This is a genomic window from Ligilactobacillus ceti DSM 22408 (assembly GCF_000423245.1).
Taxonomy (GTDB): domain Bacteria; phylum Bacillota; class Bacilli; order Lactobacillales; family Lactobacillaceae; genus Ligilactobacillus; species Ligilactobacillus ceti.
On sequence record NZ_KE383993.1, the window covers coordinates 343502 to 400747 of the forward strand.

67 protein-coding genes and 1 pseudogene are annotated in these 57246 nt (G+C 31.6%); 66 read left to right on the forward strand and 2 right to left on the reverse strand.

The features are described from left to right. Positions 1-58: 58 nt before the first annotated feature. The gene (locus G540_RS07545) at positions 59-223 is read left to right on the forward strand and encodes an HNH endonuclease signature motif containing protein (RefSeq protein WP_338048137.1); all 165 of its coding nucleotides are present in this window, start codon (positions 59-61) and stop codon (positions 221-223) included. Positions 224-238: 15 nt separating this feature from the next. Here G540_RS07545 and G540_RS0104555 read toward each other — a convergent pair whose 3' ends face one another. Next, the gene (locus tag G540_RS0104555; protein ID WP_027107101.1) at positions 239-517 is read right to left on the reverse strand and encodes a type II toxin-antitoxin system YafQ family toxin; all 279 of its coding nucleotides are present in this window, start codon (positions 515-517) and stop codon (positions 239-241) included. Between the two features lie 2 nt (positions 518-519). Further along, positions 520-795 (reverse strand): type II toxin-antitoxin system RelB/DinJ family antitoxin, encoded by a 276-nt coding sequence (locus G540_RS0104560; protein WP_035463606.1) that lies wholly within the window; start codon positions 793-795, stop codon positions 520-522. 176 nt (positions 796-971) lie between these two features. Here G540_RS0104560 and G540_RS0104565 point away from each other — a divergent pair, with 176 nt between their 5' ends. From G540_RS0104565 to G540_RS0104885, 65 genes and pseudogenes are all read left to right on the forward strand, one after another. Beyond that, a complete protein-coding gene (locus G540_RS0104565; RefSeq protein ID WP_425311137.1) occupies positions 972-1547 on the forward strand; it encodes a P27 family phage terminase small subunit in 576 nt (191 codons plus the stop codon). 13 nt (positions 1548-1560) lie between these two features. Continuing rightward, positions 1561-2343 carry an S-adenosylmethionine synthetase N-terminal domain-containing protein gene (locus G540_RS0104570; RefSeq protein ID WP_027107104.1) on the forward strand — a complete coding sequence of 261 codons (783 nt, stop codon included), beginning with the start codon at positions 1561-1563 and terminating at the stop codon, positions 2341-2343. A 13-nt stretch (positions 2344-2356) separates the two neighbouring features. Next, entirely contained in the window at positions 2357-3487 is a 1131-nt protein-coding gene (locus tag G540_RS07070) for a site-specific DNA-methyltransferase (protein WP_081653543.1), read from the forward strand. 221 nt (positions 3488-3708) lie between these two features. Next, positions 3709-3894 (forward strand): hypothetical protein, encoded by a 186-nt coding sequence (locus G540_RS0104580; protein ID WP_027107105.1) that lies wholly within the window; start codon positions 3709-3711, stop codon positions 3892-3894. Beyond that, positions 3878-5818, forward strand: a complete 1941-nt coding sequence (locus G540_RS07285; RefSeq protein ID WP_051188967.1) for a recombinase family protein — start codon at positions 3878-3880, stop codon at positions 5816-5818. Before G540_RS0104580 ends, G540_RS07285 begins: the two co-directional genes overlap by 17 nt. An 80-nt stretch (positions 5819-5898) precedes the next feature. Beyond that, a complete protein-coding gene (locus tag G540_RS0104590; RefSeq protein ID WP_027107106.1) occupies positions 5899-6117 on the forward strand; it encodes a type II toxin-antitoxin system Phd/YefM family antitoxin in 219 nt (72 codons plus the stop codon). Positions 6118-6138: 21 nt separating this feature from the next. Beyond that, positions 6139-6729, forward strand: a complete 591-nt coding sequence (locus G540_RS0104595; protein ID WP_027107107.1) for a type I restriction-modification system subunit M N-terminal domain-containing protein — start codon at positions 6139-6141, stop codon at positions 6727-6729. 278 nt (positions 6730-7007) lie between these two features. After that, positions 7008-7226 (forward strand): type II toxin-antitoxin system Phd/YefM family antitoxin, encoded by a 219-nt coding sequence (locus tag G540_RS0104600; RefSeq protein ID WP_027107108.1) that lies wholly within the window; start codon positions 7008-7010, stop codon positions 7224-7226. A 22-nt stretch (positions 7227-7248) separates the two neighbouring features. After that, a complete protein-coding gene (locus G540_RS0104605) occupies positions 7249-9108 on the forward strand; it encodes a type I restriction-modification system subunit M (RefSeq protein ID WP_027107109.1) in 1860 nt (619 codons plus the stop codon). Then, positions 9101-10435, forward strand: a complete 1335-nt coding sequence (locus G540_RS0104610) for a restriction endonuclease subunit S (protein WP_027107110.1) — start codon at positions 9101-9103, stop codon at positions 10433-10435. Before G540_RS0104605 ends, G540_RS0104610 begins: the two co-directional genes overlap by 8 nt. Next, complete coding sequence (locus tag G540_RS0104615) at positions 10436-11209, forward strand: hypothetical protein (RefSeq protein ID WP_027107111.1); 774 nt, start codon at positions 10436-10438, stop codon at positions 11207-11209. Next, entirely contained in the window at positions 11209-14133 is a 2925-nt protein-coding gene (locus tag G540_RS0104620; protein WP_027107112.1) for a type I restriction endonuclease subunit R, read from the forward strand. The genes G540_RS0104615 and G540_RS0104620 overlap by 1 nt, the downstream gene beginning before the upstream one ends. Positions 14134-14154: 21 nt before the next feature. After that, complete coding sequence (locus G540_RS0104625) at positions 14155-16002, forward strand: helix-turn-helix domain-containing protein (RefSeq protein WP_027107113.1); 1848 nt, start codon at positions 14155-14157, stop codon at positions 16000-16002. A 420-nt stretch (positions 16003-16422) separates the two neighbouring features. Beyond that, positions 16423-16944, forward strand: coding sequence for a sigma factor-like helix-turn-helix DNA-binding protein (locus G540_RS0104630; RefSeq protein ID WP_027107114.1), 522 nt, complete (start codon positions 16423-16425; stop codon positions 16942-16944). A 107-nt stretch (positions 16945-17051) separates the two neighbouring features. After that, complete coding sequence (locus G540_RS07410) at positions 17052-17207, forward strand: hypothetical protein (RefSeq protein ID WP_155885135.1); 156 nt, start codon at positions 17052-17054, stop codon at positions 17205-17207. Then, positions 17164-17454: a hypothetical protein gene (locus G540_RS07080; protein WP_035463607.1), complete on the forward strand. Its 291-nt coding sequence runs from the start codon at positions 17164-17166 to the stop codon at positions 17452-17454. The genes G540_RS07410 and G540_RS07080 overlap by 44 nt, the downstream gene beginning before the upstream one ends. Beyond that, a complete protein-coding gene (locus tag G540_RS0104640) occupies positions 17454-18425 on the forward strand; it encodes a YqaJ viral recombinase family protein (RefSeq protein ID WP_027107115.1) in 972 nt (323 codons plus the stop codon). Before G540_RS07080 ends, G540_RS0104640 begins: the two co-directional genes overlap by 1 nt. Before the next feature lies 1 nt (position 18426). Continuing rightward, complete coding sequence (locus G540_RS0104645; RefSeq protein ID WP_027107116.1) at positions 18427-18972, forward strand: DUF2815 family protein; 546 nt, start codon at positions 18427-18429, stop codon at positions 18970-18972. Between the two features lie 10 nt (positions 18973-18982). Continuing rightward, positions 18983-19162 (forward strand): hypothetical protein, encoded by a 180-nt coding sequence (locus G540_RS0104650; RefSeq protein WP_027107117.1) that lies wholly within the window; start codon positions 18983-18985, stop codon positions 19160-19162. A 59-nt stretch (positions 19163-19221) separates the two neighbouring features. Beyond that, entirely contained in the window at positions 19222-21171 is a 1950-nt protein-coding gene (locus tag G540_RS0104655) for a DNA polymerase (RefSeq protein ID WP_035463608.1), read from the forward strand. A 159-nt stretch (positions 21172-21330) separates the two neighbouring features. Next, on the forward strand, positions 21331-22236 hold the full coding sequence (locus G540_RS0104660) for a phage antirepressor KilAC domain-containing protein (protein WP_081653544.1): 906 nt from the start codon (positions 21331-21333) through the stop codon (positions 22234-22236). After that, a complete protein-coding gene (locus G540_RS0104665) occupies positions 22236-22598 on the forward strand; it encodes a DUF7768 domain-containing protein (protein WP_027107120.1) in 363 nt (120 codons plus the stop codon). The genes G540_RS0104660 and G540_RS0104665 overlap by 1 nt, the downstream gene beginning before the upstream one ends. Next, positions 22579-24828 carry a phage/plasmid primase, P4 family gene (locus tag G540_RS0104670; RefSeq protein WP_027107121.1) on the forward strand — a complete coding sequence of 750 codons (2250 nt, stop codon included), beginning with the start codon at positions 22579-22581 and terminating at the stop codon, positions 24826-24828. Before G540_RS0104665 ends, G540_RS0104670 begins: the two co-directional genes overlap by 20 nt. Positions 24829-25022: 194 nt before the next feature. Then, on the forward strand, positions 25023-25304 hold the full coding sequence (locus G540_RS0104675) for a PDDEXK family nuclease (protein ID WP_027107122.1): 282 nt from the start codon (positions 25023-25025) through the stop codon (positions 25302-25304). Continuing rightward, a complete protein-coding gene (locus G540_RS0104680; RefSeq protein WP_027107123.1) occupies positions 25285-26655 on the forward strand; it encodes a DEAD/DEAH box helicase in 1371 nt (456 codons plus the stop codon). Before G540_RS0104675 ends, G540_RS0104680 begins: the two co-directional genes overlap by 20 nt. A 45-nt stretch (positions 26656-26700) precedes the next feature. Next, on the forward strand, positions 26701-27132 hold the full coding sequence (locus G540_RS0104685; RefSeq protein ID WP_027107124.1) for a sigma-70 family RNA polymerase sigma factor: 432 nt from the start codon (positions 26701-26703) through the stop codon (positions 27130-27132). A 150-nt stretch (positions 27133-27282) separates the two neighbouring features. Further along, positions 27283-27636, forward strand: coding sequence for an HNH endonuclease signature motif containing protein (locus G540_RS0104690; protein ID WP_027107125.1), 354 nt, complete (start codon positions 27283-27285; stop codon positions 27634-27636). Positions 27637-27750: 114 nt separating this feature from the next. Further along, entirely contained in the window at positions 27751-28323 is a 573-nt protein-coding gene (locus tag G540_RS0104695) for a terminase (protein ID WP_027107126.1), read from the forward strand. Between the two features lie 13 nt (positions 28324-28336). Further along, on the forward strand, positions 28337-29119 hold the full coding sequence (locus tag G540_RS0104700) for an S-adenosylmethionine synthetase N-terminal domain-containing protein (RefSeq protein WP_027107127.1): 783 nt from the start codon (positions 28337-28339) through the stop codon (positions 29117-29119). Between the two features lie 10 nt (positions 29120-29129). Next, on the forward strand, positions 29130-30380 hold the full coding sequence (locus G540_RS0104705; protein ID WP_027107128.1) for a site-specific DNA-methyltransferase: 1251 nt from the start codon (positions 29130-29132) through the stop codon (positions 30378-30380). Next, on the forward strand, positions 30373-31752 hold the full coding sequence (locus G540_RS0104710; RefSeq protein ID WP_027107129.1) for a DNA cytosine methyltransferase: 1380 nt from the start codon (positions 30373-30375) through the stop codon (positions 31750-31752). Before G540_RS0104705 ends, G540_RS0104710 begins: the two co-directional genes overlap by 8 nt. Before the next feature lie 62 nt (positions 31753-31814). Further along, entirely contained in the window at positions 31815-32042 is a 228-nt protein-coding gene (locus tag G540_RS0104715; protein WP_035463609.1) for a DUF6900 domain-containing protein, read from the forward strand. Then, positions 32042-32269 (forward strand): DUF4314 domain-containing protein, encoded by a 228-nt coding sequence (locus tag G540_RS0104720; protein ID WP_035463610.1) that lies wholly within the window; start codon positions 32042-32044, stop codon positions 32267-32269. Before G540_RS0104715 ends, G540_RS0104720 begins: the two co-directional genes overlap by 1 nt. After that, positions 32259-32429: a DUF5049 domain-containing protein gene (locus tag G540_RS0104725; RefSeq protein ID WP_027107132.1), complete on the forward strand. Its 171-nt coding sequence runs from the start codon at positions 32259-32261 to the stop codon at positions 32427-32429. Before G540_RS0104720 ends, G540_RS0104725 begins: the two co-directional genes overlap by 11 nt. A gap of 90 nt (positions 32430-32519) precedes the next feature. Next, positions 32520-32894: a hypothetical protein gene (locus G540_RS0104730; protein WP_027107133.1), complete on the forward strand. Its 375-nt coding sequence runs from the start codon at positions 32520-32522 to the stop codon at positions 32892-32894. A 103-nt stretch (positions 32895-32997) separates the two neighbouring features. Continuing rightward, a complete protein-coding gene (locus G540_RS0104735; RefSeq protein ID WP_035463611.1) occupies positions 32998-34563 on the forward strand; it encodes a terminase large subunit in 1566 nt (521 codons plus the stop codon). A gap of 32 nt (positions 34564-34595) precedes the next feature. Then, positions 34596-35894, forward strand: coding sequence for a phage portal protein (locus G540_RS0104740; protein ID WP_027107135.1), 1299 nt, complete (start codon positions 34596-34598; stop codon positions 35892-35894). Then, on the forward strand, positions 35824-36582 hold the full coding sequence (locus G540_RS0104745; protein WP_081653545.1) for a head maturation protease, ClpP-related: 759 nt from the start codon (positions 35824-35826) through the stop codon (positions 36580-36582). The genes G540_RS0104740 and G540_RS0104745 overlap by 71 nt, the downstream gene beginning before the upstream one ends. Continuing rightward, positions 36582-37772 carry a phage major capsid protein gene (locus tag G540_RS0104750; RefSeq protein ID WP_035463612.1) on the forward strand — a complete coding sequence of 397 codons (1191 nt, stop codon included), beginning with the start codon at positions 36582-36584 and terminating at the stop codon, positions 37770-37772. Before G540_RS0104745 ends, G540_RS0104750 begins: the two co-directional genes overlap by 1 nt. A 22-nt stretch (positions 37773-37794) precedes the next feature. Beyond that, complete coding sequence (locus tag G540_RS0104755) at positions 37795-38070, forward strand: head-tail connector protein (protein ID WP_027107138.1); 276 nt, start codon at positions 37795-37797, stop codon at positions 38068-38070. Further along, on the forward strand, positions 38070-38411 hold the full coding sequence (locus G540_RS0104760; protein WP_027107139.1) for a phage head closure protein: 342 nt from the start codon (positions 38070-38072) through the stop codon (positions 38409-38411). The genes G540_RS0104755 and G540_RS0104760 overlap by 1 nt, the downstream gene beginning before the upstream one ends. Next, the gene (locus tag G540_RS0104765; protein ID WP_027107140.1) at positions 38398-38778 is read left to right on the forward strand and encodes an HK97 gp10 family phage protein; all 381 of its coding nucleotides are present in this window, start codon (positions 38398-38400) and stop codon (positions 38776-38778) included. Before G540_RS0104760 ends, G540_RS0104765 begins: the two co-directional genes overlap by 14 nt. Beyond that, positions 38771-39097: a hypothetical protein gene (locus tag G540_RS0104770; protein ID WP_027107141.1), complete on the forward strand. Its 327-nt coding sequence runs from the start codon at positions 38771-38773 to the stop codon at positions 39095-39097. The genes G540_RS0104765 and G540_RS0104770 overlap by 8 nt, the downstream gene beginning before the upstream one ends. Further along, positions 39090-39680 (forward strand): major tail protein, encoded by a 591-nt coding sequence (locus tag G540_RS0104775; protein WP_027107142.1) that lies wholly within the window; start codon positions 39090-39092, stop codon positions 39678-39680. Before G540_RS0104770 ends, G540_RS0104775 begins: the two co-directional genes overlap by 8 nt. Before the next feature lie 10 nt (positions 39681-39690). Further along, a complete protein-coding gene (locus tag G540_RS0104780) occupies positions 39691-40056 on the forward strand; it encodes a hypothetical protein (RefSeq protein ID WP_027107143.1) in 366 nt (121 codons plus the stop codon). Continuing rightward, positions 40053-40217, forward strand: coding sequence for a hypothetical protein (locus G540_RS07500; RefSeq protein WP_169439103.1), 165 nt, complete (start codon positions 40053-40055; stop codon positions 40215-40217). The genes G540_RS0104780 and G540_RS07500 overlap by 4 nt, the downstream gene beginning before the upstream one ends. A gap of 82 nt (positions 40218-40299) precedes the next feature. Next, positions 40300-41331: a virulence RhuM family protein gene (locus tag G540_RS0104790; protein WP_027107144.1), complete on the forward strand. Its 1032-nt coding sequence runs from the start codon at positions 40300-40302 to the stop codon at positions 41329-41331. A gap of 161 nt (positions 41332-41492) precedes the next feature. Beyond that, positions 41493-44228: a phage tail tape measure protein gene (locus tag G540_RS0104795; protein ID WP_027107145.1), complete on the forward strand. Its 2736-nt coding sequence runs from the start codon at positions 41493-41495 to the stop codon at positions 44226-44228. Between the two features lie 97 nt (positions 44229-44325). After that, positions 44326-44697: pseudogene (locus G540_RS07520) on the forward strand (GH25 family lysozyme); the annotation flags it as partial. A gap of 75 nt (positions 44698-44772) precedes the next feature. Beyond that, complete coding sequence (locus G540_RS07525; RefSeq protein ID WP_235807546.1) at positions 44773-45147, forward strand: 1,4-beta-N-acetylmuramidase; 375 nt, start codon at positions 44773-44775, stop codon at positions 45145-45147. A gap of 160 nt (positions 45148-45307) precedes the next feature. Further along, positions 45308-45490: a hypothetical protein gene (locus G540_RS0104810; RefSeq protein ID WP_027107147.1), complete on the forward strand. Its 183-nt coding sequence runs from the start codon at positions 45308-45310 to the stop codon at positions 45488-45490. Between the two features lie 2 nt (positions 45491-45492). Continuing rightward, positions 45493-45780 (forward strand): hypothetical protein, encoded by a 288-nt coding sequence (locus G540_RS07090; protein ID WP_035463614.1) that lies wholly within the window; start codon positions 45493-45495, stop codon positions 45778-45780. Further along, a complete protein-coding gene (locus tag G540_RS0104820; protein WP_027107148.1) occupies positions 45773-46738 on the forward strand; it encodes a YqaJ viral recombinase family protein in 966 nt (321 codons plus the stop codon). The genes G540_RS07090 and G540_RS0104820 overlap by 8 nt, the downstream gene beginning before the upstream one ends. Before the next feature lie 2 nt (positions 46739-46740). Further along, a complete protein-coding gene (locus tag G540_RS0104825; RefSeq protein WP_027107149.1) occupies positions 46741-47295 on the forward strand; it encodes a DUF2815 family protein in 555 nt (184 codons plus the stop codon). A gap of 211 nt (positions 47296-47506) precedes the next feature. Then, complete coding sequence (locus tag G540_RS0104835) at positions 47507-49456, forward strand: DNA polymerase (protein WP_027107150.1); 1950 nt, start codon at positions 47507-47509, stop codon at positions 49454-49456. Between the two features lie 123 nt (positions 49457-49579). Further along, complete coding sequence (locus G540_RS0104840) at positions 49580-49975, forward strand: RNA polymerase sigma factor sigma-70 region 4 domain-containing protein (RefSeq protein ID WP_027107151.1); 396 nt, start codon at positions 49580-49582, stop codon at positions 49973-49975. Further along, positions 49968-50135: an SHOCT domain-containing protein gene (locus tag G540_RS07415; RefSeq protein ID WP_155885136.1), complete on the forward strand. Its 168-nt coding sequence runs from the start codon at positions 49968-49970 to the stop codon at positions 50133-50135. The genes G540_RS0104840 and G540_RS07415 overlap by 8 nt, the downstream gene beginning before the upstream one ends. 51 nt (positions 50136-50186) lie before the next feature. Then, a complete protein-coding gene (locus G540_RS07095; RefSeq protein WP_051188968.1) occupies positions 50187-51458 on the forward strand; it encodes a recombinase family protein in 1272 nt (423 codons plus the stop codon). Further along, the gene (locus G540_RS0104855) at positions 51458-53032 is read left to right on the forward strand and encodes a recombinase family protein (protein WP_027107152.1); all 1575 of its coding nucleotides are present in this window, start codon (positions 51458-51460) and stop codon (positions 53030-53032) included. Before G540_RS07095 ends, G540_RS0104855 begins: the two co-directional genes overlap by 1 nt. Before the next feature lie 99 nt (positions 53033-53131). Next, positions 53132-53521 (forward strand): tRNA1(Val) (adenine(37)-N6)-methyltransferase, encoded by a 390-nt coding sequence (locus tag G540_RS07100; protein ID WP_191975848.1) that lies wholly within the window; start codon positions 53132-53134, stop codon positions 53519-53521. After that, complete coding sequence (locus G540_RS0104865; protein WP_027107153.1) at positions 53511-53789, forward strand: GIY-YIG nuclease family protein; 279 nt, start codon at positions 53511-53513, stop codon at positions 53787-53789. The genes G540_RS07100 and G540_RS0104865 overlap by 11 nt, the downstream gene beginning before the upstream one ends. Positions 53790-53813: 24 nt before the next feature. After that, the gene (locus G540_RS0104870) at positions 53814-54806 is read left to right on the forward strand and encodes a D-2-hydroxyacid dehydrogenase (protein ID WP_027107154.1); all 993 of its coding nucleotides are present in this window, start codon (positions 53814-53816) and stop codon (positions 54804-54806) included. A gap of 168 nt (positions 54807-54974) precedes the next feature. Then, positions 54975-55766, forward strand: a complete 792-nt coding sequence (rpsB, locus tag G540_RS0104875) for a 30S ribosomal protein S2 (protein ID WP_027107155.1) — start codon at positions 54975-54977, stop codon at positions 55764-55766. Between the two features lie 107 nt (positions 55767-55873). Then, positions 55874-56752: a translation elongation factor Ts gene (gene tsf, locus G540_RS0104880; RefSeq protein ID WP_027107156.1), complete on the forward strand. Its 879-nt coding sequence runs from the start codon at positions 55874-55876 to the stop codon at positions 56750-56752. Between the two features lie 167 nt (positions 56753-56919). Further along, positions 56920-57246: a hypothetical protein gene (locus G540_RS0104885; protein ID WP_027107157.1), complete on the forward strand. Its 327-nt coding sequence runs from the start codon at positions 56920-56922 to the stop codon at positions 57244-57246.

A 57246-nucleotide genomic window follows, 5' to 3' on the forward strand; every position in this document is an offset into this window, starting at 1 on the left:
TGGAAGAGTATGGAAACGAATAAGAGATAGTTATGTTAGGACTCATCCTTTTTGTGAGATGTGTTTTAAGGCTGGAGTTATGAAAGAAGTGGAACAAGTCCACCATAAGCTACCGCTTAATGAAGGTGGAACGCATGATATAAATAATCTTATTTCTTTATGTCAAAGCTGTCACTCACGAATTCACGCCGAGCGTGGTGATAGATGGAATAACAAAAAATAGCCACCTTGTTAGTGGCTATTTCTTAAATAAATCTGAATGCGTGCCAGTATCTGCAAGGGTTAATGTTAAAATGTCATCTTCTATCAAATAGATGAGTAACCAGTCTGGTTGCAGGTGACATTCATGATAACCGATGAAGTTACCTTTTAAAGCGTGAGGTTTATATTTTGCATCGAGTTCTTTACCCTGACGTAAAGTATCGATAACGCTTTCTAGTATAGACATATCTAAACCACGCTTTTTAGCACGCTTATAGCTTTTCTTAAAAGCGTTGGTGTACTTAACTATATACATTGTTAAGCGTCCAAAGCTGACATTAGGTCATGCATATTTGTATAGCCTTTGACATCAGGATCGTGAGCGATACGCTTAGCTTCAACCATAGCTTCTAGTGTTTCTTGATTGTATTCTGGCATGCTTACAGTAAATGGTAGACCATTTCTTAGCACGCATTGACTAAGAAACATGTTAACGGCAGTGGACATATCAAGACCAAGCCTTGCAAAAAGTTCTGATGATAATTTTTTAGTATCTGAATCGATACGAATTTGAGTTGGAATTGTTTTAGCCATAATCATTGCCTCCTTCGAGATGATTATAATACAAATAGTTTACAATGTCAATCAAAATACAAGATAGATAACGGGTAGGGGCGGTCATTATCTGTAAAACCTAGCCTGCAGAACAACGGGCGTCCAGTCTTACGCAGAAAAAATGTTTTTCAAAGGGGGTATAGCCCCTATTTTTTATGAAAGGGGTGATGATTATTAGTAAAGATGGAACTATGAGAGGTGGAAGACGAGTAAAAACAGGTAGAAAATCAAAGCCTCTAACAGAAAAAATCGCACAAGGCGAAAAAGCAAAAGTATTAGAAATTGAAGATTTGTTTGTCGGCGATATACCAGAAGGTGCTGACATAGATTACGGCGATGTAATTCCAGAACCAAGCAGCTATTTATCAGCTACACAAAAAGATGGGACAAGTCTTGGTGCTGATCAAATTTATAAAGAGATATACAAGTGGTTAAAAGAGCGTGGATGTGAAAAGTTAGTCAGTCCAAGGACAGTTGAAAGTTATGCCCAGTCGTTTGCTCGTTATGTGCAATGCGAAAGTGCAATCAGTCAGTTTGGTCTACTCGGTAAACATCCAACAACAGGCTCTCCTATGGCGTCTCCTTTTATATCGATGAGTCAGTCCTTTCAAAAGCAAGCGCAGGCAGTGTGGTATGAGATAGGACAAATTGTAAAAGAGAATTGCTCGGTTGAATACAGTGGAGATCCTAATGCTGATGCAATGGAAAGGTTACTTCGTATGAAGAGATAGAAAGGAAAATTTTATGATAGAAAAAGTAAATCCAAAACATCCAGATAAAATCTCGGATAGAATAGCGGGTGCAATTCTTGACCTAGCTTACAAGTTAGAAAAAGAGCCAAAGGTAGCAGTTGAAGTGCTACTGGGTCATGGCAAATGCCATACCATTATTGAAACCACGGTCGGTTTTAAGGTAAAAGCGATTGAGGAGATTATTAAACGCATCGCTGGTGATGTTGTTTGTGATGTGGTGGTTGTAAAACAAGATGAGCATTTAACAAGAAACCAAACAGGCAAAATCAGATGTGGTGATAACGGAATATTTAAGGGCATGCCTTTAACAGGTGAATCTAAAAAGCTATCAAAGATAGCTAGGGGTATTTATAGTAGGTATCCATTTGATGGTAAGTACATTCTTGATGGAGAAAAGCTAATCATCTGCCAATCCAATGCTAAAACAAGTGAGCTAGAAACTCTGTATCCAAGTGCGGTGGTTAATCCTCTTGGTGATTGGACTGGTGGATCTGATGTTGATTCGGGAGCTACGAACAGAAAACTAGGAAGCGATATGGCAGATAGTGTTACTGGTGGTGGCTTGCATGGTAAGGATTTATCAAAGGCAGATGTATCAGTAAATATTTATGCGTTTTTGAAAGCACAAGAAACTGGTAAGGAAGTAAAACTGTCATGTGCTATTGGTGATACCGAGATTGATGGAAAACCTTATGAAGAGATAGTGAAACTTGCGAGAGATTACATTGATGCTGTTGGTGGTTTTGAGGAGTTTGCTAAGTGGGGTCTTTTTTAACAAGGAGGAATAGATGAATAAAGAAACTAAATATTTTATAGCTGATATTGATGAGCTTATTCCTTATGTTAATAATGCAAGAACTCACTCTGAGGCACAGGTTAATCAAATCGCATCAAGTATTAAAGAGTTTGGATTTTTAAATCCTGTTCTTATTACGGGAGATAATACTATCTTGGCTGGGCATGGGAGAATCTTAGCTGCAAGAAAGCTAGGGCTTAAGAAGATACCTTGTATTAAAGAAGAACATTTAAGTGAGTCACAAAAGAAAGCCTACATTATTGCAGATAACAAACTAGCTCTTAATGCTGGCTGGGACATGGAGCTTTTAAGTATTGAGTTAAGTGAGCTTGAAGGTATGGATTTTGATATTGACCTTATCGGTTTTACTGGTGAGGAGCTTTCTAAAATCTTTGATGAAGGAAAAGAAGCAACCGAGGATAAGTTTGATGTTGAAAAAGAACTAGAAAAACCTAAAACTTCTAAGCTAGGTGATGTTTGGCATATCGGAAAGCATACAGTGATTTGTGGTGATTCAACAGATGGAGAGGTTTATTCAAAGCTACTGGAAGATAAAAAGGTAAATCTAGTATGCACCGACCCGCCATATATGATCGACCTTGATAGTGCATCGGGGAAAATCAAAAACGATAACCTGAAAGATAAGGAAGCCTATGAGTTTTTACTGGGGGCTTTTACTAATTTTAAGGACTATATGTCAAAGGATGCATCAATCTATGTTTTCTATGCAACGATGAAAGCTCGTATTTTCTATGATGCTTATGAAGATGCAGGTTTTAAGGTTGGAGCTGGTCTTATATGGAAAAAGCCTCGTGCTCCTCTTATGAGAACTGATTGGAAATTTAACATGGAGCCAATCATCTGGGGGTGGAGAAAAGATGGCAAGCATATCTGGTATGGAGACCAAAAACAAAAAGCCGTGTTTGAGTTTGATGGACTTTCTAATTCCAAGACAGAGGGATTTGGTCATCCATCAAGTAAACCAGTGCCACTTATTGCTTATTTGATTAAACAATGCACACAAACAAATGGTTTAGTGCTTGAAAGAATAATACCTAATATAATACAATTAAATTTTTTCACGCACCCTTTGAAATCCCCTTATAATAAGGCGTTTGTTTAACAATAGCTACTAATTACAACTAAAAACACATCAAATTTAACTCCAACTTTTAAGGTTTGGGGCTTTTTTATTTTTAGGGGTGTCAAGAAATTGCTATGGGTGTCAAAACTCTCTAAAAACCTTGATAAATAAAGGTTTTCTTTATATTCGAGTTGTATTAAACATATTGCTTGACTATTTTTTCTCTTTGAGTGATGTATGTGTAAAGGAGAAAAAGGGCTATGAAAACAGTAAAAGAAATAATAGATGGACAACTGAATTATGGACTATCAAGCATCTTAGTAGATTATATTTTGGATAAAAAACTTATCGCTAATATGAAAGCTAAAAGTATAAAAGACAAGCTAAATAAAAAATATGCTCCTGCTAGTCGAATGTTGGAGGGGCTAGATGAAAGAAATAATTAAGATTGAAAATACTACTTTTAAAATCAAAAAAATTAACAAGTTAAGAGTAGCTGCTTATGCTAGAGTATCAACGGAAAAAGACGAACAGAAAATAAGCATTGAGGCACAAAAAGAATATTTTAAATACTTCATATTAAATAATCCAAAGTGGGAATTTGCAGGTCTATTTGTAGATGAAGGGTTAAGTGGAACATCCTATCATAAGCGTGAAGGCTTTAATCAAATGATAGATAAAGCAAGAAACGGTGAAATAGATCGTATAGTAACAAAGTCGATTAGTAGATTTGCTAGAAACACAGTAGATACAATTAGCATCATAAGAGAACTTAAAGCTAAAGGTATATCTGTGTTTTTTCAAAAAGAAAATATTGATACCTTAGATGCTAAAAGTGAGTTCGTTCTTACTTTAATGTCTAGTTTTGCACAGGAGGAATCTAGGTCAATCTCTGAGAATATAACATGGGGTCATCGTAAAAGATTTAGGGATGGAAAGGTTACTGTTCCTTTTAGTAGTTTCTTAGGATATAGCAGAGGAGAAAAAGGAGAACTTGTTGTTAATGAACAAGAGGCAAACATTGTAAGAGCTATCTACTACTTAAGGGTTATAGGATGCACTATAAATCAAATAGTCAAAGAATTAGAAACAAATAATGTTCTAACACCTCAAAAGAAAGAAAAGTGGAATCATAGTGTGGTGCTAAGCATTATTAGAAATGAAAAATATAAAGGTGATGCTCTACTACAAAAAAAGTTCACAGTAGATTTTCTAACTAGAAAACAGAAAGTAAACGAGGGAGAACTACCACAATATTATGTAGAAAATAGCCACCCACCGATAGTTTTAAGAGATACCCATGAATACGCAAATAAATTATTAGAAACAGATGCGAAAAGTGAAAATAAAAAAACTATAACATCTGCACTATCATCAAAAATAGTATGCAAAGAGTGTGGGGACTATTATGGTCGCTTTAAGATTCATCCTGAATGGCATGGTGGAAGATGGGCTTGGAGATGCAGAAATAAATATAGTAGAACCAGCAAATGCAAAGTAAGACATATCTATGATGATGAATTAATAAAAAGCATCAGCAAAGCGATAATGGAATATATAAAAACTAGAGATGACTTAATTAAAGAAGTAGAAGATATATCAAAAGTTAGTATAAACAGTTATTTAACTGAAAATAAGTCCTTCATGAACTATGTACTTATTGATAGAACCATATCACCAATTATTAAAAGCATATATGTGAATAAAAATCATGTAGCAGATATAGAACTTATAGATGGAACTGTTATAAAAGATATTGTTATTGAGGGAACATGTATAAAAGTAGGTAGACGACTAGATAAAAAGTATCTAAAACGCATTAAATATCAAGACTCATTTAAAAAATGGTTAGAGTTAAGATACCTAAAAAATCAAGTAAGAAACATATTACAAAAAGTAAACCAAGTAAATAGAATACTAGAAATTAAAGATGCAAAAACTTATATAAATGAATTAGAAAAACAAGATGATTTTTCTAAATATCAAAGTGAAGTAAAGAAAGACTATATATATGCTATTAGACTTTATTTTGAATTTTTATATGAATGCATACAAGATGAAATAGAGGACTTAGGACTTACTGGTTTTGAATGGCAAAGGATCAACTGGCAACAAACAACCAAAGAAGTAGATACATCAATTGATGAGTTTAAGGAGTGGTTAAATGAGTCAACCGAGTACAGTCCTACAACGCAGAAAAATATAATAAAAAAAGTTAGAAAAGCTCATAGAATATTATCTATCGCAAACAAAACAAATTATATTTATCAATTAGAAAAAACTAAAGAATATCAGTGTTTAAGCAACAAGATACAATCAGTTATTAAATATTCGTATAAAGTATATTTGAGGTTTATTACAGAAAAATAAAATAACAAAAAAGTAATTACTTTATAGATGATAAATTTTCTAAAAAATGGTATAATGTTGCTAATGGGAGGACTGTAATTATGAGTAAAAATAATGCAAGTAAAGTAATGAAGAAAACAATGAAGTTTTACAACATGTCCGATTTTCTAAGAGGTAAATCATCACAGATTATTACGAAGACATCAGATGATGACGATACTGCATTTGTTATGAAACATGGCAAGCCAGTTGCAGTGTTAATCTCTCATAAGAAATACGAGAGATTGATGCAAGAAGGCATTGACATAGAAGAAATTTAAAAAGAAAAGGAAAACAAAGTAATGGCAGTAAAAAAATCAAAGCTATACTCACTACTATGGGAAGCAAGTAATAAATTAAGAGGTGGTGTAGAGCCATCAAGATATAAAGACTATGTGCTTATATTGTTATTTTTTAAATATGTATCAGATAAATATAAAGGTCAAAAATATGCAGAATTTAAGGTAACTCAAGGAGCATCATTTGATGACCTTATAGCATTAAAAGGAACAAAAAACATCGGAGAGGATGTAGACAAAATAATCCAAAGTTTCCTAGAAGCAAATGGGTTACAGGGATCACTACCAGATGTTAGTTTTAATAATCCAGAAGAATTAGGAACAGGGAAAGAATTAGTAGATAAGGTTTCTGGACTAGTTAGAGTATTTGAAAATCCAATGCTTGACTTTAAAAACAACAGAGCAAGTGGAGACGATATTATTGGTGATGCATATGAATACTTTATGATGAAGTTTGCACAAGAATCAGGTAAGAGCAAAGGACAATTTTATACACCAAGTGAAGTATCAAGAGTATTAGCTAGTTTGGTAGGAATTAATAAAATTAAATATAGCAAAAATAAGTCTTGGACGCTCCACGAAATGACTATATAGTAAATGATACACTGAAATTCTAATTAAATCCCCTATAAAATACCTTGAAATAAAGGGAAAAGACAGAATAGAATAAAAACAATTGAAAAATACACCATCCAATAAGCTCTAAATTTAGGGTCTTTTTTTATGTAAAAATAATTTTTTAGGGGGTTTAAGGTTGTGTGTCTAAAAATAGGGGTGTTTAAAATATATTAAAATTACAAAAAAGTAATTACTTTTTAGATGATAAAATTTTCATAAAATGGTATAATGAAGATAGTGGGAGGACTGTAATTATGGATAAAAATAAAGAAGTCAAACAAATAAAAAAAGCAATGAAATTTTATAGTATGTCAGATTTTTTAAGAGGACAGTCATCTAAGATAATAACAAAAATATCTAATGATGATGAGACAGCATTTGTAATGAAACACGGAAAGCCAGTTGCAGTGCTAATATCACATGAGAAATATGAAAGGTTAATGAAACAAGGAATTGACCTTGAAGAATATTAATAATAAAAAAGGAAGTAATTTAATGAAAACAACATATGACGCATTAGAATATAATAAATTAGTTAGCTTTATCTGGTCAGTGGCAGATGAATGCTTAAGAGATGTATATAACAGAGGTAAATATAGAGATGTGATTATCCCTATGACTGTTATACGAAGATTAGATTTAGTACTAGAACCAAAGAAAAAAGAAATTTTAGAATTAAAGGAAAGTCTATCAAAAAGTGGAGCAGAGGATATTTATAAAACATTAGATGTCGCTGTTGATCTACCATTTTATAATATTTCTAAATTTAACCTTAAAGATTTAAAAAGTGAAACAAATAAGCAGAATTTAAAGAAAAATTTTGAAGAATATCTAAATGGATTTTCAGATAATGTAAAAGAAATTTTAGCTAAATTTAAGTTTTTTAACCAACTAGATACAATGACAGAGGCGGGGATACTTGGTGATGTTATTGAAAAATTCACATCAAGTAAATTAAATCTTAGTCCATATCCAGTAACTAACAGTGATGGAGAAATTATTAAACCTGCACTAGACAATCATGCTATGGGTACATTATTTGAAGAACTTATTAGAAAATTTAATGAAGAAAATAATGAAGAAGCAGGAGAGCATTTTACTCCAAGAGATGTAGTAGAACTTATGGCAGATATAGCTTTAATACCTGCAATAGATGATATCAAAGATGGTACATACACAATTTATGATGGAGCTTGTGGAACACTTGGTATGGGAACAGTTGCAGCAGAAAGATTTAAAGAGTTGGCAAAAAATAAAGATAAAAACATATCTGTATATCTAACAGGACAAGAAGTACAACCAGAAACTTATGCCATATCAAAAGCTGATATGTTAATTAAAGGTGAAAATTTAAATGAAAATGAAGTGTTTTATGGTTCGACTTTATCTAGTGATGGAGCTTATGATAAACATTTCGATTTTATGCTATCGAATCCACCATATGGGAAAAATTGGAAGACAGATTTAGCTAAACTTGGAGCTGGAAGTAACAAAGATGCTAAAAAGAATATTATAGATAAAAGATTTATTACAGAATTTGCAGGTGATGGAGATTACTCTATGATACCAGCAGTCAGTGATGGACAATTATTATTCTTACTTAACAATATAGCTAAGATGAAAAAAGATTCAAAACTAGGTAGTCGTATTGTTGAAGTACATAATGGATCAGCACTCTTTACTGGTGATGCTGGAAGTGGTGAGAGTAACGCCCGTAGATATATGGTTGAAAATGACCTAATAGAAGCTATTATTCAGTTACCAGAAAATATGTTTTATAATACAGGTATTACTACTTATATTTGGGTTTTATCAAATAGAAAACCAGAAGAAAGAAAAGGAAAAATCCAACTAATAGATGCATCAAATTATAAGAGAGCATTACGTAAGAATATGGGTAAGAAAAACTGCGAGTTATCTAATCAAGACAAAAAAGATATTTTAAAATTATATCTTAATTTTGCAGAAACAGAAGAAAGCAAGATTTTAAATAATAGCGACTTTGGATACTATAAGATTGTAGTTAATCGTCCAGAAATAGATGAAAACGACAATTTCGTAAAAGATAAAAAAGGTAAGGTTAAGTTTGATAAATCATTAAAAGATACTGAAATAGTACCTATGAACTATGAAGGTGGAATTGATGCCTATATGGAAAAAGAAGTATTGCCTTATTATCCATATGCAGAATATGATAAAAAATCAATAAAGATAGGATATGAAATTAACTTCACTAAATATTTTTATAAACCAAAAGAACTGGAAAGTGTAGAAATTATTGTAGAAAAAATAAAAGTTCTAGAAAAAGAATCAGATGGAATGCTAAAAGGCATTTTGGAGGGTTTGCATGAATAGATATAAAGAATATAAAAAAGTAGAACTTCCATATTTACATGAGGTGCCAGAGCATTGGACGGTTAGAAGAATAAGTACTATTTTTGAATTAAGGAAAGAAAAAAACAAACCTATTAAAACAGAAAATATATTATCTTTAAGTGCTAAATATGGAGTTACACTTTATTCAGAACGAATAGAAAAAGGTGGAAATAAACCAAAAGAAGATTTAACGGCATATAATATTTGTCATGAGGGAGATATATTACTTAATTGTATGAATATTGTAGCAGGTTCGGTAGGAATTTCTAAATATTTTGGAGCAATAAGCCCTGTTTATTATGCGTTAAAAGTTCGAGATGATAATGTATCTTCTAAATATATGGAATATTTATTTAGAAATTATAATTTTCAAAGGAGTTTAGTCGGTTTAGGTAAAGGCATACAAATGTCCGAAACCGATGATGGTAGGTTATATACAGTTAGAATGAGAATATCTTGGGATAGTCTTAAAACACAAGAGTTTATAGTGCCGCCATTTAAAGAGCAAGAACAAATAGCTAATTATCTTGATTGGAAGATTAGTGAGATAAATAAACTTATTAAGATTGAGAAAGAAAAAATAACGGAATTAAAGAAAGCATTTAATAAAAAAATTCAATTTAATTATAACTTGTTTGATTCAAGGTTAATTAAACTTAAATTTTTATTAAAAGAAAAATTAAAATATGGTCTCAATGTAAGTGGGAATTTAACAGGTGAATATAGGTATATCAGGATTACAGATATTGATAAAAATGGAAAGTTAAAAGACGATAATAAACTTTTTGTAGACATTGAGGATGATAATTTTGTACTTCAAAAAGGTGATGTATTATTTGCACGAAGCGGAGCAACAGTAGGAAAAACCTATATTTTTAATGATAGTGAGAAATGTTCATTTGCTGGATATCTAATAAGAGCTAGAGTGTCTGATAAAATAATTCCTAAATATTTATACGACTATACGAACACTGCCGATTATGAAGAATGGAAGGACAGTATTTTTATAAAATCAACAATTCAAAACATAAGTGCTGAAAAGTATAATGACTTATTAATTCCCGTAATTGATTTAGAAAAACAGAAGATTGTAGTAGCAAATAATCAAAAAGTGTATGAGCAGTATACTGATTTAATTGATTTAACTAATAAAAAAATAGAAGAACTAAAATCTTTGAAACAATCGCTTATATCAGAAGTTGTAACAGGGAAGATTGATGTTAGGAATATAAATATCCCTATATTTGAAGCTGTTGATATAGAAGAAGATATTGATTTAGAGGAATTAATTGAAGAGGAGAATTAGATGAATTTAATAGAGTATTATTTAAAAAATATTACTGATAAAGAATATCACTATAAATTTTTAAAATCTATTACTAATATTTCTAATAAACCTAATATTGGTAGGAATTACTACGATGTTTATGATTTAGATGATGCAATTGCTAAATTTAAAGATGTGTGTATGCCAGAAAATGAAAAGGATACTAGCGAAGAATATAAATGTTTATTTTATGTATTAACTTATTATTTAAATAAGAATTACTATAAAATAAAAGAGTTTCCATTAGTATTAGAAAGACCACCAGAAACACCGTTTAAATTTACTTATGAACAAATAAGAAATGAACTCATAAACTTGGGTAAGTATGATGGCAATTCTGTAAAATGGGATGATAGAAGGCAGTTTGTTTATAATTTACACTTTATTCGTGGTAATGATTATTACCTAACAGAAGAGATTGATGTAAAATTTAAAAAGATATCAAACAGGTCAGCTTCTTTTAATAATATGACACAAGATGAAAAATTAATGGAAATGGCTAATCTAATAGAGAATTTATTAAATGTATATGGTAAATATTTAAAATTAGATTATTCTAATATTAGTAATGATTTTCTTAATACTGATATTATTAAGGCATATAGAAAAAAGCTACAATGTTTTAGACATAGTAATGAAAAAACATTAATTGAAAGAAATAGTTATAATAATAAGCAAAAGGAATTTTTAATTAAATATGGACTATCAATTTTGGATGCTATTTATTATACATTAAATAAAGGAGATAAGTAATGGGAATTAGAACAAATAAATTTGAGGATGAATTAGAAAAAAATATCATCGAATATCTAGAGCACTCACAAGGATATGAATATATAAAGCCTAGTGAAATGAAAAGTTCATATAATAAAAAGTATGGTATTGATGAAGTTAGATTATTGAGATTTATTAAAGAAACCCAATTAGAAAAATATGAAAAGTTAAAATTAGATACAGAAACTGGAAAAACTAATTTTTTCAGAAGGTTATCAGATATTATAAGAAAAGATGGAGTTGTTTCTGTCCTTAAAAATGGAATAAAGTGTTATCCAGTAGAAAATGCAATTTTGTTTTACCATGCTTTAGATAAGAAAAGACCAGCATCATTTGATGAATTTAATAGTAATATTTTTGCTGTTACAAACCAATTTACTTATTCTGAAAGTAATCCTGCTTTAGAACTTGATTTGTGTATATTCATTAATGGTCTACCGATTATTACAATGGAACTTAAAAGTCGTGCATCTAGTACTGGTTGGACATATAAAGATGCAGAAGAACAATATAAAAATGAAAGAAGCAATAAAGATAAATTGTTTGAGTTCAAAAAATGTATTGCTCATTTTGCAGTAGATGAAAATATGATTAGTTTTACTACTAAGATTGATGGTAAAGATACAAAATTTATGCCATTTAATAAAGGTGTGAATGGTGGAGCAGGTAATCCTGTAAATGATGGAACAATGACAGATTATTTATGGAAGTACTTTTTAGATAAAGAAACACTTACATCTTTAATTGTAGATTTTTGTAATGTTGTTAAAGATAAAGAAAGTAAAAAAGAAACACTTATTTTCCCAAGGTTTCATCAACATAGAGTGGTTACAAGATTACTTGCAGATGTATTAGAAAAAGGAGTAGGACAAAAATACCTAATACAACATAGTGCGGGAAGCGGCAAGTCTAATTCAATTACATGGCTTGCATATAGACTTGTAACTGCTGAAAGAAATGATAAAAAAGTATTTGATTCTGTAATAGTTGTAACGGATAGAAAAGTTTTAGATAGTCAAATAAGCAAAAATATCAGAAACTTTTTAGATGTAAGTTCTATTGTAGGAAGGGCAGGTTCTTCAAAAGAGTTGAAAGAAATGTTATCCGATGGCAAAAAGATTATTACAACAACTGTTCAAAAGTTTCCATACATTTTAAAAGATATAGGAACAACACTTAAAGATAATAATTTTGCAGTTATTATTGATGAGGCACATTCATCACAAAGTGGTAAAGCAGCAGCATCTCTTAATATGTCTATATCTGGTAAGGTGGATTTTAATGAAGATTTTGAAGTTGAAGATTTATTATCTGCTTTAATTGAAGCTAAAACAATGCCGAAAAATGCTAGTTTCTTTGCTTTTACAGCTACTCCAAAAGCTAGAACCATTGAGATGTTCGGCTCAGCATTCGATGTATATTCAATGAAACAAGCGATAGAAGAAGGTTTTATTTTAGATGTATTAAAAAATTATACTCAATATCAGAATTATTATAAGATTTATAAAACAATAGAAGATAATCCAGAATTTGACTCTAAAAAAGCAAAGAGAAAAATTAGAAGTTATGTTGAGGGGCAAGAATTTCCTATTAGACAAAAAGCAGAAGAAATTGTAAATCATTTTATTAATAACACTAAAAATAAAATAAATGGTAAAGCGAAAGCTATGGTTGTTACTAGTAGTATTTTAAGAGCTATTGATTATTACTATGCTATTAATGATATTCTTAAAAATACTAAAACAGGATATAAAGCAATAGTAGCCTTTTCTGGCGAGAAGGAGTATAAAGGTAAAAAATTAACTGAAAGTAGTATAAATGGATTTTCTGATAAAGAAACTCCTATAGAATTTAAGAAAGATGAATATAAATTCTTAATTGTAGCGGATAAATATCAAACGGGTTATGATGAACCACTACTTCATACAATGTATGTAGATAAGGTATTAAATAGTGTAAAAGCGGTACAAACATTATCTAGACTTAATAGAAGTGCTAAAAATAAAATAGATACTTGTGTTATTGATTTTGCTAATGATCCAGAAGACATTGAAAAATCATTCCAACCTTATTACAAGGAAACTAAATTAGAAAAAACAACTGATCCTAATAAAATTTATAATATTTTATCTGATTTAGATAGTAAATATGTTTATGAAGAAGATGAAGTAAATAGATATGTTGAGTTATTCTTGGATGATAGTGAAAGATATCTATCAGATCCAATATTAGATAAGTGTGTTGAAAGATATAAAGAATTAGATGAAGAAGATCAAGTGGAATTTAAGAGTGGAGTTAAATCATTTTTAAGAACATATAACTTTTTAGCTTCAATACTTCCTATTGGACAAGTTGAATGGGAGAGAAAATCCATCTTCTTTCAAGGGCTAATTTATAGATTGCCTACACCAAAAGGTAATGATGATTTAACAGCTGGAATTTTAGAAAGTATAGACCTTGAAAGCTATCGTCTTGAAAAAAGAAATGCTGTAGATATTATTTTAGAAAATGAAGACGGACAAGTTGCTAATATTGATACAGGAATTGGCAGAAAATCAGAACCAGAGATGGATTTGCTTGAAAAGATTGTAGCAAATTTCAATGATATTTTTGGGAATATTGAATGGCAAGATAAAGATAATGTAGAAAGACAAATTCGTGAATTACCAAATATGGTAATGAAAAATGAAAGATTAAAAAATGCATTAAAAAATTCTGATGTAGAAAATGTTAAAAAAGAATACGGAGTTGCATTAGATAAAGCATTAAGAAGTATTATAAAAGATAATATGGATTTATTTGTACAATATACTAATAATGATAATTTTAGTAGTTGGCTTAAAAAATCTATTTTTGAAGAGATTTTAGAAAGATCTAAAAATATGCAAGAAGAAAATAAATAATATTAAAAGAGAGGTGTTCTTATGGATAGAGAGGATAGAGAGTTTACAGAGTATATAAAAAATAAGTTTTATGATAATTTATATAAAGCATCAGAACGATTTATTGAGGAAAATAAGGACACCTTTGATTTTGATTATCTTGATTTGCATACTATTGGTGAAATAGAAATGGAAGATGGTGAGATAAAGCAAATATGGATTCAAGAGGGTAGTGGTAATGAAATAAAATACGAGATAGCTTTTTCTACTGAGTTAATAATTTATGATGGTCATAGACATTATGATGATTCAGTAAATGAAGAAAAGTGGTTATTATTAAAATGTTCATCAACATTAGATGATAAACTATCAACTATAAAAATTTTATCTGTTGAAGAGTTTGTCTCTAAAAGTAGATTGGATAATTCATTAACACAAAGATTAATACCTATAATTAAGAATTCAGAATATGAAGAAATAGCAGATAAGATATTAAATAAGTATTATCCAGAAGCGTTGAAATATGGAACTGTTATATCTCCACAAATATTAGCAACTAGACTGGGGCTTAAAATTGAAGAAAGAAAAATAGAAAAAGATGATTCTATTTTAGGTAGAATATATTTTGAGGATACAGAAGCAAATTTATATGATGAAGAAAAAGATGATTATACTTTTACTAAAATAGATAAAGACACTATTTTAGTAGATACATCAGTTAATCCACTTTTAAATATAGGTAGGTACTATAACACAATATATCATGAGTGTGTTCATAAAATACTACATCAGAAAATATTTGAATTTCAGAAGATTTTAGATGAGGATGTTGAATCTATATGTACCATCAAAGTCAATGGTGAGATTTCTCATACTGAAACTCATGCTAGAAAATTAGCACCAAAACTTCATATGCCTAAAAATAGAATTGTTAGAAGAGCTAATGAGCTTATTAAAGAACTGAAATATTTAAATGCAGCCAAATATGAAAATGAAGTAATGGAAGAGGTTATTTCTCAACTTGCACAAGAGTTTTATGCTTCTAAACAATCGGTAAAAATAAGATTAGCAGAGTTAGGTTTTCAAAGTGCAATTGGTACATTTACTTATGTAGATAACCATTATGTTAAACCACATACTTTTAAAAAGGGCTCATTAAAAAATAATGAAACATATACTGCAAATATTAAAGATATAGCGTTTCAAAGTGTAATTAATCCAAGATTAAAGAAACAAGTAGAGCAAGGTAAGTATTTGTTTGTAGATAATCATCTTGTCTATAATTCAAAAAAATATTTACAGTCTACAGATGATGGATTGGAATTAACATCATATGCGTTATCACACATGGATGAATGCTGTATTAAATTTAAATTAAATATCGTAAAAAGCAAATATATAAGCATAGATAATGTTTGCTTTTTAAGTCGATCAGTAGATAGTTTATATACTTTTGAAGCCGTAGCTTGTGATGAGCAGTTTGAAAATATGTCAGATGAAGAACAAGGGCAACTTCTTAAAAATGAAATACAAGAAGAAATGAAGATAGCTAATGAACTGACAAATAATCCAAAGCAAGTAATAAAAAGACTTTTGCAGTGGAGAGAAATGAGCCAAGTAGAATTATCTTCATTTAGTGAAATAGATACAGAAACTATTAGTAGGATAGTTAATGGAAAAACTAATCCTAAAATTGAAACAGTTGTAAGACTTTGCTTAGCATTAAAGTTATCTCCAACTATTAGTACACGAGTATTAGACATATTTGGATGTGCTATTAATCCTAATTTGTTTAACCATCAAGTTTATAGATTTGCATTACAAACTTTATATAAGCATGATTTTGATGATATCAAAGAAAAATGTAAGGCTATGGGCGTTAATATATAAAAATTTAAAAAATATGAAAAAATTATCCACTTTCAGAGTGGATTTTTTAAATGGAGGATATAGAGATATATCTTCTTTTTTTTATGCTTTAAAATAGCAAATCCTATATTTATAAGTAGTAAAGCGGTCCACTTTTAAAGTGGATCATGCTTTTTTAAAAGATTATAAAATTTAGATGTACTTAATAAAAAGGTACAAAAATCTAGCGACAGTTCATAAATGAACAGCCTAGAAAAAAGTTTGTGTTATTGGCTCATAGTCTGACGAGATTATGCCTGCAGCAATAACATAGACAAAAAATATTAAATAGTTAGCCTAGCAGGATGGTTAACCAGAAAGTGAGAATTCATTTTATGGTTAGCAAATATTTAATTTCCACTGTGGGTTCTTACTTTCTGAGAAGAAAGGACGGACTCGCAGATGAAGGCAGATCAAAAAAAGCAATATGTTATCCAAATGGAGGTAACAAAAGAATCAATTAAGGATTTAGGAATTAATCCTAAAGAAGTTAGCTATCAAAAGGTAGGTAGTGAATATAAATTAGTTCATTTAATAAAAACAGATAATGAAGAGCTATATAAAGAATTCATGCAACCTGTCTGGAGAGAAGCAAAAGAAATAGAAAGAAAGAGAAATGCAGAAATGGAATGTAAAAAAACTGCTCTTTCATTAGATGAGCTTTATGAAAATTATAAATATGAAACACTAGATTATAATCAAGAATCAGCTCTTGAAAGACTAGAAAAAGAAGAATTGTTAGAAAAACTAAACAAATTAGTTGAAGAATTAGATGAGATAGACAAACAAATCTTTAAATATTATATGGAAGAAAAATCAGATAGTGAAATAGCTGATTTACTAGGAAGTAAAAGAACTACTGTTAATTATCAAAGACGCAGAATTTTCTCGAATTTAAAAAACTCCTTAGAAGATTATTTATAAAAAAATAAAAAATTTTCAAAAATTTTTGTCACCTAGCTAATTTTTGTCCGTTAACAAGTGAAGGGGAGAAACACCACTTCAAAAATAACGGAAAGGAGGTAAGCCAAATGACAAAAAATATAGACGAAAAGATATGCGATGTATTACTTGAAATAAGTAATAAGACCAAAAGCATAGCTGACAATCTAAAAAAGTTAAATAAGTTGAAAGGAGAAGAAAATGGGAAAAGTCAAAGATCTATCTGTAATCGCAGAAGAACTTAAAAAATGTAGTCAAACTTTAGATTTAATAACATCAGATTTATTAAGTTTAACCAGTGGAAAAGCTATTAAAGAAGAGGAAGAAATACCAACACTAGAAGATGTAAGAAAAGTACTAGCTGAAAAAAGCAAACTAGGTTTTACTCCACAAATAAAGGAAATAATAAATTCTTTTAATGCTAATAAGTTAAGTGAAGTTAATCCATCAGATTATCTAGAACTTTTAAATAAAGTAAGGGGGCTAGAATAATGGAAAAACCAAGTAGTGTAACAGAAAATAGACAAAGATACATCGGTGGTTCAGATATTCCAATAATTATGGATATATCTGCATTTAAAAGTAGAAGTCTACTAATGAAAGAAAAAGCAGGTTTTAGTAAAAATACTTTTAAAGGTAATGAATACACAGAATATGGAAATATCCTAGAACCGATGATAAGAGATTATATCAATGAAGAATTTAGAAAATCTAGTCCATTTAAGGAAGGATACTTTATAGGTGATTTAAGTCCAAATGAAACAGACAAATTAAAGTTTAGATGTAATGTTGATGGAATAAATGATAGTGAAATACTAGAAATTAAAACTACATCAAATATTAAATCAGACATTAAGGATTATAAATACTATCTAGTGCAACTGCTCTTTTATATGATAAATGCTAAAAAAGAAAAAGGAATGCTAGCTATCTATGAAAGAACTACCTTTAATATTCCAAAACAAATCGATAAAGATAAATTAAAAATCTATCATATTGATTTAAAGGATTATCAGAAACTTGCAACAGAAATATTAGAAAGTGTAGATAAGTTTCAAGAAGACTTAATAGCCTTAAAGAACAATCCAGAAATGACAGATGAAGATTTTATAAATCCAATCATTGTAGATAACTCAAAAAAAGTAATAGCCTTAGAAAATAAGTTAAAAGGTTTAAAAGAAGTAGAACAAGAATTAAAGAAAACCAAAGAAGACTTATTTGAAGCTATGAAAAAATACAATGTTAAGAAATGGAAAACATCAAATGGTGTAACTATTTCAAGAGTTGATGAAACTACCAGTCAAAGAGAAGTGATTGACACTAAAAAATTAAAGGCAGATGAGCCTACTATCTATAACAAATATATGGAAGTAAAAACATCAAAAAGAAAAGGCTATGTAAGAATAGCCATTGATGAAAACAATGTAAATCAAGAATTTAATAAAATAAAAGGAGAAAATTAAAATGAAGAATAATAAATGCAAAGTAATAACAGGTGTAAATACAAGATTATCATACTTTAATGGTTGGGAGCCTGTATCAATTAACGGTGGTAAAGAAAGATACTCTGTATCTGTTCTAATTCCAAAAGAAGATAAAGAAACATTAGACCAAATAGAGAAGGCAGTAGATGCTGCAATTGAAGAAGGAATGAGTAAGTTTGGAAATAAGAAACCAAACAAACAAGCAATTAAACTACCACTTCGTGATGGAGATATTGAAAGAGATGATGAAGCATATAAAGGACATTACTTCATCAATGCTAATTCAATTACACCACCACAAATTGTAGATAAAAATGTCAAACCAATATTAGATAGATCAGAAGTCTACTCAGGGTGCTACGGACGAGTATCACTTAACTTCTACGCTTTTAACTCTAACGGTAATAAAGGTGTAGCTTGTGGACTTGGAAATATCCAAAAAATAAAAGACGGAGAGCCATTAGGTGGCAGAACAAATGCTACTGATGAATTTACAACTCTAGAGTCTGACGACTTTTTAGCATAAGGAGATGGATATGAAAGAATTAACAGAAGTAATGAACTTAATAGCAAATATTGGAATGGCTACTTTTCTTATATCAATTAACATATGTCTTTGTTGGGCTATGATTATTGGATATAAAGAACAAAAAGCAAAAGAAAAAGCAAGAAAGCTAAAACAGTTAAAAGAAAGACGACTAAGAAGGTCAGAATAAATAAGCATATAAAGTGGCAAGGATTAGTCTTTGCCATCTTTATTTTAAAAGGAGTAACAATGGAAAAAATAAAAACACTGAGTTGTGATATTGAGACATTTTCTAGCATAAATTTAGGTAAAAGTGGAGTTTATAAATATTGCGAGAGTAAAGATTTTGAAATCTTACTATTTGCATATTCAGTAAATAACACTGATGTAAAAGTAATAGATTTAGCAAGTGGAGAAAAACTGCCACAAGAAATAATAGAGGCACTAAAAAGTGATAAAGTTATTAAATGGGCTTTTAATGCTAACTTTGAGAGAATTTGTCTATCAAGATATTTAGGTATGAAAACAGGAGAATATTTAAATCCTAAATCGTGGAGATGTTCTATGGTTTGGTCTGCATATATGGGACTGCCTTTATCTCTTCAAGGTGTAGGTGCAGTTTTAGGATTAGATAAACAAAAATTAGCAGAAGGTAAAGATTTAATAAGGTATTTTTGTATACCTTGTAAGCCGACTAAAACTAATAATCAAAGAATAAGAAATTACTATTATCACGATAAAAACAAATGGGAGCTTTTTAAGGAATATAACAAGCGAGATGTTGAAGTAGAAATGAAGATACAAGAAAAACTAAAAAACTTTAAAGTACCTGACTTTATTTGGAAAGAATATGAATTAGACCAAATTATAAATGATAGAGGCATAAAAATAGATAAGCAGTTTGTCTTATCTGCAATTGAGATTAACAGGATATCTAGGTTTAGAAATATGAATGAGTTAAAAGAAATAACTAATCTTGAAAATCCTAATTCAGTACTGCAAATAAAACAGTGGCTTAAAGAAAATAATGTAGAAACAGATAGCCTTGATAAAAAGACAGTAATAGAACTTTTAAAAACATCAAATAATAAAGTAAGTAGAGTTTTAGAACTTAGACAAAAACTATCTAAATCATCAATCAAAAAATATGAGGCTATGATAAATGCAGTTTGTTTAGATGATAGATGTAGAGGTATGTTTCAATTTTTAGGAGCAAACAGAACTGGGCGTTGGAGTGGAAGACTGGTTCAACTTCAAAACTTAAAAAGAAACTCAATGTCAGATTTAAAACAGGCACGAGATTTAGTTAAAGATAAAAATATAGAGGCATTAGATTTACTTTATGAAGATATACCAAATGTACTATCTGAACTTATACGAACGGCATTTATACCAAAAGAAAACACTACATTTTTTGTAGCAGATTTTAGTGCTATTGAAGCAAGAGTTATTGCTAATCTTGCAGGAGAAAAATGGAGAGAAGAAGTCTTTAAAAACGGTGGAGATATTTACTGTGCATCAGCTAGTCAGATGTTTAATGTTCCAGTAGAAAAACATGGAGTAAATGGGTATTTAAGACAAAAAGGTAAGATTGCAGAACTTGCACTTGGATATGGCGGGTCTGTTGGAGCTTTGACTGCTATGGGTGCTCTTGATATGGGGCTTAAAGAGGAAGAATTAAAACCATTAGTTGATGCTTGGAGAGATGCTAATCCACATATAGTTGAGTTTTGGTGGGCAGTAGATAAAGCAGTTAAGGATTGTATAAAGCAAAGAATAACAACCAAAACTCATGGCATTAAATTTATTTATAAAAGTGGGATACTTTTTATAGAACTACCAAGCAAAAGACGACTTGCATATATAAAACCAAAAATAGAAATAAACCAATATGGTAGTGAATCTGTTAGTTATGAGGGAATAGGAGTAGGAAAGAAATGGGATAGACTTGAAAGTTATGGTCCAAAGTTTGTAGAAAATATAGTGCAAGCAATCGCAAGAGATTTATTAATGTTTGCTATAACAAATTTAAGTGATTTAGAAATAGTAGCCCATATTCATGATGAATTAATTATTGAAGGAGATAAAAGTTTATCACTAGATAAAATTTGTAAGGATATGAGCATGTTACCTGATTGGAATAAGACTTTATTACTTAATGCCGATGGTTATACTTGTGAGTTTTATAAGAAGGATTAAGTGAAAATAAATATTTTTTAAGAAAGTAGGATTAATTTCCTACTTTTTTTAATTTTTTTTGAGAAATTTTTGTCACCTAGACGTTTTTTGTCCGTTAACAAGTGAAGGGGAAAAGAGCCCACTTCAAAAATTTAAAAAAACAGAAAGGAGACATTAAAGATGTCAAAAACACAGTCATTCCAAGAAAAGGAATTCAAAAAATCAACAGAATATAACAATGAAAAGAAAGGAGGATGTTTAGAAATTACAAAGCAAATAGAAAAAATAGCAATATTAAATAGTTCTGAATTTGGAAAAATTAGAACATTAAATATCAATAATCAGATTTGGTTTGTAGGAAAAGATATATGTACAGCTTTTGGAGATAAAAATCATAATAGATCACTATCAAGAATAGATGAAGAAGATAAACTTGAAAGCCTCATTATAGATAATCTTGGAAGAAAGCAGAAAATTAAATTTATCAATGAAAGTGGATTGTATGCATTACTTTTTACTCTTAAACCTGAAAGAGCAAATTCAGGTGGGGTACAGAATGCGTACCCCATAGAAGTGCAAGAAAGAATAAATAAAATCAAAAGATTTAAAAGATGGGTTACAAGTGAAGTATTACCATCAATTAGAAAAAATGGTGGATATATTCAAGGTCAAGAAAATCTAGATGGTGAAACTATAAAAGAAGCACTAACTGCTGCAAAAGAAGTAATCAAGCAAAAAGACTTATTGATTGAAACAATGAAACCAAAAGCTTTATTTGCAGATAGTGTTGCTACAAGTAATACAACTATTCTAATTGGAGAGCTTGCAAAAATTCTAAAAGGAAATGGTATCAATACTGGTCAAAACAGATTGTTTGAATGGCTTAGAGTTAATGGCTATCTAATTAAAAGAAAAAGTGGTGACTATAATATGCCAACACAAAAGAGTATGGAACTTGGTCTATTTAAAATCAAAGAAACAGTATTCACATATCCAGATGGTCATACAACTATTAGCAAAACTACAAAAGTTACAGGTAAGGGACAACAGTATTTTATAAATCTATTTTTAAAGGAGAATAACTAATGAAAGAGAAAAAAGAATTCAAACCACTAGTATATGTATGTGCTCCATACAGTGGAAATATCAAAGAAAATATAAAAAGAGCAACTAAATTTGCAGAGTTTATTTATAACCAAAACTGCATACCAATTACGCCTCATCTAATGTTCCCATTTTTAGATGACACTAAAAAAGCAGATAGATATAATGCAATATTTATGGATATTATCTTACTTGGAAAAGCAAATGAAGTGTGGGTTTTAGCAGAAAACATTACAAAAGGAATGAGTAAAGAGCTTGAAATATCTAAAAAGAGATTTCAAAAAGTAAGATACTTCAATAACGATTTTAAGGAGGTGGCAATCAATGAAGTTAACAATATATAAATCAGATGTAGTACAAAATTCTAAAAATTGTATCTATCCATATAAGGAAATAGTAACAAACAAAGAAGAGTTAAAAAATGTGGTCGCATTTGACCATGTTTGTGGTCAGTTTAAAAACAATTATAGAGCAAAGGATAATTACATAGGTTCTGACTGCGATGTATTTGATGTAGATAATGACCATACAGAAGATGAAAGTAAATGGATATATCCAGAAGACTATGAATTCATATTTGGAAATGTAGCATATGCTATTGTTCCAAGTAGAAATAATATGAAAGAAAAGAACGGTAAAAAAGCTAGACCTAGACATCATATCTACTTCCCACATAAACCGTTTAATAGTGTTAAGGGGTGTCAAGAATTTAAAAATAAGGTATATGAGAACTTTAAATTTTTAGATAAAAATGCATTAGACCCTGCAAGATTTATCTATGGAAATAATGCAGATGAGATTATTTGGAATGATAGTGATAAAAGTATAGAAGATGTACTTGTAGAAGAACAAGACCTTTTTGCAGAATTTGATGAAATGACTGGTTCTATTCAAGCTGGAAGTCGAAATTCTACTATGAGTCATATAGCTGGAAAACTTATCAAGCGTTATGGAATTACAGATACTGCTAAAAAAGAATTTTTAAAACAAGCAGAAAAATGCACACCACTATTATCTGATAGTGAGCTTAATAAAATATGGCATAGTGCTATTAAGTTTGGAAATAAGGTTATAAATCAAGAGGGATATATTCCACCAGAACAGTACAATCAAGAATTTAATTTAATGCCTCACGATTTAACTGATGTTGGACAAGCAGTTATGCTTTCAAAAGAATATAAGGATATATTAAGGCATTCTTCATCAACAGATTATCTAGTATATAACGGCTCATTTTGGGAAGAATCATCATCAAAAGCACAAGGTTTAATTCAACTATTAACTGAAAGACAACTAGAAGAGGCAGAAGTTGAAATTAAAAAGTGTATGGATGAAATGACTAAAAATGGAGCATTTGAACTGCTTGCTGCACTTGGAAATAAAAAGGCATTAGATCAGTTTAGTTCAGTCCAAAGAAGAAGTTATGATAAGTATGAAAAAGCACTAGTTTATCAGAAGTTTGCACTTAAAAGAAGAGATAGTAGATATATTTGGGCAGCACTAAAAGAAGTAAAACCTATGATAGTTATAGAACCAAATGAATTAGACTGTAATGATATTTTATTAAATACACCAACTAACACTATTAATCTTAAAACTGGTATATCTGATGAGCATAAAGCAAGTGACTTTATCACTAAACAAACTAGTGTAGACCCATCAAATGATGGTATGAACTTATGGCTTGATTCATTAAATGTGTTTTTTGAAAGCAATCAAGAATTAATAGATTATGTACAAAAAATTGTAGGACTTGCAGTTATAGGAAAGGTTTATGTAGAGGCTCTTATTATTGCTTATGGAGAGGGAAGAAATGGTAAGTCTACATTTTGGAATACAATCGCAAAGGTTCTAGGTACATATAGTGGAACGATGTCGGCAGATATTCTAACTGCTGGTTGCAGAAGAAATGCTAAACCAGAACTTGCAGAGGCAAAAGGTAAAAGACTGCTTATTGCAGCTGAGCTTGAAGAGGGAATGCGAATGAATACATCAAACGTTAAACAGCTATGTTCTACTGATGAAATAACAGCAGAAAAGAAATTCAAATCTCCATTTGCTTATACTCCATCACACACATTAGTACTTTATACTAACCACCTGCCAAGAGTTGGAGCATTAGATAAGGGGACTTGGAGAAGACTTATTGTAATACCATTTAATGCAAAGATTGAAGGTAAAAGTGATATCAAAAACTATACTGATTACATATTTAAAAATTCAGGTGGTGCAGTTTTACAGTGGATAATCGATGGTGCTAAAAAAGTAATCAAAGATGATTTTAAATTAAAAAAACCAAAGATAGTAGAAGAGGCTATAAGCAAATATCAAGATGAAAATGACTGGTTTAATCAGTTTTTAGAAGAATGCTGTGAGATAGGAGTGGATTTTGAAGAAAAAAGTGGTGAGCTTTATTCAGAGTATCGTTCATTTTGCATCCGAAGAGGTGAGTATATTCGTAGTACAACAGATTTTTATGCAGCCGTTGAAAGCGAGGGGTATATACGAAGAAAAACTATGAAAGGTAATATTATTGTAGGCGTTAGACTAAAATCTGAATTTGAAAATATATAAAAATATGGATGTCATTGAAGTCATATATATAAGTTTTCTTATAGGTATAAAAAATAGGTATATAAGGTAATATAGGAAAATGACTTCCTTGACCTCCATAATATATAAAAAGTGACGATATATACTCTATTTATATATAAAAGTTAGGAAATTGAGTATATAGCACTGCACGAATAAAAAATAAGGAGTAATAAATGTTAGAAAAAAATATAGAAAAAAAGCTAGTAAAGGCAGTTAAGGATAAAGGGGGACTTTGTTTAAAACTTAATTCTTTAAGCATGATAGGAATTCCAGATAGGTTAATTTTGATGAATAAAGGAAAAATAGGATTTGTAGAATTAAAGCAGAAAGGTTTAAAACCCCGTCCTATTCAGATAAGAAGAATAAAAGATTTAAGAAAGCTAGGTTTTAAATGCTTTGTCATTGATGATGTAGAAAGAATAGGAGGTGTGATAGATGAAATATGCTCCACATAAATATCAGGAAGTAGCAACAGATTTTATAATCAATAAACCCATATCTGCCATCCTACTTGAATGTGGTTTGGGCAAAAGTATTATAACTTTAACAGCTATAAATGATTTAATGCTAGATAGCTTTGATGTTTCAAAAGTATTAATTATAGCACCTTTAAGAGTCGCTAAAACTACATGGAAAGATGAAATTAAGAAATGGGAACATTTAAACTTGCTTGAATATTCCATCATAGTTGGTAGTAAAAAAGAGCGAGAACAGGCATTAAATAAAAAAGCACATATCTATATAATCAATCGTGAAAATATAGATTGGCTTATTACTAAAAGTGGATATAAGTTCGATTTTGATATGTTAGTAATTGATGAATTATCAAGTTTTAAAAATGGACAGTCTAAAAGATTTAAATCACTACTTAAAGTAAGACCAAAGATTAAAAGAGTAGTTGGACTAACAGGCACGCCAAGTTCTAATGGACTGATGGACTTGTGGGCAGAATTTAAAATACTAGATATGGGAGAAAGACTTGAAAAGTATATAACTCATTATAGGAATAAGTACTTTTTACCAGATAAAAGAAATGGTATGCAGATATTTTCATATAAACCAATGATTGATTCAGAAGAAAGAATCTATGACAAAATATCAGATATAACAATTTCAATGAAAGCAAAAGACCATCTTAAAATGCCAGAACTTGTAATCAATGAAGTTAAAGTATCGATGGATAATAATGAGAGGGCTATTTATGAAGAGCTTAAAAAGAAGTTTGTAGTAGAAGTTGCAGAAAGTGTTAAAAATAGAACTTACACAACTGAAATAGATGCAGTAAATGCTGCCGTGCTATCTGGAAAGCTACTGCAACTTGCAAGTGGAAATATTTATGATGAAGATAGAAAATCTTATCATATCCACGATAGAAAGCTAGATGCCCTTGAAGATTTAATTGAAGGTGCAAATGGTAAGCCAGTATTAGTTGCTTATTGGTATGGCTCGGATAAAGAAAGAATAATGAAAAGGTTTAGTGTTCGTGAAATTAAAACCGAGCAAGATATAAGAGATTGGAATGATGGGAAAATACCAGTTGCAATTATCCACCCAGCAAGTGCAGGGCATGGACTAAATCTTCAAATAGGAGGAGCAACACTTATATGGTTTAGCTTGATTTGGTCGCTTGAATTATACCAACAAACCAATGCCAGACTTTACAGACAAGGTCAAAAAGATACAGTAGTTATTCATCACATAATATGTAGTGGAACTATTGATGAAGATGTAATGAAAGCATTACAAAGAAAAGAAAAAATACAAGATGCATTAATGAATGCAGTAAAAGCACAAATAAAAGAGTAGAAGTTATTAAGATAACTTACCTCGGAAAGAATAGAGGTAAGAAAAATGAAATCAAAAGAATATTTTAGAAAAATTAATTATTTAAAAACAGCAATTGAATTTAAATTAGAAAAGGCAGAGTTCTATAAAGAACTAGCACAAAGTGCAGGTGGGACAGTTTATAGTGATATGCCAAAACCACCAAAAGGAAGTGTAAGAAGTCCTATGGAAGAGGCTATGATTAAAGCATTAGATTTAGAAATTGAAGCTAAAAAAGATGAAGAAGAACTAAGTAGACTAACAGTTGAGGCATTGAATTTTATAGAAAGAATAGAAGATCTGAAACTGCAAAAGATATTAATACTTAGATATTTAAAGGAGTTAAATTGGTATAAAATTCAAAGAACTATGGATTATAGTGAGAGTGCAATTCATAAACTTCATAACAAAGCTTTAGCTAAAATGGATGTGATAATTAATGAAAAATACAAAAAGTAGACCTAAGGAGAGCCGAAGAGAGCCGTGAAGAGTTGTTTACACCTAGCCAATTGTAGTACTATATAATTAGGAAAAAGCTATGGGAACATAAAAGACCTTGTAAGGACAGACCTTGCAGGGTTTTTATTATGCAAAGAAAGAGAGATTTATATGCCAAGAAAACCTAAAAGACCATGTTCTTTTCCTAACTGTCCAGAACTAACTGATGGTAGGTTTTGTGAGAAACACTTAAAAGAAGATAACAAAAGATATGAAAAGTATGGTAGGAAGTATAAACCACATTTAAGGTATGGTAGAGCATGGAAAAGAATAAGAGATAAATATGTAAAGACACATCCTTTTTGTGAGATGTGCTATAAGAACGGAATACTTGTAGAGGTCGAGCAAGTACATCACAAACTACCACTTGCAGAAGGTGGAACACATGATATTAATAATTTAATTTCATTGTGCCAAAGTTGTCACTCCAAAGTTCATGCCAAGCGTGGAGATAGATGGGGGTAGGGGCTTAATTATCTCTAAACCCTAGTAAACAGAAGAACGGGCGAGAACCTTCGTGCAGAAAAAGTTTGGTTCAAACAGGGTATTAAAGAAAATTAAAGAAAAGGAGGAAAAAACATGGCAAAAGACGGTACAAATCGTGGTGGTAGAAGAGTTAGAGCAGGAGATAAACCACACTCTGCAGTACAAAAAATCCAAAAAGGAAAAGAAGTAAAAGTTATAGATAATGAAATACCAGAATTAACAATTGAAGAATTAGATGCAGTTGATTTACCTGATGGAGCAGTTCTTGAAGGGGTAAATATTCCAAAGCCAAGTGAATATTTATCTGCAAAACAGAAAAGTGGTATCCCACTTGGTGCAGATAGAATTTACAAAGAAACATGGTTATGGCTAAAAGAAAGAAACTGTGAAAAATTAGTAAATCCAAGATTATTAGAGGCATATTCACAAGCATTTGCTAGATATATTCAATGTGAAGAAGCATTAAGTAATTATGGACTTCTAGGTAAACATCCTACAACAGGAGGAGTTATTACATCTCCATTTGTTCAGATGTCAGTTCAATTCCAAAAAAGTGCAAATCTTTTATGGTATGAGATTTATGACATAGTAAAACAAAATTGCACATCAGTATTTGAAGATACTGGTGATGATTTAATGGAAAAATTACTTCGTATGAAGAAATAGAAAGGAATATGAAATGATAGAAAAAGTTAATCCAAAGCACCCAGATAAAATCAGCGATTGTATTGCAGGTGCTATTGTAGATTTAGCATATAAGAAAGAAGATGAACCAAAGATTGCAGTTGAAGTTTTAATTGGTCATGGTGTATGTCATACAATCATTGAAACAACTGTAAAATTTGAAAATAAAGAAATAGAAGAAATCATAAAAAGAATAGCAGGTAATGTTAAATGCGATATTATGGTTGTAGAACAAGATGAGCATTTATCTAAAAACCAAGAAGATGAAATTAGATGTGGAGATAATGGAATATTTAAAGGTATGCCATTAACTAATGAGCAGATTAAATTATCTAAAATTGCAAAAGACATTTATGAAAAATATCCATTTGATGGTAAATACATATTAGATAAAGATAGACTTATAATCTGCCAATCAAATGCAAAAACAGAAGAACTTAAAAAGCTATATCCAAAAGCAATAATCAATCCATTAGGAGAGTGGATAGGTGGAACAAATGTGGATACAGGATGTACAAATAGAAAACTAGGAAGTGATATGGCAGATAGCTTAACAGGTGGTGGACTTCACGGTAAAGATTTATCTAAGGCAGATGTTTCAGTAAATATATATGTATTTTTAAAAGCACAAGAAACTAAAAAAGAAATAAAACTATCATGTGCAATTGGAGATACTGAAATTGATGGCAAGCCTTATGGCGAGATAGTAAAAATTGCAAAAGAATATATAGACTCTATTGGTGGATTTGAAGAATTTGCTAAATGGGGTCTTTTTTAGTGGAGGAAAGATGAATAAAGAAACAAAATATTACATTGCAGATATTGATGAGCTAATACCTTATGTCAATAATGCAAGAACCCATAATGAACAACAAGTAAATCAAATAGCTGCAAGTATAAAAGAGTTTGGATTTTTAAATCCTGTTTTAGTTACAAGTGATAATACAATACTAGCTGGTCACGGTAGAATTCTCGCAGCAAGAAAGCTAGGACTTAAAAAGATACCTTGTATTAAAGAAGAGCATTTAAGTGAGGCACAAAAGAAAGCATACATTATTGCAGATAACAAACTAGCACTCAATGCTGGATGGGATAATGAACTTTTAAATGTTGAATTATCTGAACTCGAAGGTATGGATTTTGATATTGACCTTTTAGGTTTCAGTGGAGAAGAGCTATCTAAAATATTTGATGAAGCTAGAGATGTTGAAGAAGATAAATTTGATGTAGAAGAAGAACTTAAAAAGCCGTGCATAAGTAAGAATGGAGATATTTGGAAAATTGGAAAGCATAAAGTTATTTGTGGAGATAGTACAGATTTAAAAACATATGAAAGATTACTAGAAGATAAAAAAGTAAATCTAGTTTGTACAGACCCACCATATATGATTGATTTAGATAGTGCATCAGGAAAAATAAAAAACGATAATCTTAAAGATAAAGAAGCCTATGAGTTTTTACTTAAGGCTTTTAATAATTTTAAGGAAACAATGTCAACAGATGCATCTATTTATATTTTTTATGCAACTATGAAAGCTCGTATTTTTTATGATGCATATGAAGACGCAGGATTTAAGGTTGGAGCAGGACTTATTTGGAAGAAACCAAGAGCCCCACTTATGAGAACTGACTGGAAGTTTAATATGGAGCCAATTATATGGGGGTGGAGAAAAGATGGAAAACATATCTGGTATGGTGATCAAAAGCAAAAAGCAATATTTGAATTTGACGGACTTTCTAATTCTAAGACAGAGGGATTTGGTCATCCATCAAGTAAGCCAGTAGCTTTAATAGCATATCTAATTAAACAATGTACTCAAACAAATGGATTGGTACTTGATGGATTTTTAGGCTCTGCTACAACACTAATAGCTTGTGAAGAGCTTGATAGAATTTGCTATGGAGTAGAACTCGAACCAAAATTTGTAGATGTTGCAGTAAAAAGATACATAGAATTAAAAGGTTCAAGTGAAGATGTAATCTTAATTAGAGATGGTAAAGAATATAAATATAGTGATGTAGAGGTTAAAGATGAGTGATTTAACACTAGGTAGTCTTTTTTCAGGCTCTGGTGGATTTGAGTTAGGAGCTTTAATTTCAAATATTACTCCAATCTGGAATTCTGAAATCGAACCTTTTCCTATAAGGGTTACAACTAAAAGACTACCAAATGTTAAACACTTAGGAGATATAACTAAGATAAAAGGTATTGAAATAGAACCAGTAGATATCATAACATTTGGAAGTCCTTGTCAAGACTTATCAATTGCAGGAAAAAGAAATGGACTAGATGGCACAAGGTCTAGTCTTTTTTATGAAGCAATAAGAATAATAAAGGAAATGAGGAATAAAACAAATGGAGAAAAACCAAGATACATTGTGTGGGAAAATGTGCCAGGAGCATTCTCATCAAACAAAGGGGAAGATTTTAGATGTGTCCTTGAAGAAATCTGCAAAGTTAAAAAAGAAGATATATTTATACCTAAATCTACAAAATGGCAAAATGCAGGAACAATCATGGGAAGAGATTACTCCATATCATGGCGAGTGCTTGATGCTAGATATTTCGGAGTACCACAAAGAAGAAGACGAATCTTCCTTGTCGCAGATTTTAATGGACAAAGTAGCGAGCAAATATTATTTAAGCAAGAAAGCAAGTCTTGGAATACTAGCAAGGGCAAAAAAGTGTGGAAAAAAGCTACCAGAGATTTTAGAAAAAGCACTGATAAACACATCAATGATACAAAATTAGTATTTGAAAATCATGGTCAAGACACAAGGTATACTGGACCAATAGGAGTAAGTACTACCCTTGGAGCAAATCTTGGCAGTGGCGGGGGAAATACTCCCTTTGTGGTTGAAGATAAAAGCATATTTGATATAAGACTTACATCAGATAATACTAAAAATGTAAGAGCAAATATCTATAAAACAGATACATCAAGAGCACTTGATACCAACGGAAATAATCCAAATGCTAATCAAGGTGGTGTAGCAGTTTGCTATTCAACTTCAAAAAGTTCATTTCATACTATTGCAGAAAAAGAACTAGTAAATACATTAGTTGCAACAGACTATAAAGACCCACCACTTGTAAATGATAATTACATCGTAAGAAGATTAACTCCACTTGAATGTTTAAGACTTCAAGGCTTTCCAGATTATTGGTGTGATGATTTAGAAACTGAAAATCCAACGTATAAAGAGATTAAGTTTTGGAGAGAAGTATTTGAAACACATAGAAAAGTAGTAACTAAATCTAAAAGACCAAAGACAGATAAGCAAATAATAAAATGGCTTAAAAATCCTTATTCAGATAGTGCAATGTATAAAATGTGGGGAAATGGTGTAGCTCTTCCTTGTGTAGTTTTTGTCTTAAATAGTATTAAAAACTTTAATAATAATGGCTAAATTACTTGATATATAAACCAATCTACGGGAATATGTACATAACAAAATTAAAGGAGAAAACCATGAATAAAGAAAAAATTATGGAACAAATCATAAATCCAAATACACTAAATGAAACTGAAAAGAAATTCGAGAAGATATGCAAAGATGTTTTATATGAATTTGAAACTTTAGAAACTAGACATCATGATGATTTAGACTTTAAAGATATATCAGTATGGTCAATTAGAGAACTAATGCAAAAAGCATATGACCTTGGAAAAGAAGATACATTAAAAGGAATTAAATAATGGTTGTTAAAAAAGAGATTTTAGAAGAACTAAGAATTAAATATCCAAAAGGTGTAAGAGTTGAATTACTTAAAATGGAAGATAAACACGCTCCCTCAGTTGGAACAAAAGGAACTGTTATGGGAGTTGATGACATTGGTTCAATAATAGTTAAGTGGGATAATGGTAGCAGCTTAAATGTTGTTTTAAATGAAGATATATGTAGGAGAATAGAAGATGACAGATAAAATAAAAGAGCAAATATTAGAAATTAGAGATACTGGACTTACAAATATGCTAGATACTGTAATGGTTCAAAGAATTGCTCATGATAAAGGCTTTTATGAATTAGTTATATTTATAGAAGAACAAAAATCTGATTATATTGCCTTTATTCTTGGAAAATAAGCAGATATTTAAAGAAATATGCCTAATTTACTTGATATATAGTCGATAGTACGGGAATATGTATATAACAAAAATTAAAGGAGAAAAAACATGAGCAGAAGAGCAAGAATAGCAATAAAAGAAGAAAACGGAGGAAAATCAATTTACCTTCACAATTCAGAAGAACCTAGCAAAATGCTAGAATTTCTTAAAAAATATTATTACCAAAAAGATAAAGTTAAAAAGATTATAGAACTTGGAGATTGTTCAATATTAGCAGAAAAATTAGAACCAACTAAGAAAGGACACAGTTTCAATAATCCAGAAGAAAATGTATCAATCTTTTATGGAAGAGATAGAAATGAAACAAATGTTAAAGCAATAGACTTTAAAAATAGAGATGAATTAATAAAACAAGCTAAAGATTCATGGGCAGATGATTGCTACATTTATAATAAAGAACAAGGAAGATGGGACATTTTATAATTTAAAAACAAAATAATTAAACTTTAAGAGCTTTTATAAAGGCTCTTTTTTAGTTGGAAAGGAGATAGTTATTAAAACAAATGATTACAAACCAACCAAATTTATGCTTAAGACATCAACTTATGATAAGAAAAGTGCAGATTATGCAGTTAATTTTATAGAACTTTTAACTCATACAAAAGGTAGATGGGCAGGTAAAAAGTTTAAATTACTAGATTGGCAAAAACAAATTATTAGAGATTTATTTGGAATATTAAAACCCGATGGATACAGACAGTTTAATACTGCATATATTGAAATTCCAAAGAAGATGGGTAAATCAGAACTTGCAGCTGCCGTTGCACTTCTTCTTTGTTGTGGAGATGGAGAAGAAAGAGCAGAAGTTTATGGTTGTGCAGCTGATCGTGGACAAGCAACGATTGTTTTTGATGTTGCAGCCGATATGGTAAGAATGTGTCCTGCACTAAACCGTAGAGTTAAAATTCTAACTTCGCAAAAAAGAATAATCTACTTACCTACTAATAGCTTTTATCAAGTGTTATCTGCTGAGGCTTATTCTAAACACGGTTTTAATATTCACGGTGTAGTGTTTGATGAACTTCATACTCAACCTAATCGTAAGCTCTTTGATGTTATGACCAAAGGTTCAGGAGATGCTAGAACTCAACCATTATACTTTTTAATTACAACTGCTGGAACAGATACTAATTCAATTTGCTATGAAACGCATCAAAAAGCAAAGGATATTATTAGTGGCAGAAAAATTGACCATACATTTTATCCAGTGATTTATGGAGCAGATGAAGATGATGATTGGTCAGATGAAAAAGTATGGAAAAAAGCTAATCCATCACTTGGAGTAACTGTTCCAATTGAAAAAGTAAGGTCTGCTTTTAACTCTGCTAAACAAAACCCAGCAGAAGAAAATGCGTTCAGACAGTTAAGACTTAATCAATGGGTTAAACAATCTGTTAGATGGATGCCAATGGATAAATGGGATAAGTGTGATTTTAATATTAGTGAAGAAGAACTTGAAGGTAAGGTTTGCTATGGTGGACTTGATTTATCTTCTACAACAGATATGACTTCGTTTGTATTAGTCTTTCCACCAGAAGCTGAGGAAGATAAATATAAGGTGCTACCTTTCTTTTGGATACCAGAAGATACACTTGATTTAAGAGTTAAACGAGATCATGTTCCATATGATTTATGGCAAAAGCAAGGTTATATTAAAACAACAGAGGGAAATGTAGTTCACTATGGCTTTATAGAAAAGTTTATAGAAAAACTAGGAGAACGATTTAATATCCGAGAGATTGCTTTTGATAGATGGGGAGCAGTTCAAATGGTGCAAAATTTAGAAGGTATGGGTTTTACTGTTGTTCCATTTGGACAAGGATTTAAAGATATGAGCCCACCAACTAAAGAACTGATGAAACTAACACTAGAACAAAAACTAGCTCATGGTGGTCATCCAGTTTTAAGATGGAATATGGATAATATCTTTATAAGAAGAGACCCAGCAGGAAATATCAAAGCAGATAAAGAAAAATCAACTGAAAAAATAGACGGAGCGATTGCTACAATTATGGCACTTGATAGAGCAATAAGATGTGGCAATGTTAGTGAAGAAAGCGTCTATGATGATAGAGGACTGTTATTTATGTAATGGTTCTTTTTTAATTTTAAGAAAGGAAAAACATGGGAATATTTAAATATTTTTTTAGAACAAGAGATAAGCCACAAAACAAAATGAGTGGCAGTACATACAACTTTTTAACTGGTATCAGTTCAAGTGGAAGTAAAGTAAATGAAAAAACTGCAATGCAAATGACTGCCGTTTATTCATGCGTTAGGGTTTTGTCTGAAACGCTTGCAAGTTTACCTATCCATATTTATGAAGTAACTAACAATAAAAGAGAAAAAGCAATCAATCATCCTTTATATAAAGTGCTTCATGATGAACCAAATCCAGAAATGACAAGTTTTATATTTAGAGAAACATTAATGAGCCACTTACTTCTTTGGGGTAATGCCTATGCACAGATTATTAGAAATGGTCGTGGCGAAGTTTTAGGTCTTTATCCACTTATGCCAGATAAAATGACAGTAGATAGAGATGATAGTGGACATATTTATTATGAATATAAATCAAGTGGAATGGGTGGTGAGAGCATTAAACTCTCAGAAAGTGATGTACTTCATATACCAGGACTTGGTTTTGATGGGCTTGTTGGATACTCACCAATTGCTATGGCAAAAAATGCAATTGGTATGGCAATTGCAACAGAAGAATATGGTGCGAAGTTCTTTTCAAATGGAGCAACACCTAGTGGGATACTCGAACATCCAGGTACTGTTAAAAATCCACAAGCTATGAGGGAAAGTTGGAGTAAAGGCTTTTCAGGAAATAATGCTCATAAGGTAGCAATCTTAGAAGAAGGCATGAAATATACACCAATTTCAATCTCTCCAAATGAGGCACAGTTTTTAGAAACTAGAAAATTTCAAATAAATGAGATAGCTAGAATTTTTAGAGTTCCACCACATATGGTTGGTGACCTTGAAAAGTCTAGCTTTTCTAATATAGAGCAACAATCACTTGAATTTGTTAAATACACACTTGACCCTTGGGTTTCAAGGTGGGAGCAAGCTATCACAAAGAAACTATTAAGTGATGAAGAAAAGCAAAAGTATTCTATTAAATTCAATGTTGATGGACTGCTTCGTGGAGATTACCAATCTCGTATGAATGGATATGCAGTCGGTCGTCAAAATGGCTGGATGAGTGCAAATGATATAAGAGCACTTGAAAATCTAGATATGATAAGTAAAGAAGATGGTGGAGATTTATATCTAGTTAATGGAAATATGCTACCACTAAAAAATGCAGGAGCATTTGCAAATATAGAAGAAAAGGAGAAAGAAGATGGAAAATCAGAAGAGGAAGTTTTGGAGCTTTCAAAAAAGAAAAATAAAAAACAAAAGCGAAGAAGTTAATGAAGAGCGAATACTTTTTATTAATGGAACAATTGCTGATGAGTCGTGGTTTGATGATGATGTAACACCTAAAATCTTTAAAGATGAACTTTTTGAAGATGATGGAAGTATTACTGTTTGGATTAACTCGCCAGGTGGTGATTGTGTTGCAGCTGCACAAATCTACAATATGTTAAAAGAGTATAAAGGCAAGGTCACAGTAAAGATTGATGGACTTGCAGCCTCTGCTGGTTCAGTTATAGCAATGGCAGGAGATGAAGTTTTAGCATCACCTGTATCATTACTTATGATTCATAACCCTATAACTCAAGTTTATGGGAATAAGGAACTTATGAAACAAGTAATCTCTATGCTTGATGAAGTAAAAGAATCAATCATCAATGCATATGAAATTAAAACTGGACTTAGTAGAGATAAGATTTCTAACTTAATGAATAATGAAACTTGGATGAATGCTAATAAAGCAATCGAGCTAGGTTTTGTTGATGGAATTATAGATAGAAAATCACTAGAGAATTTGGAAATGCCAAATGTATCAGATAGTTTTTCACAAATAAAAGTGATGAACTCATTAGTAAATAAAATCGCACACAAGTGCAAAATAGAAAGAAAGGAAAATATTAATAAAGTAAAAGCGACTGACTTGTTTGGTCGTTTAGATTTAATTAAGAATTGGAGGAATAAATAATGAATAAAGTTTTAGAAATGATAGAAAAGAGAAATAAAGCATGGAATACTGCTAAAAATTTTGTAGAGGAAAAACAAGATAAGGACGGACTTTTATCTGAAGAAGATGCAAAAGTCTATAACGAATTAGAACAGAAAGTAAGAGATTACAGTGTTCAAATAGAAAGATTAAAGGAGATGGAAGAAATGGATAAAGAATTATCTAAACCAATAAATCAGGCAATTACAGAAAAGCCACAAAATGTAAAAATAGAAACAGAGAAAAAAGAAGAAAAGAAAGGTAGAGCAAGAGATGAATATAAAAAGGCTATGTTAAGTGCTTTTAGGTCTAATTTTAGAAATGTAAATAATATATTGCAAGAAGGAATAGATACTGATGGTGGATATTTAGTGCCAGATGAATATGATGACAGATTAGTTACAACACTTAAAGAAGAAAATATTATAAGAAAATTAGCTTATGAAATTTCTACAAGTGGAAAGCATAAAATTAATATTGCAGCCACTGACCCAGCAGCTGCTTGGATTGAAGAAGGTGGAGAGTTAACATTTGGAGAGTCTAAATTTAAACAAATAAATCTAGATGCACATAAACTTCATGTAGCTATTAAAATTACAGAAGAACTCCTATATGATAATGCTTTTAATTTAGAAAATTATGTAATGGAGGCCTTTGGAAAAGCACTAGCTAATGCAGAAGAAGACGCATTCTTAAACGGTGATGGGAATAATAAGCCAACAGGTATATTCCATAAAACAAAAGGTGGTAATTTACTAAAAGAAGTTACAGCTCTTAAAGCAGATGATTTAGCAAAACTAGTTTATGCTTTAAAAAGACCTTATAGAAAAAATGCATCATTTATTTTAAACGATAAGCTAATCGCAGAAATTAGAACATTAAAAGATAATAATGGTACATATATTTGGCAACCATCATATCAAGATGGAGAACCAGATAGATTACTTGGATATAAAGTTTATACATCTGCATATGCTCCAGAAGATAAAATTGCTTTTGGTGATTTTAGCTACTATAACATTGGAGATAGAGGAACTAGATCTTTCCAAGAATTAAAAGAGTTATTTGCAGGAAATGGAATGGTTGGATTTGTTGCTAAAGAAAGAGTTGATGGAAAATTGATTCTTCAAGAAGCAGTCCAAATCTTACCTATAAAAGCAACAGGTAAATAATTAAGAAAGGGGATGAAATTAAATGAATATTACATTAGATGAGATGAAAAACTATCTAAGAGTAGATACTAGTGAAGATGATATTCTTATTTCATCCCTTCTAGTATCTGCTAAAAGCATATGTTTAAGCGTTGCTAGAATTGATGATGAAAAAGATATAACAGATAAAGACAATTTTAAAGTAGCAATACTCTATACGGTTGCTTATCTTTATGAGCATAGAGAAGAGGCTAATCATAAAGACTTAATGTTAACACTTCGCTCCCTTTTATTTGGAATGAGAAAGGCAGAGTTTTAATGAAAATAGCACTTTTAAATGAAAGAATCACAATTCAAAAAGTAGAAGTAGTTAAAGATAAAATAGGTAATCACTTTAATAGATGGAGTGATTACTTTAATCTTTATGCAACTATAAGTAGTGAAAGCCCGACAGAAGTAACAGCTGCTGGTAATGTGTGGGACGAATCAAAGATAGATTTTACAGTTCGTTATTCAAATGAAATAAAAGATATAACATCAACTAATTATAGAGTTGTATTTAAAAATACTGTCTACCAAATTAAAGGTATAGACCATATGAACTATAAAAAGAAAACTATCAAGCTACATTGTCAAAGGTGTGAAGATGAAAAAGACTAACATTAATGATTTAGCAAAAGCTGTGATGTCTGAGCTTGAAAATTATAAAAATAAGACAACAGAAAATATTAAAAAGACTGTTATAGAAATTAGTGATGAAACAAGAAAAGATATAAAAGCTAATGCTCCTAAAAAGACAGGTAAATATGCTAAAGGTTGGAAAAAGAAAATAGTAAAAGAAACAGGAGATAGTATAGCAGTTACTGTTTATACACCGAGCGGTTATAGATTATCTCACTTACTTGAGTATGGTCATGCAAAAAGAAATGGTGGCAGGGTTAAAGCTATGCCACATATAAAACCAGCTGAAGAAGAGGCAATTAAGAAATTAGAAAAGGAGATTATTAAAAATTTACAAGATGGATAAGATATTAAAAATAATAGATAAGATAGATTTACCATTTGCATATGACCATTTTGCAGAAGGTGAATCACCAAGTCCACCTTTTCTAATTTATCTACTTCCAAGCACTAATCATATGGGAGCAGATGGAAAGGTGTACTACAAAATAAATAGAGTAAATTTAGAGATTTATTCAAATAAAAAAGATATTAAATTAGAAAGGAAAGTAGAAGCCGTACTCGATGAGTATGGTATTTTTTATGACAAAAGTGAAGTATGGATAGCTAGTGAAAAACTATATGAAGTACTTTACAAATTTGAAATGGAGGAAAAATATGAGTAATAAAGTAAAATATAATTTAAAAAATGTTTATGCTGCAAAATTAAATAAAACAAATGATGGGTATAATTATGAAGAACCTAAAAGAATACCAGGTGCAGTAAGTATAAGTTTAGAAGCAGAGGGAGATTCATCTCCTTTTTATGCAGATGGAATTGTATATTTTAGGTCAACATCAAACAATGGATATAGCGGAGATTTAGAAATTGCACTTATCCCTGAATGGTTTAGAACTGAAATACTAAAAGAAAAATTAGATACAAATGGAGTACTAATTGAAAATTCAGAAGTAACAGAAACAGAGAAATTTGCACTACTTTTTGAATTTGATGGAGATAAAAAAGCAATAAGACATGTGATGTATAATTGCTCTGCCAATAGACCATCAATAGAATCAGAAACAAAAGAAGAATCAATCGAGCCAGGTACTGAAACATTATCTCTTACTTGCGACCCTAGAAGTGATGGTTTAGTTAAATCTAGAACAGGAGACACTACAAAAGATACAACATATAACAATTGGTATTCTTCTGTATATATTCCAGCTAAAAAGCCAGAAAGTCCAAAACAAGTCGGTGGAAAATAGGAGGTAGACAATGCTTGAAAAAACAATAGAAATAAATAATAAAGAAGTAAAATTTAAGTCATCTGCAACTATTCCAAGACTATATAGAATCAAGTTTAAAAGAGATATTTTTAAAGATTTATCTAAACTTGAAAAATCATTCAAAGGTAGTGAATCAGAATTTGAAATTGAAGATTTAGAAATCTTTGAAAATGTTGCATATATAATGGCTTATCATGCAGATAATAAAATACCTGCAACGATTGAAGATTGGTTAGACCAATTTGAGATGTTTTCAATTTATGAAATCTTACCTGAAATATTAGAACTTTGGGGTACTAATATGATGACAGATATTGAGTCTAAAAAAAACTTCAAAAAAGTAGCAGGGAAATGACAACACCACTATTCCTATTAAGATGTGTAGAACTGGGAATATCTATAAATGATTTAGATTTACTAACAATAGGAATAGTGCTAGATATATGGACAGAAAAAGCAAATGATAGTGTGAAATACAAGAAAGTAGCAAGCCAGAGTGACTTTGATAAGTTTTAAATAGTAGTAATTTACTTTAATAAAAATAGCTATTATTGTATAATAAGTACAAGAAATATAGAGAAAGAAAGGTGTTGATAATATGGCAAATAAAAATGAATTAGTGAATTCTAGTGCAGCGGAATATTTAACTTTTATAGCATCAACTGGAGATAATAAAGAACAATTTGAAGTAAGATATGAAGATGAGAATATATGGCTAACACAGAAAATGATGAGTGAGTTATATGGAATATCAATACCAACTATTAATGAGCATTTAAAAACACTATTTAGTGATGGGGAAATAGAAAAGGCAACTATTAGGAAATTCCTAATAGTTCAAAAAGAGGGAAATAGAGAGGTTAAAAGGCAAATCGACCACTATAATTTAAGAGCCATTATAGCAGTAGGTTTTAAAGTTAACAATCAAAGAGCAGTTCAATTTCGTAAATGGGCAAATAAAATTGTAAAAGATTATACTATCCAAGGTTGGACTATGGATGTTGAAAGAATTAAAAAAGGTCATATGTTTACTGATGAATATTTTGATAGACAACTTCAACTTATTAGAGAAATTAGACTATCTGAAAGAAAATTCTATCAAAAAGTAACAGACCTTTACACATCAGCATTTGATTATGATAAAAACGCTCAAACTACAAGGTTGTTTTTTCAAACTGTACAAAACAAACTACACTATGCAGTTCATAGACATACTGCATCAGAATTAATTGTTGAAAGAGCAGATGCAAACAAAGAACATATGGGACTTGAAACATGGGAAAATGCACCTGACGGAAAGATACTAAAAGCAGATGTAACTATTGCTAAAAATTATCTAAACAAAGAAGAAATGAATTTTTTAGAAAGAATAGTATCAATGTATTTAGATTATGCAGAATTACAAGCAGAAAGAAAAATACCAATGAGCATGGAAGATTGGTCTAAAAAGCTAGATGGTTTTATTGAATTTAATGGCAGAGAAATCTTGATGGGTGCAGGAAAAATAAGTGCAGAACAAGCAAAACTTCATGCAGAAACACAATATGAAAAGTATCGCATTATTCAAGATAATTTATTTGTATCTGATTTTGATAAATTTATTTTAGAAAGTAAAAAACTAGATGAATAGAATTTTTAAAAGGGGTTGAATTCTACCCGTTTAAACCCACCTCAAATTCGAGAGGGTTTTAAAAGTTAACCGTGTGTAATTCGACACGATAATCAAACTAAGGCAATTACATTACGTAGGTGTCTTTTTTTATGCCAAAAATTAAAAGAAAGGAGTAACTGATGGCAAGTAGAATAAAAGGTATAACCGTTGAAATTGGTGGAGATACTACTGGTTTAGATAAAGCCTTAAAAGGTGTTAATTCATCAATAAGACAAACGCAGTCTTCTCTTCGTGATGTTAATAGATTATTAAAATTAGATCCAAGAAATAGTGAACTTTTAGCACAAAAGCAAAAGTTACTCCAAAATGAAATCAAAGGAACTAAGGAAAAACTAGAAGCATTAAAAGAAGCAGATAAACAAGCAAAAATTCAACTTGAAAAAGGAGAACTTGGTCAAGATAAGTATGATGCACTTCAAAGAGAAATTATAGCAACTGAAAGCAAACTAAAATCACTAGAAAGTGAAGCTAAAAATACAACTAATGCATTAACTAAAATATCTGAAGCAGGAACTAAACTGCAAACAGTAGGAAAAGGCATAGAAAATGCAGGTAAGAAAATGACTGCCGTATCTGCTGGAATTGTAGCAATTGGTGGAGCAAGTAGCAAAATGTCTATGGATTTTGAAGATGCAATGGCAAAAGTAAATACCATAGCAGATACAACAGAAGTTCCACTTAAAACATTAGAAAAATCTATCATGGATTTATCTAACCAAACAGGTATAAGTTCTAGTGAGATTGCAGAAAATGTCTATAACGCAATATCTGCTGGTCAAAAGACAGGTGACGCAGTTAACTTTGTAGCACAATCTTCTAAACTTGCAAAAGCAGGTTTTGCAGAAAGTGGTGCAGCACTTGATGTATTAACTACTATTATGAATGCCTATGGACTTAAAGCTAGTGAAGTAAATAAAGTATCAGATATTTTAATTCAAACACAAAATTTAGGAAAAACAACAGTAGGACAACTTTCAAGTTCTATGGGTAAAGTTATACCAACTGCAAATGCCTATGGAGTAAGTATCGAACAATTAGGAGCAAGTTATGCAGTGATGACATCAAAAGGTATCGCAACTGCAGAATCAACTACATATATGAACTCAATGCTTAATGAATTAGGTAAAAGTGGAACAAAGGCATCAACTATTTTAAGAAACCAAACAGGTATGAGCTTTGGAGAATTAATGAAAAAAGGCTATTCACTATCTGATGTTTTAGCTATTTTGAAAAAAGAGGCAGATAAACAAGGTAAGTCACTCGGAGATATGTTTGGAAGTGCCGAGGCAGCAAAAGCAGGACTTACTATTTTAGGAGATAGTGCTAAAGATTTTAATGGTGTATTAAGTAAAATGAATAATAGCACTGGTGCAACAGATACTGCTTTTTCAAAATTGCAGACTAATTCTTTTAAAATTCAAAAGTCTATTAATCGACTTAAAAATATGATGGTAGAACTAGGTAGAGCAGTAATGGAAGTTATAGCTCCAATTATGGAAAAACTAGCAGATAAGATTAAAGGTTTAACTACATGGTTTTCTTCATTAGATGATGGGACAAAAAAGATAATTGTGACTATTGCATTAATTGTAGCTGCAATTGGTCCTGTACTACTTATTATTGGAAAAATAATAACGGCAGTAGGAACTATTATGACAATAATTCCAACACTAGTAAGCGTTATAGGAGTATTGAAAACAGGTTTTATTGCACTCAATGCAGTGATGTTAGCTAATCCAATTTTTCTAATTATTGCAGCTATCGTAGCACTAGTTGCAGGATTTGTACTACTTTGGAATAAATCAGAGGCATTTAGGAATTTTTGGATTGGACTATGGGAATCAATTAAGACAGTAATAATGACAGTTTGGAATAGTATAGTAGAATTTCTAACTCCAATATTTGAGGCAATAAAATTAATTATTACCACAGTTTGGAACGGTATAAAAGATTTCTTTATTAATCTTTGGGAATCTATAAAACTAATTTTTACTACTGTATTTGATGTAATTAAAACAATAGTTATGACATATTTTAATATCTATAAAACTATTATTGTAACTGTCTTTAACATCATAAAAACGGTAATTACAATCATTTGGAATAGTATAAAACTAGTAATTACAACAGTAGTAAATGTAATTAAAACAGTTATTACCACAGTTTTTAATGGGATAAAAGTTACAATTACAACTATTTTAAATACAATAAAATCAGTAGTTTCTACTATTTGGAATGCTATCAAATCAGTTATTAGTAGCGTAGTAAATGGAATTAGAAATACAGTCGTAAGTATATTTAATGGACTAAAAAACATAATAAGCTCTGTATTTAATGGTATAAAAAATACTGCAACAAGTGTATGGAATGGAATAAAAAATGCAATTGTATCTCCAATTCAAACTGCAAAAGATAAGATAAAAGGAATAATAGATAAAATTAAAGGTTTCTTTGGTGGCTTAAAACTAAATCTACCAAAGATAAAACTACCACATTTTACTATTAGAGGTGGATTTTCAATAGCACCACCAAGAGTTCCAAAACTATCTATTGATTGGTATAAAGACGGTGGAATTATGAAAAGACCGACTATATTTGGAATGAATGGCTCATCACTTATGGCAGGTGGCGAGGCAGGAGCAGAAGCTATACTTCCACTTAAAGACTTTTATAATAATCTTGAAAAAATGCTAAATAGTAATGCAGATAATACACAAATGGAAAACTACCTATCAATAATTGCAGAAAATAGTAGCAAAGGTATCTATCTAGAAGATGGAACATTGGTTGGAAAACTACTACCTGCAATTGATGAGGGCTTAGGAAAAATATCTGTAAGAAAGGATAGAGGATGATAACAATTAAATTTAATGATGTAGATATTTATAAAGAATATAAAGTTGTTCTTGAAAATTTTAATATAGGTATTCCAGAACCAAAGCTCACTACACTATCCATACCAGGTCGAGATGGTGGTTTGCTGAAAACTACCGCAAAGCAAAAGCAGCAGGCTTACATGTCGGAGCTTACTGGTATTCCTATGCCGACTCAGCAAGTGAAGCGGTAAGGGAAGCAAAATCATGTGCCGATATTCTAAAAGGCAGGCAGCTTGATTATCCTATCTACTTTGACCTTGAAGAGCGAAGCCAACTAAATCGTGGCAGGAATTTTTGCTCTAGCCTAATTACGGCTTTTTGTAATGAGCTTGAAAGACAAGGCTTCTTTGCTGGCTTTTACACCTCACTATCAGCAGCAGAAAACTATGTAAGCGTAGAGGTTCGTAATCGTTATGCTTTTTGGCTTGCACAATGGAATGACACCTGCCAGTACGATGGCAAATACGGGTTATGGCAATACACATCAAGCGGACATGTAGCAGGCATTGGCGGTCGGGTTGATATGGATATGTCTTATGTTGATTATCCAGCAATCATCAAAAACATGGGATTTAACGGATATGCAAAAGGCACAACCTCAAAGTCTGTATCAAAGACTAAAAGCGTTGATGAATTAGCAGACGAAGTGCTTGAAGGCAAATGGGGTAACGGAAACGACCGATACAACCGCCTAACCAACGCAGGCTATGATTATGATAGAGTGCAAGACAAAGTTAACGAAAAACTAGGAATCACGAGGACGCTTAAGTCAGTAGATACTATCGCACGAGAAGTTATCCATGGTGATTGGGGTAACGGAGAAGAAAGATATAACCGCCTAACAAACGCAGGATACGACTACGATAAAGTCCAAACAAGAGTAAACGAACTCATCTAAAAACAGGGAAAGCCCATTCTAGAAAAAACTCTAGGATGGGCTCTTTTTTTATGCCTAAAAAAATTTTTTGAAAAATTTTATAAAAAACATCCGATTTGCTCCTTTCCCAAGGCTACCTAATAGAGGCGATAAGTAAGACCTCTAGAAAGGAGGAAAGATTATGAAACATAAACTCAAAATCAGCTTAAGCAAAAAGCCTAAAAATGAAGGCTTAGCAAGCTACCGTGCTTTGACCTTCAAAGAAAAACTGCTCTATTTCTTTTTAGGCAAAGACAAAGATGTGATGGTGTTCGTGCCAGGAGACAAGATTTCAGAAGTATCTATTAGCAGGGAAGGAGAATAAAGATGGAAAAAGAAAAACTTGTAACACTCGCAAATGAGCTAAAAAAGTGTAGCAAAATGTTGGAACAAATCGCTAGCAAACTTTTAGCAGAAGAAGAAACAAAAAGCGAAAAAGTATCATCTGTTTCATTTGAAGGGCTAAGAGGCATTTTAGCTGATAAGTCAAGGAAAGGTCATACCAAGGCTATCAAAGAAATCATCCTATCACTAGGTGTAAATAGGCTTAGTGAAGTAAAGAAAAGCGATTATGATTCTTTGCTTGAAAAAGTAAAGGAGCTAGAAGATGAATAAAAGCATTAGCGTCACAGAAAAAAGACACCGCTATATTGGTGGGAGTGATATTCCGATTCTTATGGAGATTTCATTTTTCAAATCAAGAATGGAGCTTTTAAAAGAAAAAGCAGGGCTTGTAAAGAATGAATTTCAAGGAAACGAGTATACCGAGTATGGGAATCTCTTAGAACCAAAGATAAGGGAATATATCAATCAGTCATATAAAGGCGATCCTTTTAAGGAAGATAGCTTTATCGGAGTATTAAGTCCAAGCGATGGAGAAAGTCTAGACTTTAGGTGCAATGTTGATGGCATAAATAAAGATAGCGTTTTGGAAATCAAAACAACATCTAATGTCAAAACAAAACTTGAAGACTATAAGACCTATCTTGTGCAATTACTCTTTTACATGGTAAATGCAAAAAAGCACAAAGGAATCCTTGCAGTTTATGAAAGAAGCGACTTTTCTATTCCAGAGACTATTGATGAAGCAAAACTTAAAGTCTATGAAATCAAACTATCTGATTATGAAGAGATGGTAGATGAGATTTTAGAAAGTGTAGCTAGGTTTCAACAAGACCTAATGGCACTAAAAGAAAATCCAAGTATGACGGAAGAAGACTTTATGCCTGCTCTTATCGTAGAAAACTCAAAAAAGATTGTAGCTTTGGAAAACCAGCTAAAGGGATTTAAGAAGCTAGAAGCAGAGTTAAAAGCAGTTAAAGAAGAACTCTTTGAAGCAATGAAAGCGTATGGCGTTCGTAAATGGTCAACGCCTAATGGAGTCAGCTTTTCAAGGGTAGATGAAACACAAAGTATTAAAAAGGTTATTGATGAAGAGTCTCTAAAAGTATCTCATCCAAGAATCTATAAAAAGTACTTGATGGAAAAAGTATCTAAGCGTAAAGGCTACGTGAGGATAACAATAAACGAAAACAATGTAAACAACGAATTCAAAGTAGAAAAAGGAGAATAATTATGAAAACAACTAATCTAAACACAAAGGTTATCACTGGAGTAAACACAAGACTAAGCTATGCCAATGTATGGGAAGCAGTCTCAATCAATGGAGGAAAAGAAAAATACTCTGTATCTGTTCTTATTCCAAAGGACGATAAGAAAACGCTAGACGCTATTGAAAAAGCAGTAGATGCTGCAATCGAAGTAGGTATCGCCAAGTTTGGAGGTAAAAAGCCTAATAAAGTTGCTATCAAACTTCCACTCCGTGATGGAGATATTGAGCGTGATGATGAAGCGTATAAAGGACATTATTTCTTAAATGCTAATTCAGTAACGCCACCTCAAATCGTGGATAAGAATGTTGATCCTATCCTTGATAAATCAGAAGTCTATTCAGGTTGCTATGCAAGGGTGTCACTAAACTTCTACGCTTTTAACTCTAACGGTAATAAAGGAGTTGCTTGCGGACTTGGTAATATCCAAAAGATTAAAGATGGAGAAATGCTAGGTGGAAGAAGTAATGCATTTGATGATTTCACATCATTTGAAGGTGATGACGATTTTCTAGCATAGGGGGATAGATATGTATCAGTTTATGGATCACATTAACACTGTTTTTATCTTTTGCTTCGTGATAGCTCTAGCCACCATCATTTGGGTGGATCTGCTTAAAAGTTTTATCAGATTCTTAAAAGAAAAGATGAATAGACGAAGAATGCAAAGGTAAGAAAAGGGATAAGTGGCAGAGAGTTAATCTTTGCCACTTAACTTTAAGGAGGAATATATGGAAGTAATAAAAACACTCTCAGTTGATATTGAAACTTTTTCTAGCACAAATCTATCAAAGTCGGGTGTATATAAATATGCGAGTAGTCCAGACTTTGAGGTGCTTCTTTTTGCATACTCAATAAACCACGGAGCAGTAAAAGTAGTTGACCTAGCAAGTGGAGAAAAAATACCAACAGAAATAATAGAAGCTATTAAAAGTGACGAGGTTATCAAGTGGGCTTTTAATGCAAACTTTGAGCGTATCTGTTTGTCCCATCATCTTGGCATGAAGGTGGGAGAATATTTAAGTCCTGCGTCTTGGAGATGTTCTATGGTGTGGTCTGCTTATATGGGGCTACCATTATCCCTTGAAGGAGTGGGAGCGGTTCTTGGTCTTGATAAACAAAAACTAGGAGCAGGAAAAGACCTCATCAGATATTTTTGTATTCCTTGTACGCCAACCAAAACAAATGGAAATAGAAAAAGAAACCACTACTATCACGATAAGGAAAAATGGGAGCTTTTTAAGAAATATAATAGGCGTGATGTTGAGGTAGAAGTTAGATTGCAAGAAAAACTTAAAAATCATCCTGTCCCAGATTTCCTATGGGAAGAATATAAATTAGATCAAATCATCAATGATAGAGGGATAAAGATTGATAGAGATTTTGTTACATCAGCAATCAAGGTAAACGATATATCAAGAAAAGAATGTATGAACGAACTATCAAGGCTAACTAATCTTGAAAATCCAAACTCAGTCATGCAGATGAGAAGCTGGCTAAAAGAACATGGCATAGAAACAGAAAGCCTCGATAAAAAAGTGGTCAACGAGCTTCTTGATAAGGTTGATGAAAAAGCAAGAAAGGTACTACTTTTAAGGCAAAAAATATCAAGGTCATCAATTAAAAAATATGAAGCTATGATAAACGCTAGCTGCACTGATGATAGATGCCGTGGTATGTTTCAATTTCTAGGAGCAAATAGAACGGGTAGATGGAGCGGAAGACTTGTCCAACTTCAAAACCTTAAAAGAAACTCCATGACGGATCTAAAAGAGGCACGAGAACTTGTAAAAATGCAAAATCTTGAAGCCCTAGATTTACTATATGAAGATATACCAAATACTCTATCAGAACTTATCCGTACTGCCTTTATACCAAAAAAGGATACACTCTTTTTTGTAGCAGACTTTAGTGCTATTGAAGCAAGAGTCATAGCATATCTTGCAGGAGAAGAATGGAGAAATCAGTCTTTTAGAGAAGGTAAAGACATTTATTGCATGAGTGCCTCACAGATGTTTAATGTTCCAGTAGAAAAACATGGTGTTAATGGAGAATTAAGACAAAAAGGAAAGGTCGCAGAACTTGCCTGTGGATATGGCGGATCGGTTGGAGCCTTAAAAGCTATGGGGGCTCTCGATATGGGACTTACTGAAGAAGACCTAAAACCGCTAGTAGATTCATGGCGTAAAGCAAATCCAAATATAGTAAATCTTTGGTGGAATGTAGATAGAGAAATAAAAAGAGCAATCAAAACGAAAAAAGAAACAGAAACTAACGGCATAAAGTTTTTATATAAAGGAAAGGCTTTATTTATAGAATTGCCGTCAAAAAGAACACTCACATACATCAAGCCCGAAATAGAAATCAACGCTTATGGAAGTGAATCAATAACTTATCAAGGAATCGGAGCAAATAAGAAGTGGGAGAAAATAGAAAGCTACGGTCCAAAGTTTGTAGAAAACATAGTGCAAGCCATATCAAGAGACTTACTAATGGAAGGCATAAGGAATTTAGCTGATTTAGATATAGTAGCCCATGTTCATGATGAGATTATCTTAGAAGCAAAAGATAATATCTCTCTTGATGAAATCTGTAAGAAGATGAGCAAAGTTCCAGATTGGTGTAAAGATTTATATCTAAATGCAGATGGATATATTTGCGAGTTTTATAAAAAAGATTAAAAGAACAAGTAAACACTGCTAAGACGAGGCAATCTGTCTCGTCTTTTTTATTTCTAAAAAATTTTTTATAAAAAACATCCGATTTCACCTTCTCCCAAGGCTACCTATTAGGAGGTAGTAATCATGAACGATGAAATCAAAGAAAAAATCATCCTCTTAAGAAAGGATGGACTAGGCTATAAAAAAATAGCAAAAGAACTAGGCGTCAATCTAAACTCAGTTAAATCATTTTGTAGAAACCAAAGGAATAAAAAGAGCAAGCTAGAAATCATCAACTGCAAATACTGTAAAGAAATCATTAATACCAAAGGGAAAAGAGGAAATGTCAAGTTTTGCTCTAAGGCTTGTAAAACAAAATGGTGGAATGCCAATAAGAAAAAGCTAAATAGAAAAACGGCTATCGCAAAGACTTGTGCCAATTGTAATAAAGAGTTTTTTAGCTATAAAAACGAAAAAAGAAAATACTGCACTCATGCCTGCTATATCGAGCATAGATTTAGAGGTTGCAGTAATGGATAAAGAAAAGCAAAATGAAATGATGTATCAAGTTGCCATATCCTTTTATCAAAAACTACTAGATGATGGCGTAATAAGTAAGAGTGAATTTAAGAATATCAGAGGTATTTTGCTTGAAAAATATAAGCCTTATATAAGCGAGTTATCAGCAGATTTAACTTGATAAATAAGCCTTTTAGAGTGATATATGTATGTAAAGAAAGGAGGGTAAATGATGAAAGAAATAATACAAATAAAGCCTAAAAAGGACATCATCAAAGACAAGAAAAAAGTATGTGCTTATGCCCGTGTTTCTATGGATACAAGTGCTCTAAGGCATTCATTATCAATGCAAGTTAGCTACTACAATAAATTCATTCAAGCAAATCCAAGCTGGGAGTTTAAGGGCGTATTTGCAGACCTTGGAATATCTGGAACATCCATAAAGAAAAGAACTGAATTTAACAAAATGCTAGCTGAATGCGATAAAGGAAATATCGATATTATCCTAACTAAATCTATCCAGCGTTTTGCAAGAAACACAGTCGACCTATTAGAAACCGTTAGAGAGTTAAAAGCAAAAGGGATAGAAGTAAGGTTTGAAAAAGAAAATATTAACTCCATGAGTAGTGATGGAGAGCTTATGCTATCAATTCTTGCTTCCTTTGCACAAGAAGAATCAAAGTCCATATCAGATAACGTCAAATGGGGCATAAAAAAGAGAATTGAAAAAGGCATGGTAAATGCTGGTGGTAAGTTTCAGATATTTGGATATAGATGGATAGGTGAAACCTTAACTCCCTATGAACCAGAAGCTAGCATTGTAAAAAAGATGTATGAACTCTATGCAAAAGGCGATATGAGTTTTAGAGAAGTTGCCAAAGAGATAAATAAGCTAGGCGTTAAAAGCATTAAAAATAATGAGTTTTGCTGGGCAAGCATAAAATGCATTCTCACAAATCCTACCTATACAGGGAATATGGTCTTTAAAAAGGAATATATAACTGAAATCGGAAATAAGAAGATGAGGAAAAACTACGGCGAAGTAGAAAGATACCGAGTTGAAAATAGTCATGAAGGTATCATCACGCAGGAGCTTTTTGATAAAGTCCAAGAAATAAAAGAAAAGCGTTCTAGTCTGCATCTTGGTCCACCAATTAAAGATGAAAATAAGACAGAATTTAGTGGGAAGCTAAAATGCATGTGCTGTGGTTCGGATTTTGTAGGGTGCAGGGTATCGGTAAAAAGAGGTAGAGGTCTTTACTGGAAATGTTATAGAAAAGATAAAAAAAGGTTCAAAGATGAAGTGCCATGTAATACCGCAATGATGAGCGACCTAAAAATTAAAAGAGCGATAGCAGAAGCTCTAAACCTAAAAGAATATACCACTGACTATTTTAATAAGAATATAGAAGTAATCGAATTTTATAACAAAAAAGACATGGTCATAAGACTTAAAAACGGAGAAGAAGTTAAAGGTAAATACAAAAAGAAAGGAGGAAAATAGTGCAAAAAAGAGTAACGACAATACCTGCAACCATAAGTAAATTTAACAAAAAGCCGATAAGCGAAATCAAGAAAAGAAAGGTTGCAGGCTACGCAAGAGTAAGTACCGATAAAGATGAACAGCAATCAAGCTACGACGCACAACTTGACTATTACACTAACTACATCAAAAGTAGAGATGACTGGGAGTTTGTAAAGGTCTATACAGATGAAGGAATAAGCGGAACAAATACCAAAAAGCGTGCAGGCTTTAACAAAATGATAAAAGACGCAATGAATGGCAAGATTGACCTCATTGTTACTAAATCAGTATCAAGGTTTGCTCGTAATACAGTAGATTCCCTTACAACAGTTAGAAAACTAAAAGAAAAAGGAATCGAGATTTACTTTGAAAAAGAAAACATCTGGACACTTGATTCTAAAGGAGAACTACTCATCACTATCATGAGTTCTCTTGCCCAAGAAGAAAGTAGATCTATATCAGAAAATGTGAAATGGGGTAAAAGAAAAGGCTTCTCTGATGGGAAAGTCACTGTCGCCTATAAAAACCTTCTAGGATACAAAAAAGGAGAAAATGGAGAACTAGCAATAGATGAAGAGCAAGCAAAAGTCGTAAGAAAGATATATGCACTTTTCTTAAAAGGATACTCAGAAAGAGCAATCGCAAAAAAGCTAGAGGAAGAAGGAATTAAAACGGTCTACGGCAAAAGCAAATGGTATTCAAATATTATCCATAGCGTTTTGACAAACGAAAAATATAAGGGTGATGCCTTACTTCAAAAATATTACACAGTAGATTTCCTCAGTAAAAAGCAACAACGAAACAACGGAGAAATCCAGCAATATTATGTGAAAAACAACCATGAAGCAATCATCAAGCCATCAACCTTTGATAGAGTTCAAAGAATGATAGAACAAAGAAAAAAGCTAAATATCAGAACTTCAAGAATTAGTATTTTTTCAAGTAGGCTTATATGTGGGAGCTGTCAGTCTTATTATGGACCAAAGGTATGGCACTCAAATGATAAATATAGGAGAACCATATGGCAATGTAACTGCAAGTTCGATAAAAAATGCAAAACGCCTCATCTAACAGAAGATGAGATAAAAGAGGTATTTATAAATGCAGCAAATCAGCTATTTGAAAATAAAGGTGAACTCATTAAAACGCATAAGGAGATAACGAAAGAGCTATTTAAGACTGACGTCTTAGAAGAAAAACAAGCAAAACTAGAAAACGAGATAAGCATAATCTCTGAACTAATAAATGAAGAGATAGGTAAAAACTCAAGGTTTGCACAAGATCAAGAAGAATACGAAAGAAAATATAACGACCTAGTAAAAAGGTTTGAAACCGCCAAAGCAAAACTTGATGATGTAGTTGAAAAGATAATAGATAAAAACAGTAAGTACGACTTGATAAACGAGTTCATTGAAAAGTTAGAAGGACAAGATATCATCACAGAATTTAATGAAGACCTATGGTGCAGCCTAGTAGAAAGCCTAACCATCCATTCAAAAAAGGAAATCTTGGTCGTCTTTCAAGATGGCACGAAAATCAAGACAGAACTTTAAAAACGCTAAAAGCCTTGCATTTCAAGGCTTTTTTGTATAATAGTCTCTATAATTAAAGTTTCAGAATATATCCATTAGTTTATTTGTATCAATTATATAATGGCAATCAATCCACCGTATTTTGCGGATCAACCAACAAGTGAAAAAAATCCGAATCCATATTTAGCAATTGCTCGCCATGAAATCAAAGTGAACTTAGCGCAAATTATTGAAATGAGTAGTGCTTTATTGAAACGTGGCGGAAAATTAGCTATGATTCACCGACCAGAACGGTTAATTGAAATTTTTGCTGAAATGGAGAAAAATCATTTAGTACCTAAAAGAGTGCAATTAGTCTATCCAAAAGCTGATAAAGAAGCTAATATGGTGTTAGTAGAAGCGATTCGTGATGGTAATCCGGGTGGAACGCGCTTTTTACCACCATTAACGGTGTATCAAGCAAATGGAGAATATACTAAAGAGGTGCATACAATTATTTATGGAGAATGATAAGAAATATTATTTTTATGTTTTATTATGTGCCGATAAGACTTTTTACGGTGGTTTTACGACAGATTTAGAAAAACGCTTAGCCACGCATAATCAAGGCAAAGGTGCGAAATATACGCGCATTAAAAGTAAACGCCCCGTGAAGATGATTTATTCAGAAGAATTTACTACTAAATCAGAAGCTTTAAAAGCTGAATATGCTTTTAAACATCAAACACGTGCCAAAAAAGAAGCTTATTTACAAGAACATAATGTGAAATTTAATTAATTACAACTAAAGGAGTTAATACTGATGAAATTTATTGCTTTTGCAGTTCGTGAAGAAGAACAACCTTATTTTGCAAGTTGGTCACAAGCAACGGGGATTGAAGTTGAGTTACACAAAGACATTATCACTCCAGAAAACGTGGCGTTAATTCAAGGTTTTGATGCGGTGATTGGTTTACAAGCTGACCAATATCCCGATGAATTATTTGCACAAATGGAAGAATCAGGCATTAAAGTTTTGGCGATTCGTAATGTTGGGGTGGATAATATTCACTTAGATGTTGCTAAGAAACATCACGTTACAATTACTAATGTGCCAGCCTATTCACCAAATGCAATTGCAGAATTTTCTATTACGCAACTTTTACAGTTGTTACGTCGGACGGCGGAATTTAATGCTCGGATGGAGCGCGATGATTATCGCTGGACACCATTAATCGGGAAAGAAATTCGAAGTTTAACAATCGGTGTGATTGGAACTGGACGAATTGGTCAAGTAGCGATTGATATTTATCGCGGTTTTGGTGCGAAAGTGATTGCTTATGATCCATATCAAAATCCAACTTTAGCTCAACAAGGGATTTATGTATCCGATTTAGCCGATTTATATCAGCAAGCTGATGTGATTACTTTGCATTTACCAGCTACTCCAGAAAATTATCATATGTTAAATGAAAAAACTTTTGCGCAAATGAAAGATGGTGTGTATATTATCAATACTGCACGAGGGAGTTTGATTGATACACAAGCCTTAGTAGATGCGGTTAAAAAAGGTAAAGTCGCTGGGGCAGCTTTAGATACGTATGAAAATGAGTTACAAATTTTTAATTATGATTTAGGCCAAACTGGGGTGCAAGATCCATTATTTGTTGAAATGAAAGCTATGCCGCAAATCATTATGACACCACATATTGCCTTTTATACAGAAACTGCGGTTGAGAATATGGTTAAAATTGCGTTAGCAAGTGCTTTATCTGTGATTGAAACAGGGACAGCGGAAACTTTAGTTTTAAACTAAGCTAAAAGTGATTGCAATTTTATTCAGAATCCAGTATAATCATTGAAGTGTTAAAAATTAACACTAATTCACACTTTGCAAGATGATTAAAAGGGTGCTCGGGAGAGTCTTTTGTCAGATGACTGCAAAGGAGGAAAATAAAAAACTATTTATCGGAGGTATATTGTAATGGCAGTTATTACCATGAAACAATTACTAGAAGCTGGTGTACATTTCGGACACCAAACACGTCGTTGGAACCCTAAGATGAAGCCTTATATCTTTACAGAACGTAATGGCATTTATATCATTGACTTACAAAAAACAGTTAAGTTAATTGATAAAGCATATGATTTTGTTAAAGATGCTGCTTCAAATGATGGAGTTGTTCTTTTTGTTGGTACAAAGAAACAAGCACAAGATGCTATCGCTGAAGAAGCAAAACGTGCTGGTCAATACTACATTAACCATCGTTGGTTAGGTGGTACTTTAACTAACTGGAACACAATTCAAAAACGTATCAAACGTTTGAAAGACATCAAAGCAATGGCTGAAGATGGTACTTTTGAAGTATTACCTAAAAAAGAAGTTGCTATTTTAATCAAAGAACGTGACCGTCTTGAAAAATTCCTTGGTGGGATTGAAGACATGCCACGTATCCCAGATGTAATGTTCATCGTTGATCCTCGTAAAGAACGTATTGCTGTTAAGGAAGCTCAAAAATTGAACATTCCTATCGTAGCAATGGTTGATACAAACGCTGATCCTGATGAAGTTGATGTAATCATCCCATCAAATGATGATGCTATTCGTGCTGTTCGTTTAATCACAGCTAAAATGGCAGATGCAGTTATCGAAGGTCGTCAAGGCGAAGATAACGAAATCGTTGAAGAAACATTCAATGATGTTGTTGAAGTAGTTGAATCAATCGAAGATATCGTTGAAGTTGTAGAAGGCAACAACGATACAGATGCTGAATAGTTAATTACTTAGGCTGTCTCAAAAGTTAGGCATTATATATGGCCTTAGTTTTGGGGCAGCTTTTTCAATTAAAAAATAAATTATATTTAAAAGGAGACATGTTTACCATGGCAAAAATTGCTGCAAAACAAGTTAAAGAATTGCGTGACAAAACAGGTGTCGGTATGATGGAAGCTAAAAAAGCTTTAGTAGCCGTAGAAGGCGACATCGAAAAAGCTATCGATTTCTTACGTGAAAAAGGAATGGCTAAAGCTGCTAAGAAGAGCGATCGTATCGCTGCTGAAGGTTTAGCTGACGTTGAAGTAGTAGGTAACACTGCTGCTATCGTTGAAGTTAACGCTGAAACAGACTTCGTTGCACAAAACGATCAATTCAAAGCTTTAGTAAAACGTACTGCTAAATTAATTGCTGAAAACAAACCAGCAACTGTTGAAGAAGCATTAGAAATCAAAACAGAAAACGGTACATTAAACGAAGAATATATCGAAGCAACACAAGTTATCGGTGAAAAGATTACTTTACGTCGTTTCGAAATCGTTGAAAAAACAGATGACGAAGTATTTGGTGCATACTTACACATGGGTGGTAAGATTGCAACACTTGCTTTACTTGAAGGTTCAGATGCTGCCGTAGCTAAAGATGTAGCAATGCACGTTGCTGCTATCAACCCTAAATATGTTAACCGCGAACAAGTTCCTGCTGAAGAAGTAGAACGTGAAAAAGCAGTTTTAACAGAAGAAGCTAAAAACGAAGGCAAACCAGCTAACATCATCGAAAAAATGGTTATCGGTCGTATGGGTAAATTCTATGCACAAATCGTTTTAGATGATCAAGATTTCATCAAAGATCCAGATATGACAGTTGGTAAATATGTTGCATCTAAAGATTGCAAAGTTAAATCATTCGTTCGCTATGAAGTTGGCGAAGGTATGCAAAAACGCGAAGAAAACTTCGCTGAAGAAGTTGCAGCTCAAATGAAAGGCTAAGACTTTTTCTTGAAAAAAGTCTCTACAAAAGTAATTTTGCGGAGGCTTTTTTTGTTTGGGGTGAGATTTGAATTCCATTAAAAACCAGAAATAGCTATCGACTTTATTAAACTGAAACTATATAATTGTATGTAATAGGGTTGAAAAAAATTAAAGGGGATTAAATCATGCAAGAATTAGTAATTATTAAAAATAATAAAGAAACACAAGAAGCTAGTGAATTTTTGAAAAATGGAGCAGTTTATAATGTTTTACTTGATAAATTACCAACAGGTAAATTAATCGTAACTGAATCTGTTTCATTAGAACGTGATCCTAACGTTAAAGGAACAATTTATAAGAGTGTTTATAACGATAACCGTAAAGGTGTTTTCAGTGTTTCTGAAGGTACAAACAATGAATTAGGTTTTGAAAAAGAAGACTTAGAAAAAATCATTAGTAAAGTTGTTTTAGATTCTGAAGAAAACAAAGTTGAATTAAAAGAAATTAAATAA

What these genes read in the sequence shown, in the direction of transcription:
- G540_RS0104675 (WP_027107122.1), top strand. Translation starts at nt 25,023, where the DNA reads ATGTTAGAAAAAAATATAGAAAAAAAGCTAGTAAAGGCAGTTAAGGAT.
- G540_RS07545 (WP_338048137.1), top strand. Translation starts at nt 59, where the DNA reads ATGTGTTTTAAGGCTGGAGTTATGAAAGAAGTGGAACAAGTCCACCAT.
- G540_RS0104745 (WP_081653545.1), top strand. Translation starts at nt 35,824, where the DNA reads ATGGAAAATCAGAAGAGGAAGTTTTGGAGCTTTCAAAAAAGAAAAATA.
- G540_RS0104650 (WP_027107117.1), top strand. Translation starts at nt 18,983, where the DNA reads ATGAAAGAATTAACAGAAGTAATGAACTTAATAGCAAATATTGGAATG.
- G540_RS0104625 (WP_027107113.1), top strand. Translation starts at nt 14,155, where the DNA reads ATGGATAGAGAGGATAGAGAGTTTACAGAGTATATAAAAAATAAGTTT.
- G540_RS0104755 (WP_027107138.1), top strand. Translation starts at nt 37,795, where the DNA reads ATGAATATTACATTAGATGAGATGAAAAACTATCTAAGAGTAGATACT.
- G540_RS0104765 (WP_027107140.1), top strand. Translation starts at nt 38,398, where the DNA reads ATGAAAAAGACTAACATTAATGATTTAGCAAAAGCTGTGATGTCTGAG.
- G540_RS07500 (WP_169439103.1), top strand. Translation starts at nt 40,053, where the DNA reads ATGACAACACCACTATTCCTATTAAGATGTGTAGAACTGGGAATATCT.
- G540_RS0104705 (WP_027107128.1), top strand. Translation starts at nt 29,130, where the DNA reads ATGAATAAAGAAACAAAATATTACATTGCAGATATTGATGAGCTAATA.
- G540_RS0104730 (WP_027107133.1), top strand. Translation starts at nt 32,520, where the DNA reads ATGAGCAGAAGAGCAAGAATAGCAATAAAAGAAGAAAACGGAGGAAAA.
- G540_RS07080 (WP_035463607.1), top strand. Translation starts at nt 17,164, where the DNA reads ATGGGAAAAGTCAAAGATCTATCTGTAATCGCAGAAGAACTTAAAAAA.
- G540_RS0104820 (WP_027107148.1), top strand. Translation starts at nt 45,773, where the DNA reads ATGAATAAAAGCATTAGCGTCACAGAAAAAAGACACCGCTATATTGGT.
- G540_RS0104720 (WP_035463610.1), top strand. Translation starts at nt 32,042, where the DNA reads ATGGTTGTTAAAAAAGAGATTTTAGAAGAACTAAGAATTAAATATCCA.
- G540_RS0104865 (WP_027107153.1), top strand. Translation starts at nt 53,511, where the DNA reads ATGGAGAATGATAAGAAATATTATTTTTATGTTTTATTATGTGCCGAT.
- G540_RS0104630 (WP_027107114.1), top strand. Translation starts at nt 16,423, where the DNA reads ATGAAGGCAGATCAAAAAAAGCAATATGTTATCCAAATGGAGGTAACA.
- G540_RS07100 (WP_191975848.1), top strand. Translation starts at nt 53,132, where the DNA reads ATGGCAATCAATCCACCGTATTTTGCGGATCAACCAACAAGTGAAAAA.
- G540_RS0104810 (WP_027107147.1), top strand. Translation starts at nt 45,308, where the DNA reads ATGAAACATAAACTCAAAATCAGCTTAAGCAAAAAGCCTAAAAATGAA.
- G540_RS0104710 (WP_027107129.1), top strand. Translation starts at nt 30,373, where the DNA reads ATGAGTGATTTAACACTAGGTAGTCTTTTTTCAGGCTCTGGTGGATTT.
- G540_RS07090 (WP_035463614.1), top strand. Translation starts at nt 45,493, where the DNA reads ATGGAAAAAGAAAAACTTGTAACACTCGCAAATGAGCTAAAAAAGTGT.
- tsf (WP_027107156.1), top strand. Translation starts at nt 55,874, where the DNA reads ATGGCAAAAATTGCTGCAAAACAAGTTAAAGAATTGCGTGACAAAACA.
- G540_RS07410 (WP_155885135.1), top strand. Translation starts at nt 17,052, where the DNA reads ATGACAAAAAATATAGACGAAAAGATATGCGATGTATTACTTGAAATA.
- G540_RS07415 (WP_155885136.1), top strand. Translation starts at nt 49,968, where the DNA reads ATGGATAAAGAAAAGCAAAATGAAATGATGTATCAAGTTGCCATATCC.
- G540_RS0104660 (WP_081653544.1), top strand. Translation starts at nt 21,331, where the DNA reads ATGTCAAAAACACAGTCATTCCAAGAAAAGGAATTCAAAAAATCAACA.
- G540_RS0104750 (WP_035463612.1), top strand. Translation starts at nt 36,582, where the DNA reads ATGAATAAAGTTTTAGAAATGATAGAAAAGAGAAATAAAGCATGGAAT.
- G540_RS0104825 (WP_027107149.1), top strand. Translation starts at nt 46,741, where the DNA reads ATGAAAACAACTAATCTAAACACAAAGGTTATCACTGGAGTAAACACA.
- G540_RS0104670 (WP_027107121.1), top strand. Translation starts at nt 22,579, where the DNA reads ATGAAGTTAACAATATATAAATCAGATGTAGTACAAAATTCTAAAAAT.
- G540_RS0104870 (WP_027107154.1), top strand. Translation starts at nt 53,814, where the DNA reads ATGAAATTTATTGCTTTTGCAGTTCGTGAAGAAGAACAACCTTATTTT.
- G540_RS0104790 (WP_027107144.1), top strand. Translation starts at nt 40,300, where the DNA reads ATGGCAAATAAAAATGAATTAGTGAATTCTAGTGCAGCGGAATATTTA.
- G540_RS0104690 (WP_027107125.1), top strand. Translation starts at nt 27,283, where the DNA reads ATGCCAAGAAAACCTAAAAGACCATGTTCTTTTCCTAACTGTCCAGAA.
- G540_RS0104770 (WP_027107141.1), top strand. Translation starts at nt 38,771, where the DNA reads ATGGATAAGATATTAAAAATAATAGATAAGATAGATTTACCATTTGCA.
- G540_RS0104700 (WP_027107127.1), top strand. Translation starts at nt 28,337, where the DNA reads ATGATAGAAAAAGTTAATCCAAAGCACCCAGATAAAATCAGCGATTGT.
- G540_RS0104735 (WP_035463611.1), top strand. Translation starts at nt 32,998, where the DNA reads ATGCTTAAGACATCAACTTATGATAAGAAAAGTGCAGATTATGCAGTT.
- G540_RS0104780 (WP_027107143.1), top strand. Translation starts at nt 39,691, where the DNA reads ATGCTTGAAAAAACAATAGAAATAAATAATAAAGAAGTAAAATTTAAG.
- G540_RS0104645 (WP_027107116.1), top strand. Translation starts at nt 18,427, where the DNA reads ATGAAGAATAATAAATGCAAAGTAATAACAGGTGTAAATACAAGATTA.
- G540_RS0104725 (WP_027107132.1), top strand. Translation starts at nt 32,259, where the DNA reads ATGACAGATAAAATAAAAGAGCAAATATTAGAAATTAGAGATACTGGA.
- G540_RS0104885 (WP_027107157.1), top strand. Translation starts at nt 56,920, where the DNA reads ATGCAAGAATTAGTAATTATTAAAAATAATAAAGAAACACAAGAAGCT.
- G540_RS0104560 (WP_035463606.1), bottom strand. Translation starts at nt 795, where the DNA reads ATGGCTAAAACAATTCCAACTCAAATTCGTATCGATTCAGATACTAAA.
- G540_RS0104640 (WP_027107115.1), top strand. Translation starts at nt 17,454, where the DNA reads ATGGAAAAACCAAGTAGTGTAACAGAAAATAGACAAAGATACATCGGT.
- G540_RS0104615 (WP_027107111.1), top strand. Translation starts at nt 10,436, where the DNA reads ATGAATTTAATAGAGTATTATTTAAAAAATATTACTGATAAAGAATAT.
- G540_RS0104580 (WP_027107105.1), top strand. Translation starts at nt 3,709, where the DNA reads ATGAAAACAGTAAAAGAAATAATAGATGGACAACTGAATTATGGACTA.
- G540_RS0104570 (WP_027107104.1), top strand. Translation starts at nt 1,561, where the DNA reads ATGATAGAAAAAGTAAATCCAAAACATCCAGATAAAATCTCGGATAGA.
- G540_RS0104835 (WP_027107150.1), top strand. Translation starts at nt 47,507, where the DNA reads ATGGAAGTAATAAAAACACTCTCAGTTGATATTGAAACTTTTTCTAGC.
- G540_RS0104760 (WP_027107139.1), top strand. Translation starts at nt 38,070, where the DNA reads ATGAAAATAGCACTTTTAAATGAAAGAATCACAATTCAAAAAGTAGAA.
- G540_RS0104555 (WP_027107101.1), bottom strand. Translation starts at nt 517, where the DNA reads ATGTATATAGTTAAGTACACCAACGCTTTTAAGAAAAGCTATAAGCGT.
- G540_RS07525 (WP_235807546.1), top strand. Translation starts at nt 44,773, where the DNA reads ATGGATATGTCTTATGTTGATTATCCAGCAATCATCAAAAACATGGGA.
- G540_RS0104655 (WP_035463608.1), top strand. Translation starts at nt 19,222, where the DNA reads ATGGAAAAAATAAAAACACTGAGTTGTGATATTGAGACATTTTCTAGC.
- G540_RS0104795 (WP_027107145.1), top strand. Translation starts at nt 41,493, where the DNA reads ATGGCAAGTAGAATAAAAGGTATAACCGTTGAAATTGGTGGAGATACT.
- rpsB (WP_027107155.1), top strand. Translation starts at nt 54,975, where the DNA reads ATGGCAGTTATTACCATGAAACAATTACTAGAAGCTGGTGTACATTTC.
- G540_RS0104590 (WP_027107106.1), top strand. Translation starts at nt 5,899, where the DNA reads ATGAGTAAAAATAATGCAAGTAAAGTAATGAAGAAAACAATGAAGTTT.
- G540_RS0104695 (WP_027107126.1), top strand. Translation starts at nt 27,751, where the DNA reads ATGGCAAAAGACGGTACAAATCGTGGTGGTAGAAGAGTTAGAGCAGGA.
- G540_RS07285 (WP_051188967.1), top strand. Translation starts at nt 3,878, where the DNA reads ATGAAAGAAATAATTAAGATTGAAAATACTACTTTTAAAATCAAAAAA.
- G540_RS07070 (WP_081653543.1), top strand. Translation starts at nt 2,357, where the DNA reads ATGAATAAAGAAACTAAATATTTTATAGCTGATATTGATGAGCTTATT.
- G540_RS0104840 (WP_027107151.1), top strand. Translation starts at nt 49,580, where the DNA reads ATGAACGATGAAATCAAAGAAAAAATCATCCTCTTAAGAAAGGATGGA.
- G540_RS0104775 (WP_027107142.1), top strand. Translation starts at nt 39,090, where the DNA reads ATGAGTAATAAAGTAAAATATAATTTAAAAAATGTTTATGCTGCAAAA.
- G540_RS0104715 (WP_035463609.1), top strand. Translation starts at nt 31,815, where the DNA reads ATGAATAAAGAAAAAATTATGGAACAAATCATAAATCCAAATACACTA.
- G540_RS0104665 (WP_027107120.1), top strand. Translation starts at nt 22,236, where the DNA reads ATGAAAGAGAAAAAAGAATTCAAACCACTAGTATATGTATGTGCTCCA.
- G540_RS0104680 (WP_027107123.1), top strand. Translation starts at nt 25,285, where the DNA reads ATGAAATATGCTCCACATAAATATCAGGAAGTAGCAACAGATTTTATA.
- G540_RS0104565 (WP_425311137.1), top strand. Translation starts at nt 972, where the DNA reads ATGAAAGGGGTGATGATTATTAGTAAAGATGGAACTATGAGAGGTGGA.
- G540_RS0104610 (WP_027107110.1), top strand. Translation starts at nt 9,101, where the DNA reads ATGAATAGATATAAAGAATATAAAAAAGTAGAACTTCCATATTTACAT.
- G540_RS0104600 (WP_027107108.1), top strand. Translation starts at nt 7,008, where the DNA reads ATGGATAAAAATAAAGAAGTCAAACAAATAAAAAAAGCAATGAAATTT.
- G540_RS0104740 (WP_027107135.1), top strand. Translation starts at nt 34,596, where the DNA reads ATGGGAATATTTAAATATTTTTTTAGAACAAGAGATAAGCCACAAAAC.
- G540_RS0104685 (WP_027107124.1), top strand. Translation starts at nt 26,701, where the DNA reads ATGAAATCAAAAGAATATTTTAGAAAAATTAATTATTTAAAAACAGCA.
- G540_RS07095 (WP_051188968.1), top strand. Translation starts at nt 50,187, where the DNA reads ATGAAAGAAATAATACAAATAAAGCCTAAAAAGGACATCATCAAAGAC.
- G540_RS0104620 (WP_027107112.1), top strand. Translation starts at nt 11,209, where the DNA reads ATGGGAATTAGAACAAATAAATTTGAGGATGAATTAGAAAAAAATATC.
- G540_RS0104605 (WP_027107109.1), top strand. Translation starts at nt 7,249, where the DNA reads ATGAAAACAACATATGACGCATTAGAATATAATAAATTAGTTAGCTTT.
- G540_RS0104595 (WP_027107107.1), top strand. Translation starts at nt 6,139, where the DNA reads ATGGCAGTAAAAAAATCAAAGCTATACTCACTACTATGGGAAGCAAGT.